56 protein-coding genes and 1 other RNA gene (1 of these 57 running past the window's edge) are annotated in these 57,671 nt (G+C 33.3%); 44 read left to right on the top strand and 13 right to left on the bottom strand.

Going from position 1 to position 57,671, the window contains the following annotated elements; all coding sequences use genetic code 11:
* The 6 genes from ACY2U7_RS04800 to ACY2U7_RS04775 all read left to right on the top strand — a co-directional run.
* Positions 1-195: the end of a deoxyguanosinetriphosphate triphosphohydrolase gene (locus ACY2U7_RS04800; protein WP_461811850.1), read on the top strand. Its footprint begins 813 nt before the window's first position; 195 of the gene's 1,008 nt are visible here — the last part of the coding sequence; its start codon lies beyond the left edge, outside the window; it ends in the stop codon at positions 193-195.
* Between the two features lie 79 nt (positions 196-274).
* The gene (gene dnaG, locus ACY2U7_RS04795; protein ID WP_461811836.1) at positions 275-2,050 is read left to right on the top strand and encodes a DNA primase; all 1,776 of its coding nucleotides are present in this window, start codon (positions 275-277) and stop codon (positions 2,048-2,050) included.
* Between the two features lie 36 nt (positions 2,051-2,086).
* Entirely contained in the window at positions 2,087-3,199 is a 1,113-nt protein-coding gene (rpoD, locus tag ACY2U7_RS04790) for an RNA polymerase sigma factor RpoD (RefSeq protein ID WP_461811070.1), read from the top strand.
* 8 nt (positions 3,200-3,207) lie between these two features.
* Entirely contained in the window at positions 3,208-3,897 is a 690-nt protein-coding gene (locus ACY2U7_RS04785) for a tRNA (adenine(22)-N(1))-methyltransferase (protein WP_461815969.1), read from the top strand.
* A gap of 13 nt (positions 3,898-3,910) precedes the next feature.
* The gene (locus ACY2U7_RS04780; RefSeq protein WP_461811834.1) at positions 3,911-4,687 is read left to right on the top strand and encodes a Nif3-like dinuclear metal center hexameric protein; all 777 of its coding nucleotides are present in this window, start codon (positions 3,911-3,913) and stop codon (positions 4,685-4,687) included.
* Positions 4,688-4,735: 48 nt separating this feature from the next.
* A complete protein-coding gene (locus ACY2U7_RS04775; RefSeq protein WP_461811833.1) occupies positions 4,736-6,403 on the top strand; it encodes a uridine kinase family protein in 1,668 nt (555 codons plus the stop codon).
* On the opposite strand, the gene ACY2U7_RS04770 is transcribed toward ACY2U7_RS04775, so the two are convergent.
* The 6 genes from ACY2U7_RS04770 to aroC all read right to left on the bottom strand — a co-directional run bounded on the left by ACY2U7_RS04770 (position 6,400) and on the right by aroC (position 12,997).
* The gene (locus ACY2U7_RS04770) at positions 6,400-7,284 is read right to left on the bottom strand and encodes an RluA family pseudouridine synthase (RefSeq protein WP_461811832.1); all 885 of its coding nucleotides are present in this window, start codon (positions 7,282-7,284) and stop codon (positions 6,400-6,402) included. The two genes, ACY2U7_RS04775 and ACY2U7_RS04770, sit on opposite strands and share 4 nt — an antisense overlap.
* Before the next feature lie 18 nt (positions 7,285-7,302).
* Positions 7,303-9,207, bottom strand: coding sequence for an extracellular solute-binding protein (locus tag ACY2U7_RS04765; RefSeq protein WP_461815968.1), 1,905 nt, complete (start codon positions 9,205-9,207; stop codon positions 7,303-7,305).
* A complete protein-coding gene (locus ACY2U7_RS04760; protein ID WP_461811830.1) occupies positions 9,207-10,043 on the bottom strand; it encodes an ABC transporter permease in 837 nt (278 codons plus the stop codon). Before ACY2U7_RS04760 ends, ACY2U7_RS04765 begins: the two co-directional genes overlap by 1 nt.
* Entirely contained in the window at positions 10,015-11,088 is a 1,074-nt protein-coding gene (locus ACY2U7_RS04755; RefSeq protein ID WP_461811829.1) for an ABC transporter ATP-binding protein, read from the bottom strand. The genes ACY2U7_RS04760 and ACY2U7_RS04755 overlap by 29 nt, the downstream gene beginning before the upstream one ends.
* 23 nt (positions 11,089-11,111) lie before the next feature.
* Positions 11,112-11,651, bottom strand: a complete 540-nt coding sequence (locus ACY2U7_RS04750) for a helix-turn-helix domain-containing protein (RefSeq protein WP_461811828.1) — start codon at positions 11,649-11,651, stop codon at positions 11,112-11,114.
* A gap of 245 nt (positions 11,652-11,896) precedes the next feature.
* On the bottom strand, positions 11,897-12,997 hold the full coding sequence (gene aroC, locus ACY2U7_RS04745; RefSeq protein WP_461811827.1) for a chorismate synthase: 1,101 nt from the start codon (positions 12,995-12,997) through the stop codon (positions 11,897-11,899).
* A gap of 200 nt (positions 12,998-13,197) precedes the next feature.
* Between aroC and ACY2U7_RS04740 the strand changes: the two genes are divergently transcribed.
* From ACY2U7_RS04740 to ACY2U7_RS04725, 4 genes are all read left to right on the top strand, one after another.
* Entirely contained in the window at positions 13,198-14,811 is a 1,614-nt protein-coding gene (locus ACY2U7_RS04740; protein WP_461815967.1) for a L,D-transpeptidase family protein, read from the top strand.
* A gap of 20 nt (positions 14,812-14,831) precedes the next feature.
* Positions 14,832-15,959 carry a tRNA guanosine(34) transglycosylase Tgt gene (gene tgt, locus ACY2U7_RS04735; protein WP_461811825.1) on the top strand — a complete coding sequence of 376 codons (1,128 nt, stop codon included), beginning with the start codon at positions 14,832-14,834 and terminating at the stop codon, positions 15,957-15,959.
* Positions 15,960-16,054: 95 nt separating this feature from the next.
* On the top strand, positions 16,055-16,327 hold the full coding sequence (gene yajC / locus ACY2U7_RS04730; RefSeq protein WP_461811824.1) for a preprotein translocase subunit YajC: 273 nt from the start codon (positions 16,055-16,057) through the stop codon (positions 16,325-16,327).
* Between the two features lie 170 nt (positions 16,328-16,497).
* Positions 16,498-17,919, top strand: coding sequence for a polysaccharide deacetylase family protein (locus ACY2U7_RS04725; protein ID WP_461815966.1), 1,422 nt, complete (start codon positions 16,498-16,500; stop codon positions 17,917-17,919).
* 51 nt (positions 17,920-17,970) lie between these two features.
* On the opposite strand, the gene ACY2U7_RS04720 is transcribed toward ACY2U7_RS04725, so the two are convergent.
* On the bottom strand, positions 17,971-19,137 hold the full coding sequence (locus tag ACY2U7_RS04720; RefSeq protein ID WP_461811822.1) for a ribose-phosphate pyrophosphokinase: 1,167 nt from the start codon (positions 19,135-19,137) through the stop codon (positions 17,971-17,973).
* 154 nt (positions 19,138-19,291) lie between these two features.
* Here ACY2U7_RS04720 and ACY2U7_RS04715 point away from each other — a divergent pair, with 154 nt between their 5' ends.
* From ACY2U7_RS04715 to ACY2U7_RS04700, 4 genes are read left to right on the top strand one after another with little or no spacing between them, the layout of a single operon-like run.
* A complete protein-coding gene (locus ACY2U7_RS04715; protein ID WP_461811821.1) occupies positions 19,292-20,599 on the top strand; it encodes a DUF512 domain-containing protein in 1,308 nt (435 codons plus the stop codon).
* 20 nt (positions 20,600-20,619) lie between these two features.
* On the top strand, positions 20,620-21,948 hold the full coding sequence (gene der / locus ACY2U7_RS04710; RefSeq protein WP_461811820.1) for a ribosome biogenesis GTPase Der: 1,329 nt from the start codon (positions 20,620-20,622) through the stop codon (positions 21,946-21,948).
* A gap of 1 nt (position 21,949) precedes the next feature.
* Complete coding sequence (gene plsY / locus ACY2U7_RS04705) at positions 21,950-22,588, top strand: glycerol-3-phosphate 1-O-acyltransferase PlsY (RefSeq protein WP_461811819.1); 639 nt, start codon at positions 21,950-21,952, stop codon at positions 22,586-22,588.
* Positions 22,589-22,599: 11 nt separating this feature from the next.
* A complete protein-coding gene (locus ACY2U7_RS04700; protein ID WP_461811818.1) occupies positions 22,600-23,610 on the top strand; it encodes an NAD(P)H-dependent glycerol-3-phosphate dehydrogenase in 1,011 nt (336 codons plus the stop codon).
* A gap of 33 nt (positions 23,611-23,643) precedes the next feature.
* Here ACY2U7_RS04700 and ACY2U7_RS04695 read toward each other — a convergent pair whose 3' ends face one another.
* Entirely contained in the window at positions 23,644-24,570 is a 927-nt protein-coding gene (locus tag ACY2U7_RS04695; RefSeq protein WP_461811817.1) for a cation diffusion facilitator family transporter, read from the bottom strand.
* A 129-nt stretch (positions 24,571-24,699) separates the two neighbouring features.
* Here ACY2U7_RS04695 and spoIVA point away from each other — a divergent pair, with 129 nt between their 5' ends.
* Positions 24,700-26,169 carry a stage IV sporulation protein A gene (gene spoIVA / locus ACY2U7_RS04690; protein WP_461811816.1) on the top strand — a complete coding sequence of 490 codons (1,470 nt, stop codon included), beginning with the start codon at positions 24,700-24,702 and terminating at the stop codon, positions 26,167-26,169.
* A gap of 54 nt (positions 26,170-26,223) precedes the next feature.
* Positions 26,224-27,249 carry a threonine aldolase family protein gene (locus ACY2U7_RS04685; RefSeq protein ID WP_461811815.1) on the top strand — a complete coding sequence of 342 codons (1,026 nt, stop codon included), beginning with the start codon at positions 26,224-26,226 and terminating at the stop codon, positions 27,247-27,249.
* Positions 27,250-27,291: 42 nt separating this feature from the next.
* On the opposite strand, the gene ACY2U7_RS04680 is transcribed toward ACY2U7_RS04685, so the two are convergent.
* Positions 27,292-27,867, bottom strand: coding sequence for a xanthine phosphoribosyltransferase (locus ACY2U7_RS04680; RefSeq protein WP_461811814.1), 576 nt, complete (start codon positions 27,865-27,867; stop codon positions 27,292-27,294).
* Between the two features lie 179 nt (positions 27,868-28,046).
* Between ACY2U7_RS04680 and ACY2U7_RS04675 the strand changes: the two genes are divergently transcribed.
* From ACY2U7_RS04675 to ACY2U7_RS04610, 14 genes are all read left to right on the top strand, one after another.
* On the top strand, positions 28,047-28,631 hold the full coding sequence (locus tag ACY2U7_RS04675) for an HD domain-containing protein (RefSeq protein ID WP_461811813.1): 585 nt from the start codon (positions 28,047-28,049) through the stop codon (positions 28,629-28,631).
* A 14-nt stretch (positions 28,632-28,645) separates the two neighbouring features.
* Positions 28,646-30,340 (top strand): MutS-related protein, encoded by a 1,695-nt coding sequence (locus ACY2U7_RS04670; RefSeq protein WP_461815965.1) that lies wholly within the window; start codon positions 28,646-28,648, stop codon positions 30,338-30,340.
* 5 nt (positions 30,341-30,345) lie between these two features.
* Positions 30,346-30,825, top strand: coding sequence for a ribonuclease HI (rnhA, locus tag ACY2U7_RS04665; RefSeq protein ID WP_461811849.1), 480 nt, complete (start codon positions 30,346-30,348; stop codon positions 30,823-30,825).
* Positions 30,826-30,839: 14 nt separating this feature from the next.
* Positions 30,840-31,188: RNase P RNA component class A (gene rnpB, locus ACY2U7_RS04660), an RNA gene on the top strand.
* 190 nt (positions 31,189-31,378) lie between these two features.
* Positions 31,379-32,182 (top strand): FAD binding domain-containing protein, encoded by an 804-nt coding sequence (locus ACY2U7_RS04655; RefSeq protein WP_461811811.1) that lies wholly within the window; start codon positions 31,379-31,381, stop codon positions 32,180-32,182.
* On the top strand, positions 32,172-32,630 hold the full coding sequence (locus ACY2U7_RS04650; RefSeq protein WP_461815964.1) for a (2Fe-2S)-binding protein: 459 nt from the start codon (positions 32,172-32,174) through the stop codon (positions 32,628-32,630). Before ACY2U7_RS04655 ends, ACY2U7_RS04650 begins: the two co-directional genes overlap by 11 nt.
* 4 nt (positions 32,631-32,634) lie before the next feature.
* A complete protein-coding gene (locus ACY2U7_RS04645; RefSeq protein ID WP_461815963.1) occupies positions 32,635-34,923 on the top strand; it encodes a xanthine dehydrogenase family protein molybdopterin-binding subunit in 2,289 nt (762 codons plus the stop codon).
* Positions 34,916-35,494: a nucleotidyltransferase family protein gene (locus ACY2U7_RS04640; protein WP_461815962.1), complete on the top strand. Its 579-nt coding sequence runs from the start codon at positions 34,916-34,918 to the stop codon at positions 35,492-35,494. Before ACY2U7_RS04645 ends, ACY2U7_RS04640 begins: the two co-directional genes overlap by 8 nt.
* Positions 35,482-35,844: a winged helix-turn-helix domain-containing protein gene (locus tag ACY2U7_RS04635; protein ID WP_461811807.1), complete on the top strand. Its 363-nt coding sequence runs from the start codon at positions 35,482-35,484 to the stop codon at positions 35,842-35,844. The genes ACY2U7_RS04640 and ACY2U7_RS04635 overlap by 13 nt, the downstream gene beginning before the upstream one ends.
* A gap of 93 nt (positions 35,845-35,937) precedes the next feature.
* Positions 35,938-36,993 (top strand): ABC transporter substrate-binding protein, encoded by a 1,056-nt coding sequence (locus tag ACY2U7_RS04630; RefSeq protein ID WP_461815961.1) that lies wholly within the window; start codon positions 35,938-35,940, stop codon positions 36,991-36,993.
* A 28-nt stretch (positions 36,994-37,021) separates the two neighbouring features.
* A complete protein-coding gene (locus ACY2U7_RS04625; protein ID WP_461811805.1) occupies positions 37,022-38,029 on the top strand; it encodes a FecCD family ABC transporter permease in 1,008 nt (335 codons plus the stop codon).
* A complete protein-coding gene (locus tag ACY2U7_RS04620; protein WP_461811804.1) occupies positions 38,013-38,798 on the top strand; it encodes an ABC transporter ATP-binding protein in 786 nt (261 codons plus the stop codon). The genes ACY2U7_RS04625 and ACY2U7_RS04620 overlap by 17 nt, the downstream gene beginning before the upstream one ends.
* 148 nt (positions 38,799-38,946) lie before the next feature.
* Positions 38,947-39,468 carry a nucleoside-triphosphatase gene (locus ACY2U7_RS04615; protein ID WP_461811803.1) on the top strand — a complete coding sequence of 174 codons (522 nt, stop codon included), beginning with the start codon at positions 38,947-38,949 and terminating at the stop codon, positions 39,466-39,468.
* Positions 39,469-39,670: 202 nt separating this feature from the next.
* Positions 39,671-40,663 carry a hypothetical protein gene (locus ACY2U7_RS04610; protein WP_461815960.1) on the top strand — a complete coding sequence of 331 codons (993 nt, stop codon included), beginning with the start codon at positions 39,671-39,673 and terminating at the stop codon, positions 40,661-40,663.
* Between the two features lie 53 nt (positions 40,664-40,716).
* Here the strand turns inward: ACY2U7_RS04610 and ACY2U7_RS04605 are convergent, their stop codons facing one another.
* The 3 genes from ACY2U7_RS04605 to ACY2U7_RS04595 are packed head-to-tail and all read right to left on the bottom strand — an operon-like array spanning position 40,717 to position 42,646.
* Entirely contained in the window at positions 40,717-41,157 is a 441-nt protein-coding gene (locus ACY2U7_RS04605) for an aspartate carbamoyltransferase regulatory subunit (protein WP_461811799.1), read from the bottom strand.
* A 22-nt stretch (positions 41,158-41,179) separates the two neighbouring features.
* A complete protein-coding gene (pyrB, locus tag ACY2U7_RS04600; RefSeq protein WP_461811798.1) occupies positions 41,180-42,100 on the bottom strand; it encodes an aspartate carbamoyltransferase in 921 nt (306 codons plus the stop codon).
* A gap of 9 nt (positions 42,101-42,109) precedes the next feature.
* Complete coding sequence (locus tag ACY2U7_RS04595; RefSeq protein ID WP_461811797.1) at positions 42,110-42,646, bottom strand: nitroreductase family protein; 537 nt, start codon at positions 42,644-42,646, stop codon at positions 42,110-42,112.
* 216 nt (positions 42,647-42,862) lie between these two features.
* Between ACY2U7_RS04595 and pheA the strand changes: the two genes are divergently transcribed.
* The 5 genes from pheA to ACY2U7_RS04570 all read left to right on the top strand — a co-directional run bounded on the left by pheA (position 42,863) and on the right by ACY2U7_RS04570 (position 49,009).
* On the top strand, positions 42,863-43,993 hold the full coding sequence (gene pheA, locus ACY2U7_RS04590; protein ID WP_461811796.1) for a prephenate dehydratase: 1,131 nt from the start codon (positions 42,863-42,865) through the stop codon (positions 43,991-43,993).
* Positions 43,994-44,073: 80 nt separating this feature from the next.
* A complete protein-coding gene (locus ACY2U7_RS04585) occupies positions 44,074-44,583 on the top strand; it encodes an RNA polymerase sigma factor (RefSeq protein WP_461811795.1) in 510 nt (169 codons plus the stop codon).
* Positions 44,567-45,094 (top strand): DUF4367 domain-containing protein, encoded by a 528-nt coding sequence (locus ACY2U7_RS04580; RefSeq protein WP_461815959.1) that lies wholly within the window; start codon positions 44,567-44,569, stop codon positions 45,092-45,094. The genes ACY2U7_RS04585 and ACY2U7_RS04580 overlap by 17 nt, the downstream gene beginning before the upstream one ends.
* A 42-nt stretch (positions 45,095-45,136) precedes the next feature.
* Positions 45,137-47,506, top strand: coding sequence for a transglutaminase domain-containing protein (locus ACY2U7_RS04575; protein WP_461811793.1), 2,370 nt, complete (start codon positions 45,137-45,139; stop codon positions 47,504-47,506).
* Between the two features lie 18 nt (positions 47,507-47,524).
* A complete protein-coding gene (locus ACY2U7_RS04570; RefSeq protein WP_461811792.1) occupies positions 47,525-49,009 on the top strand; it encodes a DUF6612 family protein in 1,485 nt (494 codons plus the stop codon).
* A 19-nt stretch (positions 49,010-49,028) separates the two neighbouring features.
* Here the strand turns inward: ACY2U7_RS04570 and ACY2U7_RS04565 are convergent, their stop codons facing one another.
* Complete coding sequence (locus tag ACY2U7_RS04565; protein WP_461811791.1) at positions 49,029-50,762, bottom strand: Rqc2 family fibronectin-binding protein; 1,734 nt, start codon at positions 50,760-50,762, stop codon at positions 49,029-49,031.
* A 146-nt stretch (positions 50,763-50,908) separates the two neighbouring features.
* On the opposite strand from ACY2U7_RS04565, the gene ACY2U7_RS04560 reads away from it, so the two are divergent.
* From ACY2U7_RS04560 to ACY2U7_RS04520, 9 genes are all read left to right on the top strand, one after another.
* On the top strand, positions 50,909-51,787 hold the full coding sequence (locus ACY2U7_RS04560) for a YicC/YloC family endoribonuclease (RefSeq protein WP_461811790.1): 879 nt from the start codon (positions 50,909-50,911) through the stop codon (positions 51,785-51,787).
* Positions 51,788-51,799: 12 nt separating this feature from the next.
* Positions 51,800-52,432 carry a guanylate kinase gene (gmk, locus tag ACY2U7_RS04555; RefSeq protein ID WP_461815958.1) on the top strand — a complete coding sequence of 211 codons (633 nt, stop codon included), beginning with the start codon at positions 51,800-51,802 and terminating at the stop codon, positions 52,430-52,432.
* 4 nt (positions 52,433-52,436) lie between these two features.
* Positions 52,437-52,679, top strand: a complete 243-nt coding sequence (gene rpoZ / locus ACY2U7_RS04550; RefSeq protein WP_459639834.1) for a DNA-directed RNA polymerase subunit omega — start codon at positions 52,437-52,439, stop codon at positions 52,677-52,679.
* A gap of 59 nt (positions 52,680-52,738) precedes the next feature.
* Entirely contained in the window at positions 52,739-54,061 is a 1,323-nt protein-coding gene (gene rimO / locus ACY2U7_RS04545) for a 30S ribosomal protein S12 methylthiotransferase RimO (protein WP_461811788.1), read from the top strand.
* A complete protein-coding gene (gene pgsA, locus ACY2U7_RS04540; protein ID WP_461811787.1) occupies positions 54,061-54,606 on the top strand; it encodes a CDP-diacylglycerol--glycerol-3-phosphate 3-phosphatidyltransferase in 546 nt (181 codons plus the stop codon). The genes rimO and pgsA overlap by 1 nt, the downstream gene beginning before the upstream one ends.
* A gap of 1 nt (position 54,607) precedes the next feature.
* The gene (locus tag ACY2U7_RS04535; protein ID WP_461811786.1) at positions 54,608-55,087 is read left to right on the top strand and encodes a CinA family protein; all 480 of its coding nucleotides are present in this window, start codon (positions 54,608-54,610) and stop codon (positions 55,085-55,087) included.
* A 189-nt stretch (positions 55,088-55,276) separates the two neighbouring features.
* On the top strand, positions 55,277-55,969 hold the full coding sequence (locus tag ACY2U7_RS04530; RefSeq protein WP_459639830.1) for an iron-sulfur cluster assembly scaffold protein: 693 nt from the start codon (positions 55,277-55,279) through the stop codon (positions 55,967-55,969).
* A 19-nt stretch (positions 55,970-55,988) separates the two neighbouring features.
* Entirely contained in the window at positions 55,989-56,999 is a 1,011-nt protein-coding gene (locus ACY2U7_RS04525; protein ID WP_461810735.1) for a GGGtGRT protein, read from the top strand.
* Positions 57,000-57,394: 395 nt separating this feature from the next.
* Positions 57,395-57,661 (top strand): hypothetical protein, encoded by a 267-nt coding sequence (locus ACY2U7_RS04520; protein ID WP_461815957.1) that lies wholly within the window; start codon positions 57,395-57,397, stop codon positions 57,659-57,661.
* Positions 57,662-57,671 lie beyond the last annotated feature (10 nt).

The raw sequence follows: 57,671 nt of genomic DNA, 5'->3' as shown, positions 1-57,671 counted from the left end.
GTAGAGATGATTAAAAATTTGTACCAGTATTACATTAATCATATGGATAAGTTACCAGAAAAATATTTGCAAAGAATTGAAGAAGGGACAAGTACAAAAGAACAAAATGTGTGTGATTTTATTGCTGGGATGACAGATTCCTATGCAGTCAAAAAGTTCCAAGAGTTTTTTATACCAGAATCATGGAAAAATTAAAAGGAAATAAGAGCCTTTTGTCGAATATACAACTATAGGGACATAAATTATAATGGGATTTATATACAGGAGGTATTTCATGTACTATTCAGAGGATTTAATAGAAGAAGTGAGAATAAGAAATGATATTGTAGATGTTATTTCTGGGTATGTAAAACTTCAGAAAAAGGGAAGTTCATATTTTGGATTATGCCCTTTCCACAATGAAAAATCTCCATCATTTTCTGTGAGTAGAGAAAAACAGATGTACTATTGTTTTGGATGTGGAGCAGGAGGCAATGTATTTACATTTATTATGGAATACGAGAATTATTCATTTGTGGAGGCGTTGAAGTTTTTAGCTGAGAGAGCTGGAATTGAGTTGCCGGAAGTGGAATATTCAAAAGAGGCGAAGGAAAAAGCAGATTTAAAATTAACTATTTTAGAAATAAATAAATTAGCGGCCAAATATTTTTATGCACAATTAAAGACTCCAGGTGGTGCAATTGCCTATGACTATTTGAAAAATAGAGGGTTAAGTGAAGAGACAATAGTAGCATTTGGTTTGGGCTATGCAAACAAATATAGTGATGATTTGTATCGTTACTTAAAAACAAAAGGCTATGGAGATGAACTTCTTACGAAAGCTGGAATTGTAAATGTAGATGAAAGCAAAGGTGCATATGATAAATTTTGGAATAGAGTTATGTTTCCAATTATGGATGTAAATAATCGCGTGATTGGTTTTGGTGGAAGAGTTATGGGAGATGGAAAACCAAAATATCTTAATTCACCGGAAACAGTTGTATTTGACAAGAGTCGTAATTTATATGGACTGAATAGGGCTAGAGTATCAAGAAAACCATATTTTCTTATATGCGAAGGATACATGGATGTGATTTCTTTACATCAAGCAGGATTTACAAATGCAGTTGCATCACTTGGAACTGCTCTTACAGCTGGACATGCTTCGTTATTAAAAAGATATGTGAATGAAGTTTATCTTACTTATGATAGTGATGAAGCGGGAACGAAAGCAGCACTTCGGGCTATTCCAATTTTAAAAGATGCTGGAATTACTGCAAAAGTTATTCGAATGGATCCGTATAAAGATCCAGATGAGTTTATTAAAAATCTTGGTGCAGAGGCTTTTGAAGATAGAATTGCAAAAGCGAGAAATGGATTTATGTTTGATTTGGAGATGTTAGAAAAAAAATTTGATATGAATTCACCGGAAGGGAAAACAGAATTTCATCGAGAAGTTGCGAGAAAACTTTGTGATTTTGAAGAAGAAATAGAAAGAGAAAATTATATCGAAGCTGTTGCGAAAGCATATCATATTGGATATGATAATTTGAGAAAATTAGTTGCTAAAACAGCAGTTCAATCAGGTTTGGCAACACCTGCTATCAAACCTAAACAGGCAATTGGAAAAGATAAAATGAGAAAAGATGGAAACAAACAGTCTCAAAAGATTTTATTGACATGGCTTCTAGAAGATGAGAAAATTTTTAAGCAGATTCAAAAATATATTTCGCCTAAAGATTTTACAGAGAAGCTTTATACAATTGTAGCTGAGATTTTATATGAACAATACGAAAATGGAGAAGTAAATCCTGCGAAGATAATGAATCATTTTACAGATGAAGAAGAGCATAGAGAAGTTGCGTCATTGTTTCATACAAAAATCAAAGAATTGACTACAACAAAAGAGCAAGAAAAAGCGTTGAAAGAAACTATTATTCGAGTTAAAAACAACAGTATTGAATATGCTACAAAAATGCTTGATCCAACAGATATTGTTGGATTACAAAAATTGATGAATGCAAAGAGAGAACTACAAGACTTGCATAAGTTGCATATTTCTATTGATTAAGGATAAAATAAAAGCAGATGAGAGGATTGATACAAGATGGAAGAAAATATTGTGAAATTTGAAGAAAAATTGAAAGAACTATTAGCACTTGGAAAAAAGAAAAAAAATATTTTAGAGATACAAGAAATCAATGAAATTTTTGCGGATATGGAACTAGAACCAGAGCAAATGGAGAAAGTTTTTGAATATTTGGAAGGACAAAATATAGATGTGCTTCGCATTAACGGAGATGTTGATGACGATGATGATTTAGAGGTTGTTATTACAGATGAAGATGAAGTTGATGTGGAAAAGATTGATTTGTCTGTCCCAGATGGTATCAGTATCGAAGATCCTGTTCGTATGTATTTAAAAGAAATTGGCAAGGTTCCTCTTTTAAGTGCAGAAGAAGAAATTGAATTGGCGAAACGTATGGCAGAAGGAGATGAAGAAGCGAAAAAGCGTCTTGCAGAGGCGAACTTACGTCTTGTTGTTAGTATTGCAAAGCGTTATGTGGGAAGAGGTATGCTTTTCCTTGATTTGATTCAAGAAGGGAATTTAGGATTGATTAAAGCTGTGGAAAAATTTGATTATGAAAAAGGCTTTAAGTTTAGCACATATGCAACATGGTGGATTCGTCAGGCAATCACAAGAGCTATTGCAGATCAAGCAAGAACAATCCGTATTCCGGTGCATATGGTTGAGACAATTAATAAATTAATCCGTGTATCAAGACAGTTACTACAGGAATTAGGAAGAGAACCTTCGCCAGAAGAAATTGCAGAAGAATTAGATATGCCAGTAGAAAGAGTAAGAGAGATTTTGAAAATTTCTCAAGAACCAGTATCTTTAGAGACACCTATAGGGGAAGAGGAAGATAGCCATTTGGGAGACTTTATTCAAGATGACAATGTTCCTGTTCCTGCAGAAGCGGCTGCAGCTACATTGTTAAAAGAACAATTAGGAGAAGTTTTAAATACATTGACAGATAGAGAACAAAAAGTATTACGACTTCGTTTTGGGATGAATGATGGAAGAGCAAGAACTTTAGAAGAAGTAGGAAAAGAATTTGATGTTACAAGAGAGAGAATTAGACAAATTGAAGCGAAGGCACTAAGAAAATTGCGTCATCCTAGTAGAAGCCGTAAATTAAGAGATTACTTAGATTAGGAGATGTCATGGAATTATCAGTGAGATTGCAAGCAGTTGCGAATATGGTGACAGTAGGAAATAGGGTTGTTGATGTTGGAACTGATCATGCATATATACCTATTTATTTAATTGAGGATGGGAAAAATCCGTCTGCAATTGCTATGGATGTGAATAGAGGTCCTCTTGAAAAGGCAAAAGAAAATATTGCACTTCATGGATTAGAAGATAAAATAGAAACAAGATTGTCTGATGGGCTTAAACAATTATGTTCTGGTGAAGGAGAAAGTGTAGTTATTGCTGGAATGGGTGGTGGTCTTGTAATAAAAATTATGAAAGAGGGATCTTTACATAAAGGAGAAATCAAAGAGTGGATTTTGCAGCCACAGTCAGAGATAGGAAAAGTTAGACAATATTTGACTGAAGAGGGATATTTTATTGCTGAAGAAAATATAGTTATTGATGAAGGTAAATTTTATCCAATGATGCGTGTGGTAAAAGGAAAACATGAGGAATATACTCAAGAAGAATTAGATTATGGAAAACGGTTGCTTGAACAAAAAAATCCTATATTAGAGAAGTTTCTAAAAAAAGAAGTTTTAATAAAGGAAGAAATTCGCAACAAATTGCAACATACAGATAGGAATAGAGTCGCAAATAGGATTGAAGAAATAGACAAAGAAATACAAAGGATATATAAGATTTTACGTGCTTTTTAAGAAAGGGAAAAAGATGCTTTGCAAAGATATTGTGAAAAGATTAGAAGAATTATATTCGTCTGATAGAGCGCTTGAGTGGGATAATGTAGGACTTCTTGTAGGGCGTAAAGAAAAAGAAGTGAAAAGAATTTATGTTGCTCTTGATTTAACAGAAGAAATATTAGTTAAAGCAATAGAGGAACAAGCAGATATGATTGTTACACATCATCCAATGATTTTTTCTCCACTTCGTAAAATTACAGATGAGGATTTCGTTGGGCGTCGTGTAGTAAAATTATTACAGCATGATATTGCTTATTTTGCAATGCACACCAATTATGATGTAATGCGTATGGCGGATTTATCAGCAGATATTTTGAATCTCAACTGTCAAGAAGTGTTAGAAAGAACTTCGGTGCAAGAAGATTTGGGAATAGGAAAAATAGGAATATGTGAAAAAGAAATGACTTTAAAACAGTGTGTGGAATTAGTGAAAGATAAATTTCATTTAGATGCTGTACAAGTTTTTGGGAAAGAAGATAAGCATATTCAGAAAATAGCAGTTTGTGCAGGCTCGGGAAAAAGTGTGATTTCTGTTGCTATAGAGAAAGGGGCAGATGTTCTAATTACTGGAGATATAGGTCATCATGAAGGAGTAGATGCTGTTGAGAGAAATCTAGCAATTATTGATGCGGGACATTATGGATTAGAACATATTTTTATAAGAGATGTATCAGACACTCTCATAAGAATATTTCCCGAACTTTGTGTGAAAAGTGCGGAGATTGTATTTCCGTCTAGGATCTATTAGAGTATTTAAATTAAAAGTTTCTAAATCATATAGAAAAGAGGGAGTATTATGGGCAAAAAAATGTACAAAATACAAATAGGAAATGAGATTAAACTTTATGAGGAAGGAACGACATACAAAAAGATAGCAGAAGAATATCAAGAGCAATATAAGAATGATATCGTACTTGTATTTGCTGATGGGAAATTACAGGAATTATTAAAAGAATGTAAACAAGACTGTAAGTTAGAATTTATTACAACAGATAGTAAGATTGGAAATGAAACTTATAGAAGAAGTATGTGCTTGTTGCTAGTAAAAGCTATTGAAGATGTGGCAAAAAAAGAAAATGTAAAAAAGATACGCATTCAATATTCTGTTAGTAAAGGTTACTATTGTACGGTGGAGGGAAATGTAAAAGTTACAGAAGCATTTTTACAACAGGTTGAAAAATGTATGATAGAAATGGTGAATAAAAAAGCACCTATTATCAAAAAAACAGTTCATATTGATGATGCTATTTCTATTTTTAAACAACAGGGAATGTACGACAAAGAACGATTGTTTCAATATAGAAGAGTTTCGGCAGTGAATCTATATGAGATGGAAGGTATATCAGATTATTATTATGGATATATGGTTCCAGATGCATCTTATCTAAAGTATTTTGCTTTATATCTATATGATGAAGGATTTGTGTTACAAATGCCTGTTAAGGAAGAGCCAAAATTAGTTCCTCCTTTTAAACCACAGAAAAAACTATTTCAAATTTTAAAGGAATCGACTCAATGGGGAGATATGATGCATATTGAAACGGTTGCTGATCTGAACGAGCAAATTACTAGTCAGGGAATGCAGAAAGTTATTCTTGTACAGGAAGCTTATCAGGAAAGAAAAGTTGCAGAGTTAGCAATGCAAATAGCACAAAGACCAAGTGTAAAATTTGTTCTTATTGCAGGACCATCTTCATCAGGGAAAACAACGTTTTCACACAGACTTTCTATTCAGTTGCAGGCACTTGGATTAAGACCACATCCAATAGCAGTAGACAATTATTTTGTAAATAGAGAATTCACTCCAAAAGATGAAAATGGAGATTATGATTTTGAATGTTTGGAGGCTATTGACAGAGAATTATTTAATTATCAATTAAAGGAATTGCTTGAAGGAAAAGAAGTCCAAATCCCTACTTTTAATTTTAAAACAGGGCAGCGAGAATATATTGCACCGCCAACTAAGCTTGGAAAAGAAGATATACTTGTCATTGAAGGTATTCATTGTTTGAATGATGCACTTACGTATAAACTTGCAGCTGAGAATAAATTCAAAATTTATATTAGTGCATTGACACAGTTAAATGTTGATGAACATAATCGTATTCCTACGACAGAAGGAAGATTATTAAGACGTATGGTACGAGATGCTAGAACTCGAGGAACATCGGCACAAAATACAATAGCAATGTGGCATTCGGTGAGAAGAGGAGAAGAAAAAAATATTTTCCCATTTCAAGAAGAAGCAGATGCGATGTTTAATTCTGCGTTAATTTATGAATTGGCTGTGCTAAAACAATATGCAGAACCAATTTTGTTTGGAATAGATAAAGAGTGCAAAGAATATGTAGAGGCAAAACGCTTATTGAAGTTTTTAGATTATTTTGTAGGTATTAATGCGGAAAATGTACCGAAAAACTCTCTTTTGCGAGAGTTCATCGGTGGCGGATGTTTTCAAATTTAAGTAAATAGTCTAGACATGTCAGGTGGAAGAGGGGCAGTAAACGTAAGAGATTCTTTTGTAAGTGGATGCATAAAGGTTAGTCGATAAGAATGAAGTGCTTGACGATTGATAAAAGTATAGTCTGGATTATATAAGAAATCTCCTAAAAGCGCATGTCCTATATATTTCATATGAACACGTATTTGATGGGTACGCCCTGTTTCTAGTTTTAAAGAAACAAGGGAGTATCCATTTTCTTTTTTTAAACATTTATAGCATGTTCGTGCAAAATCACCATCTACAAAATTAACTTCTCGTTCTATTGTTGAAGACTGAACACGAGCAATAGGAGCCTCAATTATTCCTTCATCATTTACGTTTCCATCAGCAATAGCAAGATATTCACGATGAATGGAACGATTTTTAACCATATTAGACAAAAGAGATGCGCTATACATATGTTTTGCTATAATAAGAAGCCCTGTAGTATCTCTGTCTAAGCGGTTTATGCAACGATAGACAAATGGAACACCTTTTTGGTTAAAGTAGTGTGCCACAGCATTCGCCAAGGTATTTTCATAATTGTTTTGTGACGGATGGATAGGCATGTTGGCTGGTTTATTAATGACCATTAAATCATCATCCTCGTAAACAATATTCAATGGGAGAGGGACAGGGACAATATGTTGAGAAGAACAAGTTTCTAGTAATGTTATAGTGAGAAGATCATCTTCATGAAGAATATCGCCAACTCGTGCCCAATTTCCGTTTAGTAATATTCCGTTTTCAGTTTGTTTTAAATGTCTAATAATCGGGGAAGAATAATACTCTGCCTTCAAAAAGGAAAGCAGAGTGTTGTGTTCAAATTCCGCCGGTATTTTGTAAGTAAATATACGTTTCATAAATACCTCTCATTAGAATTAGTGTGATTTGATTTCACGCCATAATTCATTATAAATGGAATCGTTTTTATTTCCTAAAAATTTAAAAGTTTCACAGCGATCCAGTTCTGTTGCGTTAGGAAAAGCGATTTTGCTATTTCGAATAGCAGGATCTTTGATTAATTTTTGACTTTCAACGTTTGGAGTAGAATAAGTAATGTAATCAAAATTCATTTTTGCAATATCTGGACGACAAAGGAAATTAATAAATTTTTCACCGTTTTCTTTATGTTTTGCATTTTTGGGAATCACCCAAGAGTCAATCCAAACATTTGAACCTTCTTTTGGAATGACATATTCCAAGTCAGGATTTTCAAGTTGCGTATAAATTGCTTCTCCAGAGTAAATAACACCGATAGCAGCTTCGTTCCCAATCATTTTATCTCTAACTTGATCAATAACATATGCTTGTACTAACGGTTTTTGTTCGATAAGTAATTCTTTTGCTTTTTCTAGTTCATCTAAATCGGTAGAGTTTAGTGAGTAACCTAAATATTTTAAAGCTGCAGCAAAAGCATCGCGAACACTATCTTGCATTAAAATATTATCTTTATATTTTTTGTCCCATAATACAGACCAACTGTCAATTGGCTTATCTACCATTTTTTTGTTGTAAAGAATACCGATAGTCCCCCAACAATATGGAACAGAGTATTTGTTTTCTGCATCAAATTGTTTTGATTGTTTCATATACTGTGAACCAATATTTTTAATATTTGGAATATTATCAAAGTTTAATTCAGCAAGTAAATCATTTTCAATCATACGTTGAATCATATAGTCAGATGGGCAGACAACATCATAAGCAATGGCTCCAGATTGAATTTTTGGATACATGATTTCGTTTGTTTCAAATTCTTCATAAACAACATTAATTCCAGTTTCTTTTTCAAATAAAGTAATTACTTTAGGATCAATATATTCTCCCCAATTATAGACAATTACTTGATTATCTCCATTTAAATTTTTCTTAGAATTATAGAAAATTCCACCAGCAATAACAACAATAGCCATTCCTATTGGAACAATGCGCCGAAGGACAAAGTGAGAAATACGAGTGAGTTTGTTTACTTCTTTTGATTTTGTTTCTCCGTTCTTTGAGGCAGGAGAAAGGTTAATTAAAATTAATAAAATCAATACGGAAACAAATAGGAGGGTAGAAAGCGCATACATTTCTGGTTTTATTCCTTTACGCACTTCACTATAAATTTTTGTGGAAAGTGTATCTACACCAGGTCCTTTTGTAAAGTGAGTAATAACGAAATCATCTAATGACATTGTAAATGCTAACAAAAATCCTGAAAATACTCCTGGCAAAATATCAGGAAATACAACTTTAAAGAAAGCGTAAATTGGTGATGCACCTAAATCTAATGCTGCTTCATAAGTACTTCGCTTTGTTTGTTTTAATTTTGGCATAACGCTTAAAATAACATACGGAATGTTAAAGGTGATATGCGCTATTAAAATAGTTATAAATCCAAGTGAAAATTGGATTCCAATAAATTTTAATGAAGTACCTATTGCAATAAATAGAAGCATTAAAGAAATACCAGTAACAATATCTGCGTTTAGCATGGGAATATTCGTGATTCCCATTAAGAGTGTTCGTGGTTTTCGTTTCATACTTTGTATGCCTAGAGCAGCAGCGGTACCTATAATTGTTGCAATGAAAGCGGATAAAAGTGCAATAATTAAAGTTGTATAGAGAGCATTCATGATTTGTTCATTTTGGAAAAGAGAAATATACCATTTTCCAGTAAATCCGCCCCATTTTGCTCGTGTTTTTGAATTATTGAAAGAAAGTACGACAAGTGTAACAATTGGAGCATATAGTAAAAAAATGATCAGTGATAAATAAATATTTTGTAATAGTTTTTTCATTAAAATGCTGTCCCCTCTCCATCTTTATCATATTTTGCAATTAATGCCATACTTGCAATAATGAATATCATTAGAACAAGTGAGAGTCCAGAGCCTACATTCCAATTACTACTTTGTTTAAATTCTTGTTCTATAACATTTCCAATAAGAAGAATTTTACTACCACCAAGTAAGTCAGAAATAACAAAGGTTGTAAGGGATGGAACGAATACCATAGTAATCCCACTTATGATTCCAGGTATAGTTAAAGGAAAAATAATTTTTGTAAACGTTTGTGTATTGTTTGCTCCTAAATCTCTAGCAGCGGAAATAACATCTTTATCAATTTTTACAATAACATTGTAAATAGGTAATACCATAAATGGTAGAAAGTTGTATACCATACCAAGTATAATAGCAGATGGCGTATTAATCATAGATTGTGTAGGTAAATGGAAGAAAGAAAGGATGCTATTGATAACTCCATTCTTTTCCAAAAGCGTTTGCCATGCAAGTGTACGAAGTAAAAAATTCATCCACATTGGTAAAATAAACACTAATACAACAAAACTTGTCTGATTCATACTTTTTGAAGCAAGGATCATTGCCAAAGGATATGCCAAGACAAGACAAATAAGCGTACTAACAAAAGAAAGCAAAAGAGCAAGTCCAAGTGCTTTCAGATTTTCAGGTGTTGTGATTTTAGCGATATTTGATAAAGTGAATTGATTTTTGCTGTTTGTCAATCCATAATACAAAATCATAAAAAGTGGAATGATGATGAAAGAGATAGACCAAAATAAGTATGGCCCTGCTAATAATTTTTTCTTATTCTTCAATAATAACAGCCTCCTCATCTTCAGATTCAGGTTTTTTCATGATCTGAATATCAAATGGATCTACTTTAATACCAACTTCTGTTCCAACAGGGAATAAATCTGTGCTATGTACAAGCCATTTGTAATTGTTTGCAGTTACTTCCATTTCATAGTGAACCCCTTTAAAAATTAAGTGAGTAACAATTCCTTGCATAATTCCATCTTCTACGTTTACTAAGTCGATATCTTCTGGGCGAATCACAGCATCTACTGGTTTGTTTCTGCCGAATCCTGTATCAACACAAGGAAAATTTACGCCAAGAATTTTTACGAGCTTATCTTCGACCATGATTGCAGGCAAAATATTACTATCACCAATGAAGTCTGCAACAAAAGCATTTTCAGGTTCATTGTAAATATCTTCAGGAGTACCGATTTGTTGAATATATCCTTGATTCATAACAACAATGGTATCAGACATGGTAAGCGCTTCTTCCTGATCATGTGTAACGTAAACAAATGTAATTCCCAATTCATTTTTTAATCGGATTAATTCGTACTGCATATCTTGACGAAGTTTTAAATCTAAAGCACCAAGAGGTTCATCAAGAAGAAGAACTTTTGGTTCATTTACAATAGCTCTAGCAATAGCAATACGCTGTTGCTGTCCACCACTTAAAGAATCTGGAGTCCGATTTTCGTATCCATCAAGATTTACAAGTTTCAAGGCATATTTGATTTTGTCATTAATATATGCTTTTGATTTTCCTTTGATTTTAAGACCGAAGGCGATATTTTCTGCAATACTCATATGAGAAAAAAGAGCATATTTTTGAAAAACGGTATTTAATTGACGTTTATTCGGAGCAAGATTTGTAATATCGTTGCCCTCGAAAATAATTTTTCCTTCATTTGCGGTTTCAAATCCACCTAAAATACGAAGCAATGTTGTTTTTCCACAACCACTTGGCCCAAGTAAAGTTAAAAATTTATTTTCATTTATATATAAATTTAAGTCATCTAAGACAAGATTGTCTCCATAAGATTTGGAAATGTTTATCATATCAATTAATTTCTTTGCCATGATATCCTCCTTGATAATAGTGATTAAAAATTTGGCGGTGTGCTTACCCAAATAAGTTTTGCACCGCTTTTTTGATTTGCTTTTATATAATGTTCTGAATGAGGAGTAAAATAAAATGCTTCTCCCTTTTTTGCGTGATAAACTTTTTTCCCCATATGAATTTGTATACTTCCTTGAAGGACATAACCAAATTCTTCACCTTCATGGGGAAGATCGGGGTAAGTAGAACCGCCTGGTTTTAGTGTAAGACGGATGGGTTCCATCATATTCTTTTGTGCGTTTGGAATAATCCATTCGATTGTGTTTTCTAACTCTGTATCTATTTTTTTGAAATAATCTTCATTTCCAAATACAATTTGTTCATCTGATTCCTCTTGAAAGAAGTCTTTCAAACTGGTTCCGAGACACTGAAGAATATCGACTAGAGTAGAAATAGAAGGGGAAGTTAAATCCCGTTCTATTTGGGAAATAAATCCTTTTGAAAGTTCGGCACGATCAGCGAGTTCTTCTTGTGTTAAATTTTTTGCTATTCTTAATTCTTTTAATTTCTGACCAATTTGCATAAATCTCCTTTCCATCTGGTTGATAGTTGGCTTTAACTAAACAAAAAGTTTAGTATTTCTTAACAAAGCGCGCATAATCTATTATACAGAAAAATATAAAAAAATCAACAAAAAAAGAGTTGGAAATAAAAGAAATTAAGATATGTATAATAGAAAAATGAAAGGGTTGAGTCCGATACAATATCGAATTCAATCATCCTTTCATCTTACAAATAAAATTTCATTTTTGTGGAACTTTTAAAGTTTTACTTCTCGTAAAACCGAATAATATTTTCTAAGCGTGAAGACATATTTAATAGTATCAAATCAATTAAGGTTAATGCTGTCATCGCTTCCACTACAACGACAGCTCGAGGAACGATAATGGGATCGTGTCTTCCGGTAATGGAAAGAATAGTATTTTCGCCAGTGGATGTAACAGTATTTTGCGGTTGAGCGATAGAAGGAGTTGGTTTAAAAGCAGTTCGAAAAATCAAATCATTTCCATCGCTTATACCACCTAAAATCCCACCAGAGTGGTTTGTTTTTTTACAAATCGTTCCACTTTTGCTGTAAAATGCATCGTTGTTTTTACTTCCTAATGTGGAGGAAACGGAGAAACCATCACCAACCTCCATTCCTTTTACAGCTCCTATAGAAAACATTGCCTGAGCAAGACAAGCATCTAATTTATAAAAAACAGGTTCGCCAATTCCAGAAGGAAGATTTTTAACTTGACATTCAATTATACCTCCGGCGGAATCGCAGTTTGACATACATTCATTTAAAAATGTAGAGGCTTTATTTGCGTATGTAAGATTAGGCATATAGAGAATGTTTTCCTCTATCTCCGAAAAATGGTATTCAGAAGATGGAATTTCATAAGGACCGATAGATTTTGTATAGGTTAAAACAGTTATTCCTAATTCTTTTAATAGTTTTAAAGCGATAGCACCACCAGCAACACGTCCTATTGTTTCCCTTCCAGAAGAACGTCCACCGCCTCTATAATCACGAAATCCATATTTGGCATCAAATGTATAATCTGCATGACCTGGACGGTAACAAGAACTAATATTACTATAATCTTTCGAATGTTGATCTTCGTTGCGAACAAGAAGAGAAATTGGTGTTCCAGTAGTTTTTCCTTCAAAAACACCGGATAAAATTTCCACAGTATCGTTTTCGTTTCGCTTCGTAGTATATTTGTTTTGTCCAGGTTTGCGTCGGTTTAGAAATTTTTGAATATCCTTTTCAGAAAGGGAAAGACCAGCAGGGCAGCCATCAACGACAACGCCGATTCCTTTACCGTGGGACTCTCCCCATGTAGTTATTTTGAAAATAGTTCCATATGTTGAACCAGCCATAGTGAACCTCCTTTGTACAATTATTACATAACTATTATAAGATATGCTTAAATATCACGCAATTATTAATTTTTAAAGATTCCTATATACATTTAGTATTCAACGTATTATAATAAAATAAGTAGTCAAAGCAATAGTTTTGGAAAATATTGGCTTTGGCTATTGATTTGTTTGAAAAAGATAAAAGGGAGAAGTATTCGATGAGTGATATGAAGAAAAACAAAAAAAATGTATCATCTCAAAAAGATACAAGACAAAAAAAATTACTTGCAGAATTAGAATCTTTGGAGGTAGAAGATTTATCCGGATTCGGTTTGAAAAAACAAAACGAGCAGAGAAAAAAGGAAGATGAATTGGTTTTTTTGTATGATGATGATGAGAAAAATCCAAACTATCATCCGCAAAAGAAAAGCAGAAAATCTAAAGAAGGAAAGAAATGGATAATTATTTCCGCATCTGTGGTAGGTGTGCTACTTGTTGTCTATTTGGGGATTGCATTCTATTTCAATAGTCATTTTTATTTGTCAACAATCATAAATGGAAATAAACTAGGTGGGAAAAATGTTGCATATGCTGAGAAATCTATTGAACAACAAATTGCCGGTTATGAATTGAAGTTAAAGAGAAGTGATGGACAGATAGAAAAAATTCAAGGGAAAGAAATTACACTTAAATACCAACCAAGTAATGAATTGGAAAAAGTATTACATTCTCAAAATCCATTTTTATGGCCAAAATCTCTTTTCCAAAAAGATATAAGAACAATTGAAACGGGAGTTGTATATGATAAGCAAAAATTAAGTGAAAAGATTAATCAGTTGAAATGTGTGAAAAATTCAACTCCAGTAAAATCAGTTTCTGCAACACCAGTATTTAGTGGGAAAGAATTTACAATTAAAAAAGAAATATTTGGAAATGAAGTGAACGTACAAAAGTTGACAAAAGTAATCGAAGAGCATTTAGACGGATTGAAAAAAGAAATAGATATGAAGGCGAGCAAAGCATATTATGAACCAAAATATGTGTCGGGGTCAAAAGAGGTTATTTCTGCACAAGAAACAATGAATAAATGCTTAAATGCAGAAATCGTTTATGATTTTAATCCGTTTACAGAGAAAGTAGATAAAGAAAATATCTCACAATGGTTGTCTGTAGATGAAAATATGCAAGTGTCTTTCAAAGAAAATAGTGTGAAGGAATATATTAAAAAATTGTCAATTAAATATGATACTTCTGGTAAGCCACGTTCATTTGTTACTGCAACTGGAAAAACGACAGAAGTAAAGAATGGAATATATGGTTGGAAAATCAATCAAAGTGCAGAATATACTAAATTAACAGAAGATATTTTGAATGGAAAACCTGTAAAACGAGAACCAGAATATAAGAGAAAAGCAGTATCTCATCAAGGAAATGATTTTGGTAATACGTATGCGGAAGTAGATTTGACTACACAACATATGTGGTTTTTTCAAAATGGAAAAATGATGATGGAGAGTCCGGTTGTAACGGGAAGACCAAGTTCAGGCCATTCGACTCCACAGGGAACGTACACGGTTACTTATGTGCAGAAAGGTGCAGTTCTAAAAGGAAAGATCTTGCCAAATGGGAAGAGAGAGTATGAAACACCAGTAGATTTTTGGATGCCGTTTAATGGTGGAATTGGTTTCCATGATGCTGTATGGCAAAGTTCGTTTGGTGGAAATAGATATTTAACACATGGTTCACATGGTTGTATAAATATGCCTAAAGATAAGGCACAGCAGTTATTTGGATATTTAAAAGCGGGAATTCCAGTTATTTGCCATTACTAAGAGGAGAGGATAGAAAGTATATGTATAAAGTCATTAAGAAAGATGGTCTTGCGAAAAGAGGAAGGCTAGAAACAGTGCACGGTGTAATTGAAACTCCCGTGTTTATGAACGTCGGAACAGCAGCAGCCATTAAAGGGGCTGTATCTACAGAAGATTTACAAGGAATAAAAACACAGGTTGAGTTATCTAATACATATCATCTTCATGTACGTCCAGGAGATGAGGTGGTAAAAAAATTAGGTGGTCTTCACAAATTCATGGTGTGGGACAAGCCGATTTTAACAGATTCAGGTGGATTTCAGGTATTTTCTTTATCTGGTTTAAGAAAAATCAAAGAAGAAGGAGTTTACTTTCAATCGCATATTGATGGGAAGAAAATTTTTATGGGACCAGAAGAAAGTATGCAGATTCAGTCAAACTTAGCATCTACAATTGCAATGGCATTTGATGAATGTCCATCAAGTGTTGCTAGTAGACAATATATTGAAAATTCAGTGGCAAGAACAACGAGATGGCTTGAACGTTGTAAAGCAGAGATGAATCGTTTAAATCAATTGCCAGATACAATTAATAAAAGTCAATTATTATTTGGAATTAATCAAGGGGCAATTTATGAAGATATTCGAATTGAACATGCAAAACGTATTTCAGAATTAGATTTGGATGGCTATGCATTAGGTGGATTGGCAGTAGGTGAGTCTCATGAAGATATGTACAGAATTCTTGATGCGACAGTTCCGTATTTGCCAGAAAATAAACCAACATATTTGATGGGAGTAGGAACACCGGCAAATATTTTAGAAGCAGTTGATCGTGGAGTTGACTTTTTTGATTGTGTATATCCAAGTAGAAATGGAAGACATGGTCATGTGTATACAAATCATGGAAAATTAAATTTATTTAATGCAAAATATGAATTAGATGACAAACCAATTGAAGAGGGCTGTCAGTGTCCTGCGTGTAGGAAATATAGTAGGGCTTACATTAGACATTTGTTGAAAGCAAAAGAAATGTTGGGGATGCGTCTTTGCGTTCTTCATAATTTGTATTTTTATAACACAATGATGGAAGAAATTCGTGAAGCGATTGAAAATGGTAGATATAAAGAATATAAGAAGCAAAAATTAGATAGCATGTCGGGTAAATAGATATAAAGTTTTTATGAAATTTATGGAAAAGCCTTGCTGAAAAGATTATTATTGTGTATATTGGTAATATCGCAAAAATTTAGGAGGAAAAGATAATGTTAAGTATCATTATTGTTTATGCAGTGATTTTAGGAGGATTTTGGTTTTTACTTATGCGTCCTCAGAAGAAAGAACAAAAAAGAATTAAGTTGATGTTGTCGGAATTAGAGGTAGGAGATACTGTTTTAACAACAAGTGGATTCTACGGAGTAATTATCGATGTACAAGAAGAAGACGTTGTAGTAGAGTTTGGTAATAATAAAAATTGCCGTATTCCAATGCAGAAAGAAGCAATTAGTCGAGTAGAAAAACCAGGTGCAGAAAACTAGATAAAGTAAGGTAGATGTAAAGGCGAAACTTATTAAAGTTTCGCCTTTGTTTGTTAAATGATTACAAAAAAGTTAATAATTTTAAAGAAAACTTAAATGTTGTGTTATTGCATCGAAATTAGGCATAGTTTATAATGAAATCAATATTGAAAACATAGGGGAGATTACAAATGATAAAGGAAAAATTCAAAAGAGATAACTATATGTGGAAAGTAGTTGCATGTTTAGTACTATGTTTTGTAGTTATGGGAATGTTGCAAATGTCAACTGCAAAAGAAGAAAGCGAAAAAGCAGTTATTACACTTGCACCTGAATCAGTAGAAATAGTACAGGAAGAAGAAGTTCCTGAAATCACTGCGAAAGCAATAGGAAGTGGAGATTTACAACTTGTTTTAGATGCAGATACTGGATACACAGTTCAAAATTTATTAGATAGTTTCAATAAAGGAAATCATTATCAAATATCCTGTAATGTAGATGGCAAAATAGATGGAGATTTTCCGATTAAAATAAAACTGTCTGAAAAAATTGAAGATTCTCTTTCAAAAGATTGGTTAGGAAAAGTTAGAATTGATTTAAAAGATGGTAAAGTCACAGTGAAAAATAAATATGGTCAATGGGAAGGGGAAAAATTCAAGAAAAGTAACGGACAGTATGCAGTCAATGAGTTTGTAAATTCAAAAGGGAAAACGTATTATATGGGACCAAATGGGAAAAAACAAACGGGATGGAAAGAAAAAGACGGACAGATATACTATTTTGATAAAAAAGGTATCATGCAGACTGGCTGGAAAGAGAAAGATGGAATACAGATTTATCTAAAAGAAGATGGAAGTATGGCTGTAGGATGGCAAAAAATAAAGGATGATAAATACTATTTTGATCAAAATGGAAAAGTTGTTACAGGAAAACAACAAATTGGTACAAAAAAATGTGAATTTGCAAAGGATGGAAAATTAATTTCAGAAGAGAATTCAATAGATCCGAATAAGCCTATGCTTGCATTAACATTTGATGATGGACCAGGTGTGGATACAGAAAAAATTTTGGATGTACTGAAAGCAAATGGAGCTAGAGCAACATTTTTTATGCTTGCACCTAAAGTTGAAAAATATCCAAATGCTGTGAAGAAAATGAAGGACATTGGTTGTGAGTTAGCAAATCACTCTACTACACATACCGATTTAACAAAACTTACACCGGAGGAAATTCGTAAAGAACTTTCAACAACAGTACATGCTGTAGCTAAAGTGACAGGAGGTTTTCCAACAACACTTGTAAGACCACCTTATGGTAAGAAAAATGCTACTGTAAAAGCAACTGTAGGACAGCCAATTATTATGTGGTCGATAGATACTTTGGATTGGAAAACAAGAAATGCACAGAGCACAATTAATAATGTATTGAAAAATGCCAAGGATGGAGATATTGTACTTATGCATGATATACATAAACAATCAGTAGAAGCGGCAGTACAGTTAATTCCAATGTTAGTCCAAAGAGGATATCAGTTAGTAACAGTAAGTGAATTAGCAGAAGCGAGAGGAGTTACAATGGAAAGTGGAGCAAGTTATTCACAATTCCGAAAATAAAGAACAAAAATGGTGTAGCCACTTGTAATTGGTTACACCATTTTCATATTCTTATTTATGTTTTGCAAGCAACTGATGAATTCTATCTGTTGGATTCAAAACAGAACCGATTGTTAAATCATGATTCAAAGAATCAATAATCAATGCAAGGAATTTACTCATATCTGCAGTTACAAAATAAGGTTTTTCATAAATTTCTTTTGGAAGATAAGTAAGGTTAGTTGTAATCACACGATCAATATAACCTTTTTCATAGTATTCATCAAATTTGGCGAATCCCTCTGTAAATAAGCCGAATGTTGTGCAAACGAATACTCGTCCAGCACCTCTAGCTTTTAATTGTTTTGCAACATCAAGCATACTTTCTCCTGAAGAAATCATATCGTCAATGATAATGAGATCTTTACCATGAATATCGTCACCTAAGAATTCATGAGCAACGATAGGATTTTTACCGTTGACAACAGTTGAGTAATCACGTCTCTTATAGAACATTCCCATATCTACACCGAGTACGTTAGAAAAGTATACGGCACGGTGCATTGCTCCTTCATCAGGACTGATAATCATTAAGTGATCTTTATCCACTTTTAAATCTGGAACAGAACGGAAAAGAGCTTTCATGAATTGATATGGAGGAGTAAAGTTGTCAAAACCTTTAAGTGGAATGGCATTTTGCACACGAGGATCATGAGCATCAAATGTTAAAATGTTAGAAACCCCCATATTTGTTAATTCTTCTAATGCAAAAGCACAGTCTAAAGACTCACGTTTCGTACGTTTATGTTGACGACTTTCGTATAAGAAAGGCATGATTACATTGATACGATGTGCTTTTCCAGTTGCAGCAGAAATAATACGTTTCAAATCTTGGTAATGATCATCTGGCGACATGTGATTTAAGTGTCCATTTACACTATAAGTTAAATTATAATTGCATACATCGACCATAACAAATAAATCACATCCACGAATAGATTCATGGAACATACCCTTTGCTTCTCCTGAACCGAAGCGTGGACAAGAAAGACTTGCTAGATAGTTGTCAGTTTGATGATTTGCAAATAATGTTGGATGAATCGAATCTACAACAGGTGCGTGACGAAACTGTACAATGTAGTCATTAACCTTTTTTGCTAAATCAGTACAACTTTCTAATGCTGCGATTTTAAGAGGTGCTATTGGTAAACTCTGTTCTAATACTTTTAAATTTGGCATAACGGCCTCCGTTTCTAAATATTTCTTTTTTCAAAAATATTTTAGCAAAAAAGGACGGGGGATTCAACAAGACAACGTTAAAAATTGCATTTTCTTAAAAAATTTAGTATGATAGAGAAGATAAAGAAGATTTGTTTGATGACAGGAGTAAAACATGAAAAAAGAACATATCATTCGTAGTGTTGAAGAAGGAAGCATTGCGTGGGAATTAGGAATAGAAGCAGGGGATAAATTAATTAGTATCAACGACAATGAGATTGAAGATGTATTCGATTATCATTTTTTAGTGAATGATGAAGAATTGGTTGTATTGATAGAGAAAGCAAATGGAGAAGAGTGGGAACTAGAAATAGAAAAAGATTATGAAGAAGATTTAGGAATTGATTTCGAGCAGGGACTTATGGATGAATATCGTTCATGCAGAAATAAGTGTATGTTTTGTTTTATAGATCAAATGCCAAAAGGAATGCGAGATACACTTTATTTTAAAGATGATGATTCGCGTTTATCGTTTTTACAAGGGAATTATATTACACTGACAAATATGAGCGATGATGATGTAAGAAGAATTGTGAAATATCATTTAGAGCCAATCAATATTTCTTTTCAAACAACAAATCCAGAATTGCGTTGTAAAATGTTGCATAATCGTTTCGCCGGTGATGCGTTAAAGAAAGTGGATATTTTATATGAAGGCGGAATTACGATGAATGGTCAGATTGTACTTTGTAAAGGGGAAAATGATGGTGAAGAGCTAGAAAGAAGCATACGTGATATGACAAAATATCTTCCTTATTTGCAAAGTGTATCTGTTGTACCAGTAGGATTAACAAAATATCGAGAAGGGTTATATCCATTAGAACCTTTTGAAAAAGAAGATGCGAAAAAAGTATTAGAAACTATTCATAAATGGCAGAATAAGATTTATGAAGAGCATGGAATGCATTTTATTCATGCAGGTGATGAATGGTATGTTCTTGCAGATGAGGAAATACCAGAGGAAGAAAGATACGATGGATATTTGCAGTTAGAAAATGGTGTTGGTATGTTACGCCTTCTTCTAAATGAGTTTGAAGAAACGTTTAATGGACTTGTAGGAGATAATAGAAGCAAGGAAATTTCAATGGCAACAGGTGCACTTGTATACCCGTATTTAGAGAAAATGATAAAAAAACTGCAGACCAAATATCCAAATATCAATATACATTTATATAAAATTATTAATAATTTTTTTGGAGAGAAAATAACAGTTGCAGGATTGATTACAGGCCAAGATTTAATTGAGCAGTTAAAAGGACAACCTCTAGGAGAGACGTTATTACTTCCATGTAGTATGCTTAGAGATGGAGAGGAAGTTCTATTAGATGATGTAACAATTACAGATTTGAAAGAGGCTTTACAAGTAGATATAGATATTGTAAAATCAAGCGGACAAGATTTTGTAGAAGCAATTATAAAATAAGATATAGAAGGAGAAGAAGTATGAGTAAACCGATAGTAGCTATCGTAGGGAGACCGAATGTAGGAAAATCTACATTATTCAATGCGTTGGCAGGAGAAATGATTTCGATTGTAAAAGATACACCGGGTGTTACAAGAGACCGTATTTATGCGGAAGTAAACTGGTTAGATAAAGAATTTACATTGATTGATACAGGGGGAATTGAACCAGATAGCAAAGATATTATTTTAGCACAAATGCGTGAGCAAGCACAGATTGCTATTGATACAGCTGATGTAATTATTTTCTTGACTGATGTAAAACAGGGACTTGTAGATTCTGATTCAAAGGTAGCAGATATGCTTCGTCGTTCCGGGAAACCAGTTGTACTAGTTGTGAACAAAGTAGATAGTTTTCAAAAATTTATGGCAGATGTGTATGAATTTTATAATTTGGGAATAGGAGATCCGTTTCCGATTTCTGCTTCTTCGCGCTTAGGAATAGGTGACATGCTTGATGAAGTAGTAAAATATTTTCCAGAAACAAATGTAGAAGAAGAGGAAGATGATAGACCACGTATTGCTATTGTAGGGAAACCGAATGTAGGAAAGTCTTCAATTATTAATAAATTACAGGGAAATAATCGAGTAATCGTATCCAATATTGCAGGAACAACAAGAGATGCAATTGATACACCGATTACGTATAATGGAAAAGAATATGTATTTATTGATACAGCTGGGCTTCGTCGAAAGAATAAAATTAAGGAAGAATTAGAAAGATACAGTATTATTCGTACAGTTACAGCGGTTGAAAGGGCAGACGTTGTCTTAATCGTGATTGATGCAACAGAAGGAGTAACTGAGCAAGATGCTAAAATTGCAGGAATCGCACATGAACGTGGAAAAGGAATTATCATTGTTGTAAACAAGTGGGATGCTATTGAAAAGCATGATAAGACAATGTATGAATATGAAAAGCAGGTTAGACAAGTTTTATCTTATATGCCATATGCAGAAATTATGTATGTTTCTGCAGAGACGGGACAGCGTTTGAATAAATTATATGAAAAAATAGATATGGTTATCGAAAACCAAACTCTTCGAGTGGCAACAGGTGTATTAAATGAAATTATGATGGAAGCAGTCGCGATGCAACAACCACCGTCAGATAAAGGAAAGCGTTTAAAATTATACTATATTACTCAAGTATCTGTGAAACCACCAACATTTGTTATTTTTGTAAATGACAAAGAACTGATGCATTTTTCATATACAAGATATTTGGAAAACAAAATTAGAGAAGCATTTGGATTTAAGGGTACATCATTAAAATTCTTTATTCGTGAAAGAAAGGATAAGGATAAATAATATGGAACGTTTAGTTTGTCTGATTTTGGGATATATTTGTGGATTATTTCAGACAGGATATATTTACGGTAGGCTACATCATATAGACATTAGAAAACATGGAAGTGGAAATGCAGGAACAACAAACGCTCTTCGAACATTGGGATGGAAAGCGGGAGCAATAACCTTTTTAGGTGATAGTTTAAAATGTATTTTAGCCGTATGGATTGCATATATGATTTATGGAAAAAGTAATAGTGAAATGTTTGAATTGTTAGCGATGTATGCTGGAATAGGTGCTGTGCTTGGACATAATTTTCCTTTCTACTTAAAGTTTAAAGGAGGAAAAGGAATTGCAGCAACTGCAGGACTTTTACTTGCAGTAAATCCGAAAGTAGCTTTAGTGGCAATGCTTACATTTATTGTGATAGTCGGGATAACAAGATATGTTTCGCTTGGATCTATTATCTTAGTTATTATTTTTGGAATAGGGATGGTTGTACAAGGAGAAGTTTTTGGAACAACTCTTACACAATCACAACAGTATGAATTGTATACACTTTCAGTGTTTTTAGTAATATTAGCGGTGTATAAACATCGTGAAAATATAAAAAGATTATGTAATGGAACTGAAAACAAGTTAAAGTTTGGAAAGAAGTAGGAGAATAGGATATGGCAAATGTAGGTGTATTAGGAGCAGGGAGTTGGGGAACTGCATTAGCGTTATTACTTCATAAAAATGGTCATAAAGTGACTGTTTGGTCGATTTCAAAGGAAGAGGTGGAAATGCTTTTAAAAGAAAGAGAGCATAAAAGTAAACTTCCAGGGGTAAAACTTCCACAAGAGATGCAGTTTACAAATGAATTGCAAGAAGCAATAGAAGGACAAGATTTTATGGTGCTTGCAGTACCATCACCATTTACAAGAGCAACAGCACGAAGTATGAAGCCATACGTGGAAGAAAATCAGATTATTGTGGATGTGGCAAAAGGAATCGAGGAAGATACACTAATGACTTTGTCGCAACAAATTTTTGAAGAAATCCCTCAGGCGAACGTAGCAGTTTTATCAGGACCAAGTCATGCGGAGGAAGTTGGAAGAGGGCTTCCGACAACTTGTGTTGTAGGAGCGAAAACGAAAAAGACAGCGGAATATTTGCAAGAAGCATTTATGAATGAAACGTTTAGAGTATATACTAGTCCAGATATGCTTGGAATAGAAATTGGAGGGGCGTTGAAAAATGTGATTGCATTAGCGGCTGGAATTGCAGATGGGCTTGGATACGGAGATAATACAAAAGCTGCTTTGATCACAAGAGGAATTGCTGAAATTGCAAGACTTGGAGTTGCGATGGGCGGAAAATTAGAAAGTTTTACTGGGCTTACAGGAATTGGAGACTTGATTGTTACTTGTGCGAGTGTGCATAGTCGTAATAGAAAAGCTGGATTTTTAATTGGTCAAGGAAAGACAATGGAAGAAGCGATGGAAGAAGTACAAATGGTTGTGGAAGGTGTTTATTCTACAAAATCAGCAGTGAAACTTGCAAAGAAATACGATGTATCTATTCCGATTATTGAACAAGTAAATAAAGTATTGTTTGAAGGGAAAAATCCAGGAGAAGCAGTTAAAGAGTTAATGTTAAGAGATAAAAGAATAGAAATCCCCACATTACCGTGGGAATAATTATTAAGGAGAGAACTTTTCAGTTCTCTCCTTTTATCGTACTTCTGTATTTCCTAGATACTCAACCTCAGGTAACAATTCAAAATAAAAATCTTGGTAATCTTTTTTTAGTGCTTCGATAATTAAATCTTGAACAATGCGAAGTCGAGAAATAGATATCAAATCTTTGTCGAATGTAATATAAACACTAATCCAAAGTTTTCTTCCAGTTCGAATAATATCATAAGATAATTGTTTATAACCATAGGAAACTAAAATCGGGTTGATAATACTTTTGATTTCCGTTATAGTTTCTTCTTCTGGAGCAATTAAGAAAATATCTCTTAGACCTGTTATAATTACACGAATTGGTGTGGGCAACATAAATAGTGAAAGTGCAATAGCAATGATTTGATCTAAATAAGGAACGATTTTTACAAACCAAGTTGTTTTGATAAAAAGTGGAAGAAAAAAAGCAATCGCCATACCTAAAGAAGCGATAGTATCGATTGTCCACTCTTGGATTTCCATAGAAACAAGGGCAGAATGTGTTTTGGCATTTTTCTTTCGAAGTAGAAAAATAACAAATACACTTAAGAGGGTTGCGAAAAGTTCAAAGTAGGCAATATTATTAAAAGCAATATGACGTCCTCCATTAAGTACAATTTCTATATTAGTGGAAATTAAACCGATAGTGATGGCAATCATTGTAAATCCCTTGATTACAACAAAAAAAGATTCTATTTGCAAATAGCCAAAAGGTCTCTTTTCATTAGAAGAACGATATAGTAATGGAATGATTCCGATAGAAATAATAATCATTATAGATTCTACACCATCATAAAAACCATCGAGTAGAACAGCTTGAGAATGTGTGTAAATAGCTATAATAATTTCTAGAAGAGCAAAAATAAGTCCTGCAATTAATGAAATATTTAGAGCGGAACGCTCTTTCTTTTGTTTTGTTCTTGTTGCGTGCATGTATGTAACACCAAACCTTATCCTTTTTATTTTTTATGATACGACTTTTAGAATAAAAAATCAATGAGGTAACTTCTAAAAAATAAAAAGGAGGCATAGATTATTATCAGTATAGTAAGGGGGTGTTTTATGAATACGTTTCATTTATACAAAGACATACAAGCGAGAACAAAAGGAGAAATATATATTGGAGTGGTGGGACCAGTTCGTACAGGAAAATCCACATTCATTAAACGGTTTATGGATTTGCTTGTTCTTCCACATATAGAAGATGAGCATACAAGAATACAGACGAGAGATGAGTTGCCACAGTCTGCTTCAGGAAAGACAATTATGACAACAGAACCTAAATTTATTCCGAAAGAAGCCGCAAAGATTGAATTAGAGGAAGGAATAGTAGCGAATATTCGCTTGATCGATTGTGTTGGATATATGGTGGAAGGTGCAGTAGGACATATAGAAAACGACGAAGAAAGACAAGTAAAGACACCTTGGTTTGAACATGAGATTCCATTTACTAAAGCAGCAACAATAGGCACGCAAAAAGTTATACGAGACCATTCTACTATAGGTATTGTGATTACAACAGATGGGACTATAGGCGAATTACAGAGAGAAAATTATATAGAAGCGGAAAAAAATACCATTCGAGAATTGCAACGTATAGGAAAGCCATTTGTTGTTTTAATAAATTCTAAAAAACCCTATGGAGAAGAAGCTAAAAGTGTAAAAGAACAGTTAGAAGAACAATATGGAGTAACAACGCTGACTGTAAATTGTGAGCAGTTAAAGCAAGAAGATATCAATCAAATTATGCAAAGTATTTTATTTGAGTTTCCTATTGCAGAAGTCCAGTTTTATATCCCTAAATGGGTAGAAATGCTTCCGATGGAACATAGAATTAAACAAGACTTACTTTTACATGTGAAAGAAATATTGAATACATTTTCACAAATCAAAGATGTAAAAAAAGAATGGAAAGAAACTAGCGACTACATAGAAGAGATTCGTATTGAAGAAGTGAAAATGGATTCGGGAAGTGTGAAAGTTCGTATTCAGATTGGAGAATCATTTTATTATGAAGTTTTAAGTGAGGTAACAGGAGAATGTATTACAAGTGAATATGACCTGGTTGGAACGATGAAACAACTGTCTATGCTTAGAAAGGAATACGAAGGAGTGAAAGACGCTATGGATTCTGTTCGATTAAAAGGCTATGGGGTTGTTTCTCCTACACGAAATGAAATTAAATTGGACGACCCGATTATAATAAAACAAGGAAATAAATTCGGAGTAAAAATACATTCTGAGGCACCTTCTGTACATTTGATTAAAGCAAATATCGAAACGGATATTGCTCCAATTGTAGGAAGTCAACAGCAAGCAGAAGATTTATTGAAATATATTCGAGAAACAAATGAGACGGAAGAAGGAATATGGAAAGTAAATATTTTCGGTAAATCTATTGAAGAATTAGTTATGGAAGGGATGAAAAATAAAATGATGATGATTAATGATGAAAGTCAGGTGAAACTTCAAGATACAATGCAAAAAATTGTCAATGATAGTAACGGTGGACTTGTGTGTATTATTATTTAAAATAGTTTCTCTTTTATGCTATAATAAAAAATATAGTCAAAGGAGGAATAGGAAATGATAGCATTTAATTGTGATTATAACGAAGGGGCACATCCGCGTATTCTAGAAGCGTTAGTTGAAACAAATATGGAACAAACAGTAGGATATGGGGAAGATCAGTATTGTAAAGAAGCTGAGAAAATTATAAAAGAATTGTGTCAATCACAGAAAGCAAAAGTACATTTTATGGTAGGTGGAACACAAGCGAATCTTACAGTGATTTCTTCTGTTTTAAGACCACATCAAGCAGTGCTTTGTGCTGTGAGTGGACACATTAATGTACACGAAACAGGAGCAATTGAAGCGTGTGGACATAAAGTGATGACGATACCGAGTGAAGATGGTAAAATTTCTGCAAAACAGATTAAAGAAGTGTATGTACTTCACAAAAATGACTCTTCTTTTGAACATATGACACAACCGAAATTGGTTTACATTTCTAATCCAACTGAACTAGGAACGATATACACCAAGAAAGAACTAGAAGATTTGCGTGCAGTTTGTGATGAGTGTGGGATGTATTTATATTTAGATGGAGCAAGACTCGGATATGGATTGTGTGCAGATGGAAATGATTTGGATTTAAAAAGCATTGCGAAAAATTGTGATATCTTTTATATAGGAGGAACGAAAGTAGGCGCATTATTTGGAGAAGCAATAGTTATCTGTAATGAGGAATTGCAGGAAGATTTTCGTTATATTATGAAACAAAAAGGTGGAATGTTGGCGAAAGGGAGACTTTTAGGGTTACAATTTAAAGAATTATTTAAAGATGGATTGTATTTTGCAATGTCGAAACATGCCATTCGTTTGGCGATGCGTTTAAAAAACGGGCTCACAGAGAAGGGATATAAATTTTTCATAAATAGTAATACAAACCAACAATTTGTTATTGTTCCAAATGAAAAATTGGAAAAATTAAAAGAAAAATATGTATATACTTATCAAGAAAAATATGATGAGAACAACAGTGTTATTCGATTGTGCACAAGTTGGGCGACAAAAGAAGAAAATGTAGAACAATTATTAAAAGATATGTAAAGAAAAACAGATTGTGTATGTAACGCAATCTGTTTTTTACTGCTAATCTTCTTTAAATGTAAGATCTGTATCTGTCATGGATTCTACAATAGCAAGAGATTCTAAATGGATTCCTTGTTGACGTATTTTCTTTCCACCATCTTGCATTCCTTTTTCAATAACAATTCCAGCACCTTCAATTGTAGCTCCAGATTCCTTAACAATATCGATTAAGCCAAGTAATGCACAACCGTTTGCAAGAAAGTCATCAAGAATAAGTACATGGTCATCTTTTGTTAAAAACTTTTTAGAGAGAATAACATCGTATGTACGTTTGTGAGTAAAAGATTCGATTTTTGTCGAATAAACATCACCATCAATATTAATACTCTGTGCTTTTTTAGCAAATACAACTGGTACATTAAAATATTGAGCAACAATACAAGCAATTCCAATTCCCGAAGCTTCTATAGTGAGAATCTTTGTAATTTTATCTGAAGGAAATCTTCTTCTAAATTCCTTTCCGATTTCGTTAATTAAATCAATATCCATCTGATGATTTAAAAAACTATCTACTTTTAGTACATTTCCGGGTTTAACAACACCGTCTTTTAAAATTCGTTCTTTTAAAAGTTGCATAATTCTATTCCTCTCCTAACAAAACTCATTTTGTTTATAGTAATTTTGTGTTGTTATCAATCATAACTCATAATTCGATTTTTTTCAATGTTAAATTTTAGAAAATAAAAGAGGAGTAGTATTTCTTTTTTGTTCATGATAAAATGATAAATAATTATTTCAGAAAGAGAGAAGTGAAAATGACAAGATTGGAAAAACAAATACAGTTTATTGTTGAAGTGGATAAAGTGAAAAATATTTTCAGACAGACCTATTTATCCGATGGCGAAAGAAAAGAAAATGATGCAGAACACTCATGGCATCTTGCATTGTCTGCGATTTTATTAAAAGAATATGTCAGTGAAGAAGTGGACCTTCTCAAAGTAATTACAATGGTTTTGATACATGATCTTGTAGAGATAGATGCAGGTGATACATATGCCTATGGTAGTGTTGGAGTAAACGATAAAAGAGAACGAGAAGAGAAAGCAGCAGAACGTATTTTTAGCATTCTTCCAATAGAACAAGGAGAGTATTTTAGAAAATTATGGGAAGAATTTGAATTGTATGAGACGGAAGATGCAAAATATGCCCATCTTCTTGATAATTTTCAACCAATTTTATTAAATGATGCGTCAGAAGGGAAAAGTTGGAGAGAACATTGTGTGAGGAAAGAACAAATTTATAAGAGAAATGAAAAAATTAAAGAAACTTCAGAAGTAATATGGGAAGAAATGCAAAAGATAGTAGAAAAAAATGTGAAACTAGGAAATATTCAGGAATAGCAAAGGAAAATAACATGCAGGTAGAATTCATAGTAGTTTCAATACTTCTTCTTTTTGTTTTTGGAATTGTGCATATCTATATTAGTGAAAAAAGAGCAAAAGAAGTTAGGCGAAGAAAATTTCTAGAAGAATGGGGAAAAATTCCACAAAGAGAATATAGTAATGACGAATTGAAGAAGATTTCAAGATATTTTGAATATCAGTTGAAAAAAGGAAAAATAAAGAAGCCATATATTGACAATATCACTTGGAATGATTTGGATATGGACAATATTTTTGCTTCTATCAATAATACAAAATGTTCCGCAGGAGAGGAATATTTATACTATTTGTTGCGAACACCTGTAACAGAACAAAAGGCGTTAGAGGAGAGAGCAAGGCTAGCAGATTTTTTTGCTACACATCAAAAAGATAGAGTGAATTTAGAAGTTTGTCTTTGGCAAATAGGAAAAACAAGAAAATTTTCTATAAGTGATTATATTGATTTATTAGTAACACTAGACAAAGAAAGTAATTTAAAACATTACATAGCGTTGTTTACGATTCCAATGGGATTACTTTTAATGACTGTGTCAGAAGTAGCGATAGGCTTTGTAATTATGTTGTTTTTATTAATGTGGGATATTTCCCAATACTATAAAAGAAAAGGAGAGATAGAACCATATTTAACTATTTTTTCGGATGTGATGAAGATGTTGGATGCAAGTAAAGTAATTTCACAATTAAAGATTGTTGAGATTCAACCGTATGTAGATAATATTGCAGAGGTACAACGAAAATTTAAAAAATTTCGATTGGGTTCTTCTATTTTAATGTCATCACAACGTGTAACGGGAAGTGTAGCAGAAACGTTTTTGGATTATATTCGAATGGTTACACATGTTGATTTGTTGAAATTTAATTCTATGTTAGAAGAAATCAAACAGAATGTTAATGCGATTGATGATTTGGTAAGAAATTTAGGAATTCTAGATGTATGTATCTCTATAGCGTCTTTTCGAGAAAGTTTGCCTTTTTATAGTTTGCCTAATTTAGAAGAAGCAGAAGAGGCATTTATTGAAGTGAAAAATGTTTATCATCCTCTTCTTAAAGAACCAGTAGCAAATTCTATTTCTGAGAGAAAGAATGTTTTGATTACAGGTTCAAATGCTTCCGGAAAATCAACATTTTTGAAAACTGTGGCAATTAATGCTATTTTAGCACAGACGATTTATACAAGTGTTTCTACATTTTACCAAGCGAGTTTTTTTCAAATGTATTCCTCTATGGCATTGAAAGATGATTTGCAAGAGAATGAAAGTTATTATATAGTAGAAATCAAGTCGTTGAAGAGAATTTTAAGTCACAGGGATGATAAACTACCGATGCTTTGTTTTGTGGATGAAGTACTTCGAGGAACCAATACCATTGAACGCATATCAGCATCAGCGCAAATTTTAAAAAGTTTTTCCGAAAAGCAAGTAATCTGTTTTGCGGCAACACATGATATAGAATTGACACATCTTCTTGAAAACGACTATAATAATTATCATTTTCAAGAAGAAATTAAAGAAAATGATATTTTATTTAATTATGAGTTGTATAGAGGAAGGGCAGTTTCACGAAATGCAATAAAATTATTGAATATAATGGGGTATGATAAGAAAATTATTGAAAGTGCAGAACAGACAGCAACACATTTTTTAAAAACTGGAGAATGGAGAATATAGAGATGATGAAAGTGAAAATATATACTGATGGAGCAGCTAGAGGAAATCCAGATGGTCCTGGGGGATATGGAACAGTTTTAGAGTATGTAGATACGAAGGGAGAATTGCATACAAAAGAATTATCACAAGGATATAAAAAAACTACGAATAATCGTATGGAATTAATGGCCGTTATTGCCGGACTTGAGGCGTTAAACCGTCCTTGTGAAATTGAGTTGTATTCAGATTCTAAATATGTGGTAGATGCCTTCAATCAAAAATGGATTGACGGATGGATAAGAAAAGGTTGGAAACGGGGAAAGAATGAGCCGGTAAAGAATGTAGATTTGTGGAAGAGATTATTAAAAGCGAAAGAACCACATTGTGTAACATTTATTTGGGTAAAGGGACATGATGGACATATGCAAAATGAACGATGTGATTTTTTGGCGACATCGGCTGCTGATGGAGAAAACTTAATTGACGATGTAATAGAAGTATGTTAAACTATAAAAGTATGTAAGTAGGACAGACGGTCGCAGCTGCAAGTGTCGAAAGACCGCAGATGAGGAAAGTCCGGGCTTCATAGGGCAGGGTGCCGGATAACGTCCGGTGGAGGCGACTCTAAGGATAGTGCAACAGAAATATACCGCGTTAGTGATAGCGTAAGGTTGGAAGGGCAGTGTAAGAGACTACCGCCTTGTTGGTAACAACGAGGGCATATGTAAACCCCACCTGAAGCAAAACCGAATGAAAACATTGTGGTTGCCCGCCACGTTTTAGGTAGGTTGCTCGAACCTATTGGCAACGATAGGTCTAGATAGATGACCGTTCAACGACATAACCCGGCTTATCGTCTTGCTTATATACATTGAGAAAGAAAAAGACGATTTAATCTACAGCGATGTCTCCTTGCACTTTGTGGGAGGCATTTTTTATTTAAGAAATACATTTGAAACTTAGTCAATGTTTTTAAACTATCCGTTGATTTTGCTGACTTTTTTTGATAGTATATTAAAGGTTATGCAAAAATGAAAAAAAGGAAATGTGAGGAATTTTATGCTGACAATAAACAATTATGTTAGACCTGAAACAGTCGAAGAAGCATACGAACTTTGTCAAAAAAAAGCAAATGTTGTATTAGGGGGTATGCTTTGGCTTAAAATGGGGAATCGTACGGTTAATACGGCAATTGATTTATGTGATTTAGGTTTGAACACAATCAAGGAAGATGAATCCTGTTATAGAATTGGTGCTATGGTTTCTCTTCGTACATTAGAGACACATGTTGCGTTGAATCTTATGACACAAGGCGCTTTTAAAGAGGCACTTAAACATATTGTAGGAGTGCAGTTTAGAAATGTAGCAACATTAGGTGGAAGTTTGTATGGGCGTTTTGGATTTTCAGATGTTTTTACGCTATTTGAAGTTCTAGATGCAAGAGTATGTTTACATAAAAATGGTGAAATGAGTATTGCAGAATTTGCGAAATTTCCAAGAAATAGAAGAGATATTTTGACAGAAGTTATTATTCCGAAAAAAGAGATGAGAGTTGCATATTTTTCACAGCGAAATACAAAGACAGATTTCCCAGTGTTAGCTTGTGCGGTTTCAGAAATAGATGGAGTATATTCATGTGCAGTAGGGGCAAGACCTGGTATTGCAACAATTTTAGGTGATGATAAAGAAATTCTCAAAGAAGGAATTACAGAAGAAAGTGCTAGACTTTTCGGTGAATATATTTCTGAAAATGTGAAATTTGATTCTAACATGCGAGGAAGTAGCGAATACCGAAAAAAGATATGTCGAGTACTTGTAAGACGTGGAATAATGAAACTAAAGGAGGCAGAAAATGCAAATTAAATTAACCTTAAATGGAAAAGTAGTTTCTGCTGATGTAGATGCAGATAAATTATTAATCGATTTTGTGAGAGAACAGGGATGCCTTTCGGTGAAAAGAGGATGTGAAACAGCAAACTGTGGTTTGTGTACGGTTCTTATGGATGGTATACCAGTTTTGTCATGTAGTACACTTGTGGCAAGAGCATCGGGACACATTATTCAAACACTCGAAGGACTGCAAGATGAAGCGGGTGAATTTATAGAATTTATTGCAGATCAAGGGGCAGAACAATGTGGTTTTTGTAATCCTGGATTTGTAATGAATACAATAGCTCTTCTTAGAGAAAATCCAGATCCAAGTGACGAGGAAATCAAAGCATATTTAGCAGGAAACTTATGTCGATGTTCAGGCTATGAAGGGCAACTCAGAGGAATCCGTGCATACCTTGATTTTAAAAAGGGGGTATAGGAAAATGGCTGAGTATAAATATGTTGGAAAATCGATTCGTAAAAAGGATGCGATGCAATTACTTACAGGAAAACCTGTGTTTGTTGAAGATATTGTAAATAAAGATGCACTTGTTGTTAAGGTATTAAGAAGTCCTTATGCACATGCTCTTATTGAAGAAATTAATATTGATATTGCTAAAAAGGTTCCAGGAATTGAAGCTATATTCACATATAAAGATGTTCCGCAAAAACGTTTTACAATGGCCGGACAAACATATCCAGAACCATCACCATATGATAGATTACTTTTAGACAGAAGACTTCGTTTTGTAGGTGATGCAGTTGCAATTATTGCGGGAGAAAATGAAAAAGCTGTTAATAAAGCAATGAAAATGATCAAAGTAAACTATCAGGTTCTTGAGCCAATACTTGATATGCATGATGCAAAAGATAATGAAATTCTTATACATCCAGAGGAAAATTGGGAATCACTTGTACCCGTGGGAGCAGATAATAAGCGTAATCTTTGTGCAGCAGGATGCGAGGAAGATGGAGATGTAGAAAAAGTACTTTCGGAATGTGATTATGTGCTTGATAGAAAATTCCATGTGAAAGCCTGTCAACAAGCTATGATGGAAACATTTAGGACATATACGGAAATGGATCGATATGGAAGATTACATGTAATCAGTGCAACACAGATCATATTTCATTGTAGAAGAATTATTGCAAATGCACTTGATATTCCAAAGTCAAAGGTACACGTAGAAAAACCACGTGTTGGGGGAGGATTTGGTGCAAAACAAACGGTTATTGCTGAAGTATATCCTGCCTTTGTCACATGGAAAACTGGAAAACCAGCGATGATGATTTATTCAAGAAAAGAGACACAAATTGCAGCTTCACCAAGACATGAAATGGAAGTAAGAGTTCGTTTGGGAGCAACAAAAGATGGAATTATTAAAGCCATTGATTTATACACACTGTCAAATACAGGAGCGTATGGAGAACACGGACCTACAACAGTAGGACTTTCTGGACATAAATCCATACCGATATATACAGCAAACATGGAGGCTTTTCGATTTGGTTATGATGTTGTATATACAAATAGACAGTCGTCAGGTGCTTATCGTGGGTATGGGGCTACACAAGGAATTTTTGCTGTTGAAAGTGTGGTAAATGAATTAGCTGACAAATTAAATATGGATCCTATTGAAATTCGGAAAAAGAATATAGTAAGAGAAGGCATGAAGATGCCAGCATATTATAATGAAACAACAAATGCATGTGCACTTGATCGTTGTATTAGTCGATGTAAAGAAATTTTTGATTGGAATGAAAAATTTCCAGTTCGAGATATGGGAAATGGGAAAGTTAGAACAGCAGGTATTGGATTAAGTATGCAAGGTTCAGGTATTCCTAATCTTGATGTTGGATCGGCAACAATTAAACTTGGAGATGAAGGATTCTATATGTTGCTCATAGGAGCAGCGGATATGGGAACAGGATGTGATACTACTTTGTCGCAAATTGCGGCAGAATGTTTGGAGTGTTCTGTTGATGAGATTGAAGTTTTTGGTGCAGATTCAGATGCTTCTCCATATGATTCGGGTTCTTATGCTTCATCCACAGCTTATGTTACGGGAAAAGCTACAGAAAAAGCCTGTATAGAATTAAAAGAAAATATGTGCAAAATTGCAGCAGAAATGCTCGGATGCACTTCTTCTGAACTGGAATTTAGAGGAGATGGAGTTTATAAATTAGATGGAAGTGCTATGGTTTCCAGAAAAGATATTGCAACCAAATCCATGATGTGTAATACTATACCGGCACAAGTTACAGTAAGTCATACTTCTCCAGTTTCTCCACCACCATTTATGGCTGGAATGGTAGAACTTGAGATTGATAAAGAAACAGGTAATGTAGAAGTATTAAATTACGCAGCTGTAGTAGATTGTGGAACGGCTATTAATCCGAACTTGGTTAAAGTACAAGTTGAAGGTGGAATTGTTCAAGGAATTGGAATGGCTTTGCATGAAAATGTTACATATAATGAAAGAGGTCAAGTACTTGAAAATTCATTTATGCAATATAAGATTCCAACGCGTATAGATATGGGAAAACTACATGTTGAAATTGAAAGTAGTCATGAAGAAACAGGACCATATGGTGCAAAATCAGTTGGAGAAGTTGTAATCAATACATCAGCTCCTGCAATTGCACATGCGATTTTCCGTGCAACAGGAGTATGGCATAGAGAACTTCCGATTACACCAGAGAAGATTCTGTTATCAATGGAAGATGAATAAATATTTAATTTATATGGCGTCGGGAAATAGCATTAGATATGGGGAAAATAAATTACTTGAAAAAATAAATGGTAGACCTCTATATCTTCGTGGTCTTGAAGTTTTAAAGGAACTATCGGATACGATAGATGATTGCCAAGTAATTGTGGTTTCAAGATATGAAGAGATTCAAGAAAAAGCAGAATCTATGGGATTTCAAGTAGTGAATTGTCCAGAAAGTAAGTATGGCATCTCCTATACCATTAAGGCAGGAATAAAAAGTATTAAAAATCTTAGAAAAGATGATTATCTTATTTTTGTTGTGGCAGATCAGCCATATATGAGTTTAAAATCAGTTGTTAAATTGATCGAAACAACAAATGAAAAAGTCACTGTAGCTAGGCTTTTCTATGGAGAACGTCCAGGAAATCCAGTACTTTTTTCAGCAACTCTTGTACCAGAATTACTTTCTTTGGAAGGTGATAACGGTGGGGGAATAATAGCGAAAAAGTATCCATGTGTTCCCGTGTACGTGGAGGAACCTTTAGAACTTAGAGATATAGATAGGAAAAAGGATTTATGGAAAAATTAACGTATCATATGTCGATTATGCTTTTTTCAGACCAAAAATGTTTTGGACCTGGTCCGATGAAACTTTTGCGTGGAGTAGAAAGGACAGGTTCTCTTCATCAAAGTGCAGATGAATTAGGGATGGCATATTCGAAAGCTTGGAAAATTATTAAGGAAATGGAAAACTCTTTGGGTTTTCCGCTTCTTTTGCGCAAGACAGGAGGTGCCCATGGTGGTGGATCAAGTATTACGCCAAAGGGCAAAATTTTCCTTGAAAAGTATGAAGAATTGGTAAATTCTATAGAAAAGTTTGGAACAGAGATATTTCAAAAAATTTTTGATGAAAAATTTTTTGAAGAAATTAATAAATAACAAATGAATTAGAGAGTAACCGGCTAAACCGGTTATTCTTTAAAATATCGTTATTCTCAAATGAGAATAATGAATACAATTTAGGAGGAAGAAATGAAAAAGAATTACTTAAAAAAATTAGTCGCATTATTTCTTGTGTTTTCATTAACATTTTCAATTGTGGCATGTGGAAACAGCAATAATGGAAACAAAACAGAAAAGAAAGTGGAAACTTCAGTTGAGACAAAAGAAATCAAATTAACAGATCAGGCAGGTCGTAAAATCACATTAAAAAAACCAGCAAAAACAATTGTTAGTTGCTATTATATTACTACTTATGCTACGATGGCTCTTGGAGTAGAAGATAGAGTTGTTGGTTTAGAAAAAAAAGCTGATTCAAGACCGATTTATCATATGGCAGCACCTGAATTACTTGAAAAAACACAAGTAGGAAGTATGAAAGAGTTTAATGTTGAAGCAACTGCAAAGCTTAAACCAGATCTTGTGATTATGCCAATGAAGCTTTCTGAACATGCTGATACACTTACTGATTTAGGAATAAATGTTTTGGTTGTTAATCCAGAATCACAAGAACTATTAGAAGAAATGCTTCTTCTAATCGGAAAAGCATGTGGAGTTGAAGAAAAAGCAGAGGCTCTTTTGAAGTATTATGATAAAGAATTAAAAAAAGTATCAAAACTCATAAAAGATGTAAAAAAACCTTCTGTATATATGGCGGGAAATTCATCTTACCTTACAACAGCACCTGGAACAATGTATCAGTCAAATTTAATTACACTTGCAGGTGGTGAAAATGTGGCGGCAGAACTTAAAGGAAATTATTGGACAGAAGTTTCCTATGAAACGATTCTTAATGATAATCCAGAAGTGATTATTATTCCTTGTAATGCTGAATATACAAAAGAGGATATTTTGGCAGATAAAAATCTTGCAGGAGTTTCTGCTATAAAAGAAAAAAGAGTTTATATGATGCCACAGAATATTGAGGAATGGGATTCACCAGTGCCATCAGGAATACTTGGTACAATGTGGCTTACAAGTGTTCTTCATGAAAAGGAATATCCTTTTGAAAAATTTCAGAAAGATGTAATTGAGTATTATAAAGAATTTTATGGATTTGAAATTGATAAAACCTTGATTACAAAATAGAAAAAATATTTAGGAAAGGTGGGAGCGAATGTACAATAAAATAAGGATTGTATCGGCAACAATTGGTATCTTACTTGCAATTATGATTATATCAATATGTGTTGGAAGTTACCCCCTTTCTGTAAATCAAATATGGGATATACTGCAAGGGAAATTGCAAGAAACAATGGAAGCAAATGTGTTTTGGAACTTAAGATTTCCTCGAGTACTTATGGGAGTTGTTTCTGGTGGAGCATTGGGACTTGCAGGAGGAGTTTATCAGACTATTTTTCGAAATAGCCTAGCATCTCCTGATCTTACGGGAGTTGCTTCAGGTGCTTCCTTTGGAGCGGCTTTTGCCATTGTTTTAGGAGCAGGAAGTGCTTTTTCAATTATGGCAGGTGCTTTTGTAATGGGGATGTTATCACTTGTGTTTGTGTTACTTTTGACGAGAATGTCAAATATGGAAAAAGTTGGTAGTTATATCTTAGCAGGTATAATTGTTTCTTCATTAGCAGATGCAGGACTTATGATGTTTAAATTTATGGCGAATCCGGAAAAAGAGCTTGCAGCAATTGAATTTTGGACAATGGGAAGCCTTTCCACTATAACAAATCAGAAAATAGTACCTCAAATATGGTTTGTAATAGCACCTATGATTTTGTTGTTATTGCTTCATCGTCAGATTGTAATTCTTTCTCTTGGAAGTGAACATGCAAGAAGTTTGGGAATATCTCCTGAGGTATGGAGAATTATATTTCTTTCGCTTAGTACATTGATGGTGGCAGCAGTTGTATCTGTTACAGGAGTAATCGCATTTGTTGGATTGATTGCACCACATATTACATTTATTGCATATAAAAGAAGAAATGCAATCTATTTCTGTTTGTGCGCTATGTGGGGCGGAATTATACTTCTTATTGCAGATATATTTGCTAGAAGCTTATATAAAGGAGCGGAACTTCCACTTAGTATTTTGACTGTATTACTTTCTGTACCTATACTTATTTGGCTTTTATGCAGAAAGAGAGGAAAGAATTGTGGATCCAATATTTAGAGTTGAGCATCTTACAGTAGGATATCAAAACCCAATTATCTCAGATGCATCTTTTGATGTAAATGAAGGAGAACTGGTTGGGATTATTGGCAGGAATGGACAAGGAAAAACGACTTTGTTGCGTGGGCTTACAGGAGATGCAAAAAGATTTTCTGGAAAAATTTATGTTAATGAAAAGGATATAACAAAGATCTCTGTAAAGCAACAAGCAAAAATGATCTCTGTACTTCCACAAAAAACAAATATTCCAGAGGGAGTAACAGTCGAAGAAATTCTTGAAATGGGATGTTACGCATCAAAACCTTTTTTTGCTAGAATAAATGCAAAAGACAAAGAAAGAATAAAACATATAGCGAAAGTGTTCCATGTTGCAGAGTTTTTGGAAAAAGAGTGTTTTAAATTAAGTGCGGGACAACAGCAAATGGTGCTGATGTGTAGAATGTTTATCCAAAATACACCAGTCATGTTACTTGATGAACCTAACGCAGCATTGGATTATAGCAATGAGCAACTGTTACTTGATTTTTTGAGAAGGTTAGTTAAAGAATATAAAAAAGTAGGAATACTTGTTATTCATGATCCGGAGGCGGCATTAAAATGGTGCGATTCATTAGTAATTATTAATGATGGGAAAATAGCAGAAAAAATAGATATTAAAGATTCGAGTAAGGAACAACTTCAAAAGGCATTGCAGATTTTATATCCTAATATTCAAGTTGAAAAAAATCCGTTCTGCGAAGGATATATTTGTTATCTAAAAGAAAAGTAAAAAAGATTACATATTTATAGTAGAGTGAATGATATAGATGTTCTCTGTGTTTTGCGGGGGCATCTATTTTTGGTTTAAATGAATTTTAAATAAGTAGAGAATAAAAATATATGATATAATTTTAAAACCATTGTAAGGAGGAATACAGGTGAAAAGTAAGTATCACATTTTTTTAACAGGTGAAAAGAAGGTAGGAAAATCTACAATCATCGAAAAAGTAGTAAAGGAAAATAATATTCCTTTAGTTGGTTTTAAAACTTTGCCATATTATGAGGGCGGGAGATTTGCCGGATATATTATGAAAGAAGTAGGAATGGCACAAAATTTTTCGATAGAAAATAGAATTTCTATTGTATTAGAAAATGGTAGAGTTTTTCCGATCGTTGAAACTTTTGAAGAAATCGGAGTGAATATTATTAGTAAAGCAATGAAAAAATCAAAATGGATTTTAATGGATGAACTGGGAAGATTCGAAACGAAAGCTCTAAATTTTAGGAGAACTGTATTGAAATGTCTTGACGGTGATTGTCGTGTTATTGGTGTAATTCAAGATACAGAAACGGATTTCCTTGATGAAATACGAAACCGAAAAGATGTTAAGCTAGTAAAAGTGACAGAAGAGAATCGAAATGAATTACCGTTAAAAATTAGTCGATATATGGAAGAATAAATTGACTATAAAAATAGAGTATATTAAGATGAAGATATAAAAAGATTTAAGATAGATTTTAGTATGGATATTTCAAAGTTAAGAGTTGGATAATCGTTTATCATATATACATTTCATAGCAAGAAAAGAAAGGAGGAATAAGGAGAAACATATTAATACGTACATGGTAAACGGATACATATGAAAGGGGAGAACTCATACAATGAAGAGAGGAAAACAAATTTTATTATTCACATTGACAGCTTTAATACTTACAGGGTGTCAGTCTTCTGAAAAGAAAACAGAATTAGAAAACTATCGTTTAGTTACATCAAATGCTAGTAAATTAAATGAAAATCAGATTGTTGTAGAAAATAACACATATGATTTCGGAAAAGACAAAATGAATTCAGCAAAGTATAAAATTGATTCAACAGCACAGTTGAATTTTGCTGTAGTTGATGATAAGGGGAAAGCAGTACTATATTCGGCAAAAGATGAAAAAGGTAACGATGAAGTATATCGTTATGATTTAGAAACAAAAGAAGTAGAACAACTCACAGATAATCTTTGGGGAATCAGTTATATTATACCTAGAGAAAATGATTATATTGTAGTAGGAGTACCTCAGACACCAAAGGATTCGAAAGTATTTATATTGTGGTCTATTGATCGCAATACAAAAGAAATAAAGCATATAGAACTTTCAAATGACAAACATAAAGATATATCTGTATGGCAAGTGGCATATATACCAGAGACAGATGGACTTATTTTGCAGACATATAGTGAGTCAGAAGAATATGCATTGCGAGATAAATGGAACAATATGGAAAATCATTCGGAAGGAACAGAATTAGAAACACCGTTCTACTATTATCAATATGAAAGTGGGAAAATGAAATATTTATTTGAGAAAAATATGCCACAATCTACAGGTCTTGTTGCAAATAAAAATGATGTGTTATTCGGAGTTCAATCAGATGTGAATGGGGATTGCGTATATCGATATAATTTAAAAGAAGAAAAGGAAGAGAAAGTAAAAGGGTTGGAAAGACTAGATAAAACTTTTTACTTAGACAAAGAAAGCAATTACCTATATAAATTCAACGGGAAAATTGGTAAAATTGATTTAAAAACGGGAAAAGAGGAATGGTTAGATAACCAATTTAAAGAATATTATTTTACAGATTATCGATTAGTAAAAGAACAATAAGGGATAAAAATAGAAGTGATAAAGTTTTCCGCTTTATCACTTCTATTTTTATATTATTTTCTATGATATTTTTCTTCACAATATTTACAACGGTATTCTTGTGTTTCTTCATCTGTTAGAATAAAAACATGATCAAGTTCTTGTTCGATGGAAGTGATGCAACGTGGGTTTTTGCACTTAATTACATTTGTGATTTCTTTTGGAAGTTCCAAACGTTTTTTTTCAACCACTCTGTCATCTTGAATAATATTAATTGTAATGTTATGGTCAATAAAGCTTAAAATATCTAAATCAATAATATCAATTGGGCATTCAATTTTCATGATATCTTTTTTACCCATTTTATTACTTTTAGCATTTTTAATAATAGCGACACAACAATCTAATTTGTCTAATTTTAAGTAACGATAGATATCCATACTTTTTCCAGCTTGGATATGGTCAAGAACAAAACCTTCTTGAATAGAACTTACATTAAGTGTATTTTTTGTCATAATTGTTCTCCTTATATTTTTGCTAAGAAACTTTAATTTCCAATAATGTTAAAATTAATGCCATACGAACATATACACCGTATTGGGCTTGTTTGAAATAAATAGCACGAGGATCTCTGTCAACTTCTACGGAAATTTCATTTACTCTAGGAAGTGGGTGAAGAACAAGCATATCTTCTTTTGCCAATTCCATTTTTGCAGCATCTAAAATATAGAAATCTTTCATGCGTACATAATCTTCTTCATTAAAGAAACGTTCCTTTTGTACACGTGTCATGTAAAGTAAATCTAATTCACCCATGGCATCTTCAAGACGAACAACTTCTTCATATGGGATATTGTGTTTGTCTAAAACATCTTTGCGAATATAGCTTGGGAGTCTGAGTTCTTCAGGAGAAATCAGTACAAATTTAACATTTTCATATCGTACAAGAGCGTGTATTAACGAGTGAACAGTACGACCAAATTTTAAATCTCCACAAAGACCAATAGTAATATCATGTAAACGCCCTTTTTCAGAACGAATAGTAAGTAAATCAGTTAATGTTTGTGTAGGATGTTGATGTCCACCATCACCGGCATTAATAATAGGGATAGAAGAATATTGGCTAGCTACCATAGGCGCACCTTCTTTTGGATGGCGCATAGCGCAAATATCTGCATAACAAGAAATCATACGTATAGTATCAGATACACTTTCTCCTTTTGTAGCAGAACTAGAATCAGCAGAAGAAAATCCGAGTACATTACCACCTAAGTTCATCATAGCCGCTTCATGACTTAATCGTGTTCTAGTACTTGGCTCATAAAATAGTGTGGCAAGTTTTTTTCCATCGCAAGCATGGGCATATTTTTCAGGGTTAGCCTCAATATCATTTGCAAGATCTAAAATTTCGTCGATTTCTTCCACAGATAAATCTAATGGGTTTAATAAATGTTTCATATAATCCTCCTATTTGTATGTTAGTAAATCTTCTACGCTTTTTTTCTTTGGAACAATAGGGTCTATATTTGGATAGCCAATGCCAATTAAAGCAACTAATTCCTGTCCTTCTGGTATGTTAAGCAATTGTGATATACCATCTTCATCAAAAATTCCCATGATGACAGTACCTAATCCAGCTTCATGAGCAGCTAGACAAAGAGATTGACAGGAAACGCCGACATCAAACATTTGCCAACGATCTTCTTTTTTTGTTGAAAATGATCCATCTCGTTCAAAACCGCAACGGCCCGTTACCATTGTCACTGCAATTAACATTGGTAGTTGTTGAATAATATTTGCATTATATTCTGGGGTGAAATCGTTAACAATTTTGTTGAGAATAGATGTGTCTTCAATTGCTATATAGCGTGTAATTTGTGTATTCTTCCAAGAGGGAGAATAAGAAGCGGTAGAAATAATAGATTCTAATAAAGTATGATCTATTTTATCTGGTTTGTATTTACGAATGCTTCTTCGTGTCTTGATACACTCAACAGTGTTCATGATAGTTTTCCTCCTATGTGAAAAGTTTTATATATCATATAATAAAATAAAAATATTTTCAACTAATTCAAGAAAGGAATTCCGAAAAAGTTTTAAATAGGTTTTGTTATCTTTATTTATTGAAGGGGAGAAAGTGGAACGTATTTGATAAAAGATGGATTTTAAACAGAATGTATATTATAATAGTCCAAACGAAAATGGAAAAAAGAGGTGTGTGTGATGGAATTAGAACAAATCCGAGAAAAATTAGATTGTATCGATGACCAAATTTTATCTTTATATGAACAAAGAATGGAACTTTGTGAACAAGTAGGAAAAGATAAAGTGAAAACAGGAAAGAAAGTATATGACAGAAAAAGAGAAGAAGAAAAACTTTCTGCTTTAAATAAAAAAACAGTAAATGAAAAAAATAGAAAAGGTGTTCGTGAATTGTTTGAACAGATTATGTCGGTGAGTAGAAAGTTACAGTATCAAGTATTAGGTGAACATGGAGTATATGGAAAAACGTCCTTTATTCAACTGGATCAATTGAAAAGTGAAAATGCTAGACTTGTTTTTCAAGGAACAGAAGGAGCATATAGCCAACAGGCTCTTCAAAAATATTTTGGAGAGAATAAAAATGGTTTTCATGTAGATACATTTCGTGATGCGATGGAGGCGATTGAGGAAGGTTCAGCAGATTTTGCAGTCCTTCCAATAGAAAATTCTTCTGCTGGTGCAGTTAGTCAAGTATATGATTTACTTGTAGAATTTGAAAATTATATAGTGGGTGAAGTTGTGATTCCTATTCAGCATACGCTTGCAGGAATACCAGGAACAGTATTTTCTGATATTGAACGAGTTTATTCGCATCCACAAGGGTTAATGCAAAGTGAGAAGTTTTTGTCTGCACATAGAAATTGGCAACAGATTAGTGTTGAAAATACGGCCATAGCAGCCAAAGAAGTATTAAAAGCAGGGAAACATACAGAAGCAGCAATATGTAGTGAATATGCAGCGAACTTATATGGGCTAGAAGTTTTAGCCCAAGCTATTAATACTAGTGAAAACAACTCTACTAGATTTATTGTTGTAACCAATCAAAAAGTATTTTTAAAAGGAGCGAAAAAGATAAGTATTTGCTTTGAAATTCCACATGAGAGTGGTTCTTTATATCATCTTTTATCACATTTTATTTATAATGATTTAAATATGACAAAAATAGAATCAAGACCAATAGAGGATAGGAACTGGGAATATCGTTTTTTTGTGGATTTTGAAGGAAATATGGCAGATTCATCTGTAAAAAATGCAATTCGAGGATTACGTGATGAAACGAGAAATTTGAGAATTTTAGGAAATTACTAATAATAAAATATTGTTCATAATATTGAAAAAGGGTATAATATTGTTAATACAAAAGAAAAGATGTGAATAAGGAGGCTTCTATGGGAGGACAGAATGTAGAGGTAAATCTCTGTGCAGAGCAGGTACTAGAAAAATATGCGGATATGGTGTACAGACTTGCCGTTATTCATATGAAAAATAAGACTGATGCAGAAGATGTATTTCAAGAAGTTTTTTTGAGATTTGTTAAAAATTCGGAGAAGATTTCTACGGAAGAACATTTGAAAGCATGGTTAATTAGAGTGACCGTAAATTGTTGCAAGAAGCAGTTTGATAGTGCATGGAATAAACATCGTGCGGCATTTGAATATGATATGGAAGATTCCTATGAGATGGAGGAAAAAGATGAGAGTGTGATGGAAGCTGTACAAAAATTGCCAGAAAACTATCGAACGGTTATTCACTTATTTTATTATGAGGAATATTCAATAAAAGAAATTAGCACACTTTTAGAACAGTCTGAGACAGCAGTTAAGACAAGGTTATCAAGAGCAAGAGAGATGCTTAGAAAGCATTTGAAAGGAGGCGTTGAATATGCAAGAACAGTATAGACACGAGATAGATAACATTCATGCCCCGAAAGATTTGATTACAAAAACAAGACGGGAAATGCAGCAGGAAAAACAAACGACGAAGAAAAAAAGAAAAAAGCCAGTGTGGTTTACCATAGCTGTAGCCGCTTGTGCTTGTATAACAGTGTTGGGTGGATATATTTATATAGGGAGAGTAAGAAATAGTATACATGTACAGGTGGTTTCTTTTCGTGAAATGTCTGAATGGAATACGGGAATTTCGCTAGGGACGATACAAGATAGCAATAATGAAAAGAAACAGAAAATTGAATTGCAAGAATTGGATGAAAAAGATGAGATTTTGAAAGAAATTTTGAAAGTAAAGCCAAGCAAGATACATGGGAAAAAGATTTATATTTGTAAAGAAAAAGAAAAAAATAAGTATTATGCAGTCTATAAAGCGAAAGAACAGTATTTTTGCATATCTGGTGAAAATATAAGCGAAAAAAAATTTTTTTTATTTTTAAAAAAATCATGTAACCTTTTTTAGATGAAGAAGGTATTATTATTATAAAGCAAGGAGGAAGTGCTTATGAAGAGAAGAAAAGTGATGAGCATATGTTGTACGATATTAACCTTTTCATTGTTGTTAACAGGCTGTCAGACGGAAAAGAAAACTACCGGAAATGAAAAAAAGACTAAAACAGAAATGACAACATCAAAACAGTTATCAACAAAAATTAAAGAAAAGTATGCAGATTCTCAGAAATATATCTATAAAGATACGATAGAGAATGTCAAAAGAAATGAAAAGATTCCAGTTCAGTTTAAATTTGATATTAAGAATGGGCAATTTAAAAATTATACGGAGTTGGTAGCTGTTTATCAAGATTCAGAATTGACACAGAGAGTTGGAACACATTTTGAATGGGATGAAGGAACGAAAATATTGAAAATAAAGCCCCCACGTTGGTCTACAGCACAGGTAAGTGTAACTTCAAAACAATTGGAACAACAAGAAGATTTGATTTTTGGATATGATAAAGTTTCTAATATTCTCTTTAATAAAGACGAATTTGAGGATTGGGGAAATTTACCTCAGTATTATATGGCACTTTATGTAAATCCTGAAAATGGAGAAAAGTTAGAAAAACCTATTGTTACACCATTTACTATTAAGCATGAGATAAAGAAAGCACCAGAAGTTAAATTTAGAGTTAATGAAAGCGGAAAACCTGAATTTTATTGGGATAAAGTAAAAGGAGCGAAAGCTTACTATGTAGTTCAATATGATTATGATGAAAAAAAGGGTTATGATATTGTAGGTATGACAAGAGGAATAACAAATAAAACATCATGGTCACCAGAAAATAATTATATGTTTAATACTTTTACTGTAGCAGAAGTATCAAGAAATGAAAAGTGGGTTGTAGATAAATATGGACCAGGAACAGGACCAGTTGTAACGGATTATGATTTGAAAGAGCAAAAATATTGTGTTGTAGCAGTGAATGAAGAAGGAACTTCTGCAATTAGTGATTCTTTTAGCAAACATCAATTATCCAAAATGATAGCAAGTAATGTAGAAGCAAAGAAATCTCGTGAAGAAGAAGGATCAAGATATGCAAAAAGCTTTACAGAACTTCCATCTTATGCATGGGTGACAATGTGTGACGGACGACTTGTACAGAAGTTGATTACATATGATATTGCAAATGCGAAAGAGAAAACAGAGACATGGGGAGAATATGAAAAACCGGACATGTCGGATTTGAAAAGCGTGCAAGTGGATATTGTTAAAATTCCATATCAAATCGAAGGAACATCATTTAAAGATGTAGCTGTTGTAGAAAAATACAATAAAGAAACAATAAAAGCAGATTTAAAAGATTTACAGGAAAGACAGAATTCTCTTCGAACAAAAGGCGGACGTGCAGATGCCAAATTTGAGATAGAAGAAGAAAAAGAAGAAAAGACAGAAGAAAATGTTTATGCAACGGATTATGAGATTACTGCCACTTCAGCATTAAGTGAATATATTGGAAAAAACATGGTTGCTGGAAATACAAGGATTAATCTTTCTGACTTTAAAGAAGCAAAAGATCAATCTCAATTGTTAGATGCATGGCAGGAAGCTACATATCAAAATCCACTTGCCCTAGGAGTACGAAGTGCGGCGATTTCTGGCGATTATCTTCTTGTAAAATATGATGATTCCCCAGAAGAAATGCGAAAGAAACAAGAAGAAATTGTAAAAGAGGTAAAAAGAGTAGTAAAAGAAGTTGTTAAAGATGATATGACAGACTTAGAAAAAGAGATTGCTTTAAATAATTATCTTTGCAAGATTGCAAAATATGATAATAAGGCACTAAAAAATGCAGAAAAAAATAATTTTAAGAAAGTCGATAAAGAATTTAACGATTCATTTACACCATATGGAGTCTTAATTAATAAAAGTGGTGTGTGCGCAAGTTATGCAGGAGCATACAAACTTCTAGCACAAGAAGCTGGATTAGAGTGTATTGTAGTAACGGGATATTTGGAAGGAAATTTACCACATGCATGGAATAAGGTAAAAGTAGATGGGCAATGGCAAATAGTAGATACAACCAATAATGATAATGAAATTTTAACAAATGCATTATTGAATTTGCCAAATGCGGAAGCGGACAGAGTTCTTGTAGAAGACGATAGATATTTAGTTAATTCAGCGATAGCTGATTATGTTGCAAAAGAAGATACAAAAGAATACTACCACATCAATAATAAATATTTTGAAAAAAATGCAATTGCAAATTCTCTTGTAAAAGAAGTGGGAACAAATGGAAATGCTACACTTCGAACAGAATATGATCTTACAGAAGAAGAATTCAAACAAATTGCAGGTCAAGTTGTAACTGGACTTGGAAATAACAAATTGCAGGGTACTTATTGGTTGGGAGTTATTTATATTACAAAATAGTCTAAGGAGGACGAGGTTATGAAAAGAAGAATGAAAAAATTAGTAACTGTAGGAATTGCGTCGATGATGGCAATGGCATTGATAGCTGGTTGTGGCAAAAAGGCAACACCGGAATCTTTATTGACGGATATGAATAAAAAATTGAAAGATGTAAAATCTACAGAAGCTAATATGCTTATGGACATGAAATTATCTCAAAAGGGTGAAAAAGCAGATGTAAAATTGAAAATGGATGCGGAAACCATTATAAAAACTGGAGAAAGTCACTCTGAGGGAGAAATTAGCATGAAAGTCATGGGACAGAGTGTTTCTAATGAGGTTGAAAGTTACGTAGTAAAAGAAGATGATGATTATTTTAATTATATGAATCAAGAAGGAAAATGGAAAAAAACAAAAGTTGATGAAGATAAAAAAACAAAAGTATCAACAGATTTATTTGGTGAATTCGAGAAATCATTTGAAAAGTTTAAATTAAGTGAAAATCTTGTAAAAATAAATGATAAAGAGTGTTTCGAATTAAAAGGTGAAGTTAGTTCTGAAATCATGAAATATGTATTAAGCGGTGATATGTCAAAAAAAGTAGATTTAGAAACATATATTTCAGATGATGAAGAAGTGAAAGTACCTTGTACACTAAGTATTTATAAAGATGAACTTCTTCCAGCAAAAATTATATTAGACATGAAAGAGATGTTTAGTAAAACAAAAGAAACTTCAGGAGTGAAAATTGAAAAATTAAAATTAGAAGTTATTTATAATGAATTCAACAAAGTGAAAAACATTAAAGTACCAAAAGATGTTTTAAAAGAAACAGAAGGATTTGGTGGCGGATTAGATTTTGATGATGATGATTTCAAATCCAACAGTAAAGAAAATAATGATACACAAAATAACAGTGGAAGTGAAACCTCTAATGCGAGTGTATCGGATGCAATTGATTTAAAACAAACAACAAATACATCACCAGCGCCATTGAATAAATGGGTAAAAACAACAAGATATGCTACAGAAGATAGAAAATATCATACAGTTTATGTAAGAATCAATAAAGTAACAACGATGAGTGAAGATGCGAATTATGTAAATCAAGCAATTCAACAAAACAACCAATTCTCTTCAAGAAAGATTGATGTAAATCAATTGAAATTACCAGCAGATGTGGAACTTTGTGTATTTGATTACGAAGTAATGGTTCCAAAGGACTTCCCTGCACCAGACTATGGAATGATAGAACCTGATCTTAATTTCACTGCAAAAAACATTACTGGAGGAGGAATTCCAAGTACAGATGGAACACATACTTACATCGGTATGGGATCTGTCACAAGAATGAAAGTAAGAAATGATGATGTAAAATATTACCCAGGAAATACTTATAAAATGCGCGGATGCTTTTCAATGGTAAAAGGATTTAAAAATTATATTTTTGAATCAACTTCAACTGAGGAAGGACAAGAAACAAGCGTAGAAACAATGATTAAAGGATACTTGGCAGCACACTAAATAATAAAAGGAGCAGGTTTTAAACCTGCTCCATTTTTGATATATCGGAGTCGATAATTAAAGAATAATTTGTATGATAAATAACAAATCCTGGTTTTGCTTTTGCTGGCTTTTTAACATGTTTTTTTTCTATATAGTCAATTTCCACTTTTTCATTTCCACGATTTTTTGAATAATATGCAGCAAGCCGTCCTGCTTCTTCAAAAGTGCGATCAGGTAATTCTTCACCATTTGTTTTTACGATAACATGAGAACCAGGAACTCCTTTTGCATGAAACCACCAGTCGTTTCCAACTGCAAAATGAAAAGTAAGCTCCTCGTTTTGCATATTATTTTTTCCAACATAGATATGAAATCCATCGCTAGAAAGATAGTGTAGTGGTTTATTTGTGATTTTTACTTTCTTTTTTGTAAACTTGCGTTTTACATATCCAGATTCAATTAATTCTTCTTTTATTTGTAAAAGATCATCTTCGCTTAAAGCAATATCAAGAGCATTGCTTACTGATTCTAAATAAGTAATATCGTCTTTTGTTTCTTTAATAAGTTCATTTAACGCTTCAAAAGTACGTTTTTGTTTATTGTATTTATCAAAATATTTTTTTGCATTTTCCATTGGAGTTTTTGTGCTATCCAATGGGATAAGAATCATTTCATTTGTATAGTAATTTAGTGCTTCTAATTGTTTTGCACCTTTTTCTATATTGTATCCATAAGTATGGAGAAGTTCGCCATATATCTTGTACTTTTCACGATTTTCAGTGTCATGAAGTTGCCTTGTTTGTAAAGCGTATTTTTTTCGGTTTCTCTCAAGTGCAGTTTGCACAACACGGCGTAAATCGGAAGATTTTTGACGAATACGGGTAATTGTGTTTTTGGTAGAGTAATATGTTTCTAACAGTTGAGAAACAGATGAAAAAGTTTCCTCGTTATATTGAGTATAATGAGAAAGGGGGATGCAAGAAAATTCAATAGGTTCTTGTCCTTTGTAATAAATAATTGGATGAAAGTTTCCCTCTCTTACGGCATCAAAGTATAGAGAAAACTGATTAAAAAAGTGAAGAAACATATCATCTGATAAATCTCGAGGAGTTATCTCGGAAGGAATTCCTGATATATGACAAAGTTCTTCTGCGACAACGGGACTGATTCCTGTAAAGGAAGTGTAAATCGCTTTTCCAAGAGGCATAGGTTTGCTAGTTAATAAAGTGCGAAATTCTTCTTCAGTTACAGTAAGAGGGTTATGTCGTTCCATAGTGTCTGGGATAAAGTAGGGACGTCCTGGAAGGACTTCGCGCACAGAACTCATTTGTGCAGGAACATGTTTAATACTGTCAATAATGATTCCTTTATCATTGCAAAAAATAATATTGCTGTGTTTTCCCATAATTTCTACAATTAATTGTTTTTTACATAAATCACCAAGCTCATCTAAGTGTTCAATATCAAAACAGATGATACGTTCTAATTTAGGCTGATAAATATTAGTAATCCGACCATTATTTATATGTTTTCTTAAAAGCATACAAAAATTAGGTGCTGTCATCGGACTCGGTTTATTTATATCAGTTAAATAAATAAGAGGAAGTGATGCACTTGCTGAAAGATAAAGTCTTTTTTGTCCCCTAGGTGTTTTTATTGTTAAAAGTAATTCATCTGCTTCAGGTTGTGCGATTTTATTGATTCTTCCATCTTTTAATGAAGTGTTTAATTCTTGTACAATAGTTGAAATAGTAATTCCATCAAAAGCCATAAATTTAATCCTTTCTGCTTGCATTAACATTTATCAATTTAGTATAACATGACTTGATTCATCAGTAAATGAATTGACGATACTTTCCAAATAGATTATAATGTAAGGCAGTATTGCAATAGAATAAATGATAAGAGGGTAATAGCATGATAAAAAGCATGACAGGTTTCGGAAGATGTGAAATTTCTGAAGCAGAGCGTAAGTTTACGGTAGAATTAAAAGGAGTAAATCACAGATATTTGGAAGTGAATATTCGTATGCCGAAAAAGTTGAATTTTTTTGAAGCATCTATTCGTAATCTGTTAAAGAAGTACGCACAGAGAGGGAAAGTTGATATTTTCATTACATATGAAGATTTTTCGGAAAATCAAGTTTCATTAAAATATAATGAAAATTTAGCAGAAGAATATTTGAAGTATTTTAAGAAAATGGAAGAAAAATTCTCTCTAAAAAATGATATTTGTGTATCTACACTTTCACGTTATCCAGAGATATTTACAATGGAAGAACAGGTGATGGATGAAGAGGAGATATGGAATGTACTTGAAAAAGCACTAGAAGGAGCATTTTCACAGTTTGTTTCGACAAGAATCACAGAAGGTGAAGCATTAAAGAAAGATATTGTTTCAAAATTAAATGATATGCTTGTTCTTGTGGATAAAATAGAAGAACGTTCTCCTGCGATTGTTTCTGAGTATCGAGAGAAGTTGGAGATAAAGGTGCAAGAGTTGTTAGCAGATACACAGATAGAAGAATCTAGAATTGCATCTGAGGTAGTGATTTTTGCAGATAAAATTTGTACAGATGAAGAAACTGTTAGATTAAAAAGTCATATCTCCCATATGAAAGATACTTTAGAAGAGGCAGAAGGGATTGGAAGAAAACTTGACTTTATCGCACAAGAAATGAACCGAGAAGCAAATACTATTTTGTCTAAGGCAAATGATTTAGAAGTCTCTAACTATGCTATTGATTTGAAAACAAGTATAGAAAAAGTAAGAGAACAGATTCAAAATATTGAGTAAAGGATGAATGAGATGAAAAGAAAAGGAATTTTAATTGTTGTATCTGGTTTTTCGGGAGCTGGAAAGGGAACAGTCATGAAAGAACTTTTAAATAGATATGATAATTATGCACTATCCATTTCTGCTACAACAAGAAAACCACGTGAAGGAGAGCAGGATGGAAGAGAATATTTTTTTAAAACTACAGAAGAGTTTGAAAAAATGATTGCGAAAGATGAGTTAATAGAGTATGCTAGATATGTAGGCAATTATTATGGTACTCCACGTTCTTATGTAGAAAAACAGTTGGAAGCGGGGAAAGACGTTATTTTGGAGATTGAAATTCAAGGAGCGTTAAAGGTGAAAGAAAAGTATCCTGAAACATTACTTCTTTTTATTACACCACCGAATGCGAAAGAATTGAAAAGCCGCTTAATTGGTCGTGGTACTGAAACGATGGAAGTGATTGAATCACGTATGGAACGTGCTGCAGAAGAAGCTGAGGGAATGAGTGCATATGATTATATTGTCATAAATGATCATTTGGATATTTGCGTGGAAGAAACGCATAATATTATACAGAGCGAACACAATAGAGTATTTCGCAATGAAGATTTGATGAATCAAATAGAAGAAGAATTAAGAGGAGAAGCGAAAGGAGAATAAGATTATGTTACACCCATCATATACAGATTTGATGAAAGTAGTAAACCAAGATGTAGAGGAAGGTGCAACAAAGATTGTAAATAGCCGTTATTCTATTGTACTTGCCACTTCTAAAAGAGCAAGACAAATTATTGATGGCGATACACCTTTAGTTCCTACAAAGGATGGCGAAAAACCGTTATCTATTGCTATTGATGAATTGAACAATGCAAAAATTAAAATTGTTGCAGAAGATTCAGAACAATAAAAAAGCAGAGGGCAGATGCCATAAGGTATCTGCCCTGTTAGGTATAAAGGAGAAAACGAATGAATATATTATTTATTTCACTAGGGTGCGATAAAAATTTGGTAGATACAGAGGTGATGCTTGGATTATTGGCATCTAAGGGACATCAAATGGTTGATGATGAGAATGAGGCGGATATTATTGTGATTAATACTTGTTGCTTTATTCATGATGCCAAAGAGGAAAGTATTCAAAATATTTTGGAAATGGCAGAGTTAAAAAAGAAAGGACGTTTGAAAGTTCTTGTTGTAACAGGGTGTCTTGCTCAACGGTATAAAGAAGAAATTATTGAAGAAATTCCAGAAGTAGACGCCGTTCTCGGGACAACTTCTTATGATAAAATATTAGAAGCGATTGATGAAGCTTTGGAAGGACGTCATCATATAGAAATGACAGATATCAATTCACTTCCTTTTGTAGATGCAAAGCGACTTGTTACGACAGGAGGACATTTTGCGTATTTGAAGATAGCAGAAGGTTGTGATAAACATTGCACATACTGTATCATTCCCAAAATAAGAGGAAATTTCAGAAGTGTTCCAATGGAAAGATTAATTAGGGAAGCGGAAGAGTTAGCTGAACAGGGTGTGAAAGAATTAATTTTAGTTGCACAGGAAACAACTCTTTACGGAAAAGATCTTTATGGAGAGAAAAGTTTGCATAAATTGTTAAGAGAATTATGTAAAATTTCAGGCATACAGTGGATTCGTATTTTGTATTGCTATCCAGAAGAAATTACAGATGAATTGATTCAAGTAATCAAAGAAGAAAAGAAAATCTGCCATTATTTGGATTTGCCGATTCAACATGCAAGTGACGCAATATTAAAACGTATGGGGAGACGTACATCAAAAACACAGTTGAAAGAAATTATAGGAAAACTTCGTGAGGAAATTCCTGATATTACGCTACGTACAACATTAATTACTGGATTCCCTGGGGAAACAAAAGAACAACATGAAGAATTAATGGAATTTGTAGATGAGATGGAATTTGATCGGTTAGGAGTATTCACATATTCCCCAGAAGAAGATACAGCTGCTGCGCTTATGGACAATCAGATTGATGAAGAAGTAAAAGAAGATAGGCAAGCTGAGTTGATGGAGTTACAACAAGATATAGCTTTTGATTTGGCAGAAGATATGATAGGAAAAGAAGTACTTGTCCTAATTGAAGGAAAAGTAGCAGATGAAAATGCTTATGTGGGAAGAACATATAAGGATGCACCAAATGTGGATGGCTTGATTTTTGTTAACACAGACGAAGAATTAATGTCAGGAGATTTTGCGAAAGTAAAAGTGACAGGTGCATTAGAATATGATTTGATAGGAGAGATTATATAATGAATTTACCAAATAAGTTGACAGTGCTAAGAGTGATAATGATTATTCCGTTTGTTGTATTTATGTTAAATACAGGAATCGCTGGTGATGCAAGCAAATGGATTGCGGTAAGTATTTTTATCGTAGCAAGTTTAACAGATTTATTGGATGGGAAAATTGCCAGAAAATATAATCTTGTTACAAATTTCGGAAAATTTATGGATCCATTGGCAGACAAATTGCTTGTTTGTTCAGCAATGATTTGCCTTATTGAAATGGGAAAACTTCCAGCATGGGTTGTTATTATTATTATCAGCCGAGAATTTATTATTAGTGGTTTTCGTTTAGTTGCATCTGATAATGGGATTGTTATTGCAGCAAGTTATTGGGGGAAATTTAAGACCACATTCCAAATGCTTATGGTCATATTTTTAATTATTGATTTGGGTGGTGTTTTTGCCACTGTAGAGACAATTTTAATTTATGTTTCACTTGCATTAACAATTATTTCTCTTGCAGATTATATTGTTAAGAACAAACAGGTTTTGACACAAGGTGGTATGTAAAATGGAAGTAGAAGAACAGGTTGTTGAAAAACTAGTTGAGAAAAATTGGAAAATTACAACAGCAGAATCGTGTACAGGAGGTCTTTTGGCTGGAAGAATTTTAAATGTTTCAGGGGCTTCTTCCGTATACGAAGAAGGTCATATCACATATTCAAATATGGCAAAAGAAAAGATTTTAAATGTTTCGCATGAGACGCTTGAAGAATATGGGGCTGTTAGTGTTCAAACAGCTGAAGAGATGGCTGTTGGTGCTGCTAAAATTGCGAATGCGGATGTGGCTCTTAGTACAACAGGAATAGCTGGACCTACAGGAGGAACAAAAGATAAGCCTGTAGGTTTGATTTATGTATCTTGTTATATTTTAGGGAACGTTTATAGTAAGGAATTGCATTTAAAAGGAAGCAGAGAAGAGAATCGTGCTAAGACAGTTGAGGAAGCATTAGAACTTTTCTTGGAAAATTATTGTGAAAAGAGAAAATAATATAGTCATATTTAACAATGATTTGGCAAAAATAGAGGAACTATAGCGTAGATTGTCGAATTATAAAAAAAAAGGAAAAAGATATAGACGAAAAGTTAAATTTGTGAGAAAATGAGATTATATATGGTGTTAAAGATATAACAAACACTGTTAAAGAAAAAATCATACACAGTTGAAAGGAGTTTTATCATGATTTATTCACATGAAGTACAAACAATGTGTCCAGTTGCTCAAGGCGTTAATCACGGACCAGCTCCAATCCCAGAAGAAGCAAAATGGGTAAAAGCAAAAGAAGTAAAAGATATTTCAGGTTTAACACACGGTGTTGGCTGGTGTGCACCTCAGCAGGGAGCCTGTAAGTTAACATTAAACGTAAAAGATGGTATCATTCAAGAAGCATTAGTAGAAACTATCGGATGTTCAGGAATGACTCATTCAGCAGCTATGGCTTCTGAAATTCTTCCAGGAAAAACAATCTTAGAAGCATTAAACACAGACTTAGTTTGTGATGCTATCAATACAGCAATGAGAGAGTTATTCTTACAGATTGTTTACGGACGTACACAGAGTGCATTCTCTGAAGATGGACTTCCAGTAGGAGCAGGTCTTGAAGATTTAGGAAAAGGACTTCGTTCTCAGGTTGGTACAATGTATGGAACATTAGCAAAAGGACCTCGTTATCTTGAAATGGCTGAAGGTTATGTAACAGGTATCGCTTTAGATGAAAATGATGAAATCATCGGATATCAATTCGTAAGTCTTGGAAAATTAACAGACTTTATTAAAAAAGGCGATGACCCTAATACAGCATGGGAAAAAGCAAAAGGACAGTATGGTCGTGTTGCTGATGCTGTTAAGATTATTGATCCAAGAGCAGAGTAAGAGAAGGAGGACGTAAAAAATGGCATTATTTGAATCATATGAAAGACGTATTGACAAAATCAATAGCGTATTAAATAGTTATGGTATTGCTTCTATTGAAGAAGCAGAAAAAATCACAAAAGACGCTGGACTTAATGTTTATGACCAAATTAAAGGAATCCAGCCAATTTGTTTTGAAAATGCTTGCTGGGCTTACATCGTAGGTGCTGCAATTGCAATTAAAAAAGACTGTAGAAAAGCTGCTGACGCTGCTGCTGCAATCGGAGAAGGACTTCAGGCTTTCTGTATTCCTGGATCAGTTGCTGATCAGCGTAAAGTAGGTTTAGGACATGGTAACTTAGGAAAAATGTTACTTGAAGAAGAAACAGATTGTTTCGCATTCTTAGCAGGTCATGAATCATTCGCTGCTGCTGAAGGTGCAATTGGTATTGCTGAAAAAGCAAACAAAGTTCGTAAAAAACCATTACGTGTTATCTTAAACGGTCTTGGAAAAGACGCTGCACAGATCATTTCAAGAATCAACGGATTTACATTTGTTGAAACAGAAATGGATTACTACACAGGAGAAGTTAAAGAAGTATTCAGAAAATCATACTCTGATGGACTTCGTTCTAAAGTAAACTGCTATGGTGCAAACGATGTAACTGAAGGTGTTGCAATCATGCATAAAGAAGGTGTTGATGTATCTATTACAGGTAACTCAACAAACCCAACTCGTTTCCAACATCCAGTAGCAGGTACATACAAAAAAGAATGTATTGAACAGGGTAAAAAATATTTCTCAGTAGCATCTGGTGGTGGTACAGGACGTACACTTCACCCAGATAACATGGCTGCTGGTCCAGCTTCATATGGTATGACAGATACTATGGGACGTATGCATTCTGATGCTCAGTTTGCTGGTTCTTCATCAGTTCCTGCTCACGTAGAAATGATGGGACTTATTGGTGCTGGTAACAACCCAATGGTTGGTATGACAGTTGCTGTTGCAGTTTCTATTCAGGAAGCAGCAGATAACGGAAAATTCTAAGAAATTGCGTAAATAAGGTATTCTTACTAGTAATTAAAAGAGACAAAATCTTATAAAAAGTATATGATTAGTTAATCCAAAGGGGAGTGAATATAGTGTTCATTCCCCTTATTTAATCTTTTCTATATCCTTTCTTAGTCATTGTAAAAAAGTTTTCTAGGATCATGTGGTCTGTGATTTTTATTCGACATGAGTATGCCCTTTATCATTAAGTAACTATTCACTTCCAATAGGTAGGGAGAAATTTTTGTGAGAAAATAGAACTATCTGAAGAAATAGAACGCATCTATCTCGATGGTTTTGGGACGCATTTGAAAAAGAGAGAATACCTAATTATATTAAAGGAGATATAGTTTCGGTAGTATGAAGCAAGAAGAAAAGAGAGGAGTGGAAAGATGTTTAAAAAGATAATGAATTATATTAAAGAATTTTTAGAGAATACACCAGAGGATATATATGAGTTTTCTATTGTTTTGGAAGATGCACTTGTAGATGATTACGATGAAATGTACAAGGAGCAACCAAATGCAACTGACGTGCTTGCAGATGAAGTCCCATATATTTGTGCTTCAGCAGAACCTGGTATGACACAAGAGGAAATTGAAGAGTTCAAAAGAAAATTAAAAATTGAGTATGACAAGGCTACGAAAGCCATTGTGTAGATACCACCCG

Source organism: Faecalimonas sp., from assembly GCA_029264305.1.
Taxonomy (GTDB): domain Bacteria; phylum Bacillota; class Clostridia; order Lachnospirales; family Lachnospiraceae; genus Faecalimonas.
The sequence above is the reverse complement of the archived record's forward strand: the minus strand, read 5'-3'. Positions and strand labels throughout refer to the sequence as shown.

What these genes read in the sequence shown, in the direction of transcription:
- ACY2U7_RS04595 (WP_461811797.1), bottom strand. Translation starts at nt 42,646, where the DNA reads ATGAACACTGTTGAGTGTATCAAGACACGAAGAAGCATTCGTAAATAC.
- rpoD (WP_461811070.1), top strand. Translation starts at nt 2,087, where the DNA reads ATGGAAGAAAATATTGTGAAATTTGAAGAAAAATTGAAAGAACTATTA.
- ACY2U7_RS04760 (WP_461811830.1), bottom strand. Translation starts at nt 10,043, where the DNA reads ATGAGGAGGCTGTTATTATTGAAGAATAAGAAAAAATTATTAGCAGGG.
- ACY2U7_RS04655 (WP_461811811.1), top strand. Translation starts at nt 31,379, where the DNA reads ATGCTGACAATAAACAATTATGTTAGACCTGAAACAGTCGAAGAAGCA.
- gmk (WP_461815958.1), top strand. Translation starts at nt 51,800, where the DNA reads ATGAAAAGAAAAGGAATTTTAATTGTTGTATCTGGTTTTTCGGGAGCT.
- ACY2U7_RS04630 (WP_461815961.1), top strand. Translation starts at nt 35,938, where the DNA reads ATGAAAAAGAATTACTTAAAAAAATTAGTCGCATTATTTCTTGTGTTT.
- ACY2U7_RS04750 (WP_461811828.1), bottom strand. Translation starts at nt 11,651, where the DNA reads ATGCAAATTGGTCAGAAATTAAAAGAATTAAGAATAGCAAAAAATTTA.
- ACY2U7_RS04525 (WP_461810735.1), top strand. Translation starts at nt 55,989, where the DNA reads ATGGCATTATTTGAATCATATGAAAGACGTATTGACAAAATCAATAGC.
- ACY2U7_RS04645 (WP_461815963.1), top strand. Translation starts at nt 32,635, where the DNA reads ATGGCTGAGTATAAATATGTTGGAAAATCGATTCGTAAAAAGGATGCG.
- ACY2U7_RS04695 (WP_461811817.1), bottom strand. Translation starts at nt 24,570, where the DNA reads ATGCACGCAACAAGAACAAAACAAAAGAAAGAGCGTTCCGCTCTAAAT.
- ACY2U7_RS04785 (WP_461815969.1), top strand. Translation starts at nt 3,208, where the DNA reads ATGGAATTATCAGTGAGATTGCAAGCAGTTGCGAATATGGTGACAGTA.
- ACY2U7_RS04775 (WP_461811833.1), top strand. Translation starts at nt 4,736, where the DNA reads ATGGGCAAAAAAATGTACAAAATACAAATAGGAAATGAGATTAAACTT.
- ACY2U7_RS04770 (WP_461811832.1), bottom strand. Translation starts at nt 7,284, where the DNA reads ATGAAACGTATATTTACTTACAAAATACCGGCGGAATTTGAACACAAC.
- ACY2U7_RS04560 (WP_461811790.1), top strand. Translation starts at nt 50,909, where the DNA reads ATGATAAAAAGCATGACAGGTTTCGGAAGATGTGAAATTTCTGAAGCA.
- ACY2U7_RS04565 (WP_461811791.1), bottom strand. Translation starts at nt 50,762, where the DNA reads ATGGCTTTTGATGGAATTACTATTTCAACTATTGTACAAGAATTAAAC.
- rnhA (WP_461811849.1), top strand. Translation starts at nt 30,346, where the DNA reads ATGAAAGTGAAAATATATACTGATGGAGCAGCTAGAGGAAATCCAGAT.
- dnaG (WP_461811836.1), top strand. Translation starts at nt 275, where the DNA reads ATGTACTATTCAGAGGATTTAATAGAAGAAGTGAGAATAAGAAATGAT.
- ACY2U7_RS04680 (WP_461811814.1), bottom strand. Translation starts at nt 27,867, where the DNA reads ATGCAACTTTTAAAAGAACGAATTTTAAAAGACGGTGTTGTTAAACCC.
- ACY2U7_RS04570 (WP_461811792.1), top strand. Translation starts at nt 47,525, where the DNA reads ATGAAAAGAAGAATGAAAAAATTAGTAACTGTAGGAATTGCGTCGATG.
- ACY2U7_RS04585 (WP_461811795.1), top strand. Translation starts at nt 44,074, where the DNA reads ATGGGAGGACAGAATGTAGAGGTAAATCTCTGTGCAGAGCAGGTACTA.
- ACY2U7_RS04575 (WP_461811793.1), top strand. Translation starts at nt 45,137, where the DNA reads ATGAAGAGAAGAAAAGTGATGAGCATATGTTGTACGATATTAACCTTT.
- aroC (WP_461811827.1), bottom strand. Translation starts at nt 12,997, where the DNA reads ATGGCTGGTTCAACATATGGAACTATTTTCAAAATAACTACATGGGGA.
- yajC (WP_461811824.1), top strand. Translation starts at nt 16,055, where the DNA reads ATGTTAAGTATCATTATTGTTTATGCAGTGATTTTAGGAGGATTTTGG.
- ACY2U7_RS04685 (WP_461811815.1), top strand. Translation starts at nt 26,224, where the DNA reads ATGATAGCATTTAATTGTGATTATAACGAAGGGGCACATCCGCGTATT.
- ACY2U7_RS04675 (WP_461811813.1), top strand. Translation starts at nt 28,047, where the DNA reads ATGACAAGATTGGAAAAACAAATACAGTTTATTGTTGAAGTGGATAAA.
- ACY2U7_RS04625 (WP_461811805.1), top strand. Translation starts at nt 37,022, where the DNA reads ATGTACAATAAAATAAGGATTGTATCGGCAACAATTGGTATCTTACTT.
- ACY2U7_RS04670 (WP_461815965.1), top strand. Translation starts at nt 28,646, where the DNA reads ATGCAGGTAGAATTCATAGTAGTTTCAATACTTCTTCTTTTTGTTTTT.
- pyrB (WP_461811798.1), bottom strand. Translation starts at nt 42,100, where the DNA reads ATGAAACATTTATTAAACCCATTAGATTTATCTGTGGAAGAAATCGAC.
- ACY2U7_RS04580 (WP_461815959.1), top strand. Translation starts at nt 44,567, where the DNA reads ATGCAAGAACAGTATAGACACGAGATAGATAACATTCATGCCCCGAAA.
- tgt (WP_461811825.1), top strand. Translation starts at nt 14,832, where the DNA reads ATGTATAAAGTCATTAAGAAAGATGGTCTTGCGAAAAGAGGAAGGCTA.
- ACY2U7_RS04640 (WP_461815962.1), top strand. Translation starts at nt 34,916, where the DNA reads ATGAATAAATATTTAATTTATATGGCGTCGGGAAATAGCATTAGATAT.
- ACY2U7_RS04780 (WP_461811834.1), top strand. Translation starts at nt 3,911, where the DNA reads ATGCTTTGCAAAGATATTGTGAAAAGATTAGAAGAATTATATTCGTCT.
- ACY2U7_RS04535 (WP_461811786.1), top strand. Translation starts at nt 54,608, where the DNA reads ATGGAAGTAGAAGAACAGGTTGTTGAAAAACTAGTTGAGAAAAATTGG.
- ACY2U7_RS04650 (WP_461815964.1), top strand. Translation starts at nt 32,172, where the DNA reads ATGCAAATTAAATTAACCTTAAATGGAAAAGTAGTTTCTGCTGATGTA.
- plsY (WP_461811819.1), top strand. Translation starts at nt 21,950, where the DNA reads ATGGAACGTTTAGTTTGTCTGATTTTGGGATATATTTGTGGATTATTT.
- ACY2U7_RS04725 (WP_461815966.1), top strand. Translation starts at nt 16,498, where the DNA reads ATGATAAAGGAAAAATTCAAAAGAGATAACTATATGTGGAAAGTAGTT.
- ACY2U7_RS04755 (WP_461811829.1), bottom strand. Translation starts at nt 11,088, where the DNA reads ATGGCAAAGAAATTAATTGATATGATAAACATTTCCAAATCTTATGGA.
- ACY2U7_RS04715 (WP_461811821.1), top strand. Translation starts at nt 19,292, where the DNA reads ATGAAAAAAGAACATATCATTCGTAGTGTTGAAGAAGGAAGCATTGCG.
- spoIVA (WP_461811816.1), top strand. Translation starts at nt 24,700, where the DNA reads ATGAATACGTTTCATTTATACAAAGACATACAAGCGAGAACAAAAGGA.
- ACY2U7_RS04740 (WP_461815967.1), top strand. Translation starts at nt 13,198, where the DNA reads ATGAGTGATATGAAGAAAAACAAAAAAAATGTATCATCTCAAAAAGAT.
- rimO (WP_461811788.1), top strand. Translation starts at nt 52,739, where the DNA reads ATGAATATATTATTTATTTCACTAGGGTGCGATAAAAATTTGGTAGAT.
- ACY2U7_RS04605 (WP_461811799.1), bottom strand. Translation starts at nt 41,157, where the DNA reads ATGACAAAAAATACACTTAATGTAAGTTCTATTCAAGAAGGTTTTGTT.
- ACY2U7_RS04530 (WP_459639830.1), top strand. Translation starts at nt 55,277, where the DNA reads ATGATTTATTCACATGAAGTACAAACAATGTGTCCAGTTGCTCAAGGC.
- ACY2U7_RS04635 (WP_461811807.1), top strand. Translation starts at nt 35,482, where the DNA reads ATGGAAAAATTAACGTATCATATGTCGATTATGCTTTTTTCAGACCAA.
- ACY2U7_RS04610 (WP_461815960.1), top strand. Translation starts at nt 39,671, where the DNA reads ATGAAGAGAGGAAAACAAATTTTATTATTCACATTGACAGCTTTAATA.
- rpoZ (WP_459639834.1), top strand. Translation starts at nt 52,437, where the DNA reads ATGTTACACCCATCATATACAGATTTGATGAAAGTAGTAAACCAAGAT.
- pgsA (WP_461811787.1), top strand. Translation starts at nt 54,061, where the DNA reads ATGAATTTACCAAATAAGTTGACAGTGCTAAGAGTGATAATGATTATT.
- ACY2U7_RS04720 (WP_461811822.1), bottom strand. Translation starts at nt 19,137, where the DNA reads ATGCCAAATTTAAAAGTATTAGAACAGAGTTTACCAATAGCACCTCTT.
- ACY2U7_RS04765 (WP_461815968.1), bottom strand. Translation starts at nt 9,207, where the DNA reads ATGAAAAAACTATTACAAAATATTTATTTATCACTGATCATTTTTTTA.
- ACY2U7_RS04520 (WP_461815957.1), top strand. Translation starts at nt 57,395, where the DNA reads ATGTTTAAAAAGATAATGAATTATATTAAAGAATTTTTAGAGAATACA.
- der (WP_461811820.1), top strand. Translation starts at nt 20,620, where the DNA reads ATGAGTAAACCGATAGTAGCTATCGTAGGGAGACCGAATGTAGGAAAA.
- ACY2U7_RS04700 (WP_461811818.1), top strand. Translation starts at nt 22,600, where the DNA reads ATGGCAAATGTAGGTGTATTAGGAGCAGGGAGTTGGGGAACTGCATTA.